43 protein-coding genes, 2 tRNA genes, 1 rRNA gene, 1 pseudogene and 1 riboswitch are annotated in these 45,797 nt (G+C 47.0%); of the genes and pseudogenes, 31 read left to right on the forward strand and 16 right to left on the reverse strand.

The features are described 5' to 3' along the window. The 10 genes from rrf to thiH all read left to right on the forward strand — a co-directional run. Nucleotides 1-108 (forward strand): 5S ribosomal RNA (gene rrf, locus D908_RS07370); the annotation flags it as partial. 30 nt (nucleotides 109-138) lie between these two features. Next, nucleotides 139-215, forward strand: a tRNA-Asp gene (locus D908_RS07365). Between the two features lie 31 nt (nucleotides 216-246). Further along, a tRNA-Trp gene (locus tag D908_RS07360) sits at nucleotides 247-323 on the forward strand. A 228-nt stretch (nucleotides 324-551) separates the two neighbouring features. Beyond that, nucleotides 552-932 (forward strand): fluoride efflux transporter CrcB, encoded by a 381-nt coding sequence (crcB, locus tag D908_RS07355; protein ID WP_001131287.1) that lies wholly within the window; start codon nucleotides 552-554, stop codon nucleotides 930-932. Between the two features lie 52 nt (nucleotides 933-984). After that, nucleotides 985-1,083: riboswitch (TPP riboswitch) on the forward strand. Between the two features lie 98 nt (nucleotides 1,084-1,181). Next, the gene (thiC, locus tag D908_RS07350; RefSeq protein ID WP_005525232.1) at nucleotides 1,182-3,122 is read left to right on the forward strand and encodes a phosphomethylpyrimidine synthase ThiC; all 1,941 of its coding nucleotides are present in this window, start codon (nucleotides 1,182-1,184) and stop codon (nucleotides 3,120-3,122) included. A gap of 2 nt (nucleotides 3,123-3,124) precedes the next feature. Continuing rightward, nucleotides 3,125-4,381, forward strand: coding sequence for a thiamine phosphate synthase (locus D908_RS07345; RefSeq protein WP_032467643.1), 1,257 nt, complete (start codon nucleotides 3,125-3,127; stop codon nucleotides 4,379-4,381). Beyond that, nucleotides 4,371-5,138 (forward strand): HesA/MoeB/ThiF family protein, encoded by a 768-nt coding sequence (locus D908_RS07340; protein WP_005525234.1) that lies wholly within the window; start codon nucleotides 4,371-4,373, stop codon nucleotides 5,136-5,138. Before D908_RS07345 ends, D908_RS07340 begins: the two co-directional genes overlap by 11 nt. Further along, nucleotides 5,129-5,335, forward strand: coding sequence for a sulfur carrier protein ThiS (thiS, locus tag D908_RS07335; protein ID WP_000117301.1), 207 nt, complete (start codon nucleotides 5,129-5,131; stop codon nucleotides 5,333-5,335). The genes D908_RS07340 and thiS overlap by 10 nt, the downstream gene beginning before the upstream one ends. 4 nt (nucleotides 5,336-5,339) lie before the next feature. After that, nucleotides 5,340-6,110 (forward strand): thiazole synthase, encoded by a 771-nt coding sequence (locus D908_RS07330; protein WP_005525235.1) that lies wholly within the window; start codon nucleotides 5,340-5,342, stop codon nucleotides 6,108-6,110. Next, nucleotides 6,107-7,219 (forward strand): 2-iminoacetate synthase ThiH, encoded by a 1,113-nt coding sequence (gene thiH, locus D908_RS07325; protein ID WP_000009280.1) that lies wholly within the window; start codon nucleotides 6,107-6,109, stop codon nucleotides 7,217-7,219. The genes D908_RS07330 and thiH overlap by 4 nt, the downstream gene beginning before the upstream one ends. Before the next feature lie 149 nt (nucleotides 7,220-7,368). Here the strand turns inward: thiH and D908_RS07320 are convergent, their stop codons facing one another. Together D908_RS07320 and D908_RS07315 are read right to left on the reverse strand one after the other, a co-directional pair. Beyond that, nucleotides 7,369-9,162 (reverse strand): aminopeptidase P family protein, encoded by a 1,794-nt coding sequence (locus D908_RS07320; RefSeq protein ID WP_005525236.1) that lies wholly within the window; start codon nucleotides 9,160-9,162, stop codon nucleotides 7,369-7,371. A gap of 134 nt (nucleotides 9,163-9,296) precedes the next feature. Continuing rightward, a complete protein-coding gene (locus tag D908_RS07315; RefSeq protein WP_005525237.1) occupies nucleotides 9,297-10,238 on the reverse strand; it encodes a LysR substrate-binding domain-containing protein in 942 nt (313 codons plus the stop codon). Between the two features lie 116 nt (nucleotides 10,239-10,354). Here D908_RS07315 and D908_RS07310 point away from each other — a divergent pair, with 116 nt between their 5' ends. Both D908_RS07310 and tsrA read left to right on the forward strand, forming a co-directional pair. Then, nucleotides 10,355-11,548 carry a multidrug effflux MFS transporter gene (locus tag D908_RS07310; RefSeq protein ID WP_032467644.1) on the forward strand — a complete coding sequence of 398 codons (1,194 nt, stop codon included), beginning with the start codon at nucleotides 10,355-10,357 and terminating at the stop codon, nucleotides 11,546-11,548. 103 nt (nucleotides 11,549-11,651) lie between these two features. Then, entirely contained in the window at nucleotides 11,652-11,936 is a 285-nt protein-coding gene (gene tsrA, locus D908_RS07305; RefSeq protein WP_000060368.1) for an H-NS-like global regulator TsrA, read from the forward strand. Nucleotides 11,937-12,025: 89 nt separating this feature from the next. Here tsrA and asnC read toward each other — a convergent pair whose 3' ends face one another. Next, complete coding sequence (asnC, locus tag D908_RS07300; protein WP_001195096.1) at nucleotides 12,026-12,490, reverse strand: transcriptional regulator AsnC; 465 nt, start codon at nucleotides 12,488-12,490, stop codon at nucleotides 12,026-12,028. Between the two features lie 205 nt (nucleotides 12,491-12,695). Here asnC and D908_RS07295 point away from each other — a divergent pair, with 205 nt between their 5' ends. The 3 genes from D908_RS07295 to D908_RS07285 all read left to right on the forward strand — a co-directional run bounded on the left by D908_RS07295 (nucleotide 12,696) and on the right by D908_RS07285 (nucleotide 16,223). After that, nucleotides 12,696-14,873 carry a sensor domain-containing protein gene (locus D908_RS07295; RefSeq protein ID WP_235047366.1) on the forward strand — a complete coding sequence of 726 codons (2,178 nt, stop codon included), beginning with the start codon at nucleotides 12,696-12,698 and terminating at the stop codon, nucleotides 14,871-14,873. 58 nt (nucleotides 14,874-14,931) lie between these two features. Further along, nucleotides 14,932-15,717: a class I SAM-dependent methyltransferase gene (locus D908_RS07290; protein ID WP_005525248.1), complete on the forward strand. Its 786-nt coding sequence runs from the start codon at nucleotides 14,932-14,934 to the stop codon at nucleotides 15,715-15,717. Between the two features lie 116 nt (nucleotides 15,718-15,833). After that, complete coding sequence (locus D908_RS07285) at nucleotides 15,834-16,223, forward strand: hypothetical protein (RefSeq protein WP_001129208.1); 390 nt, start codon at nucleotides 15,834-15,836, stop codon at nucleotides 16,221-16,223. A gap of 76 nt (nucleotides 16,224-16,299) precedes the next feature. Here D908_RS07285 and D908_RS07280 read toward each other — a convergent pair whose 3' ends face one another. Together D908_RS07280 and uspA are read right to left on the reverse strand one after the other, a co-directional pair. Further along, a complete protein-coding gene (locus D908_RS07280; RefSeq protein WP_005525250.1) occupies nucleotides 16,300-17,187 on the reverse strand; it encodes a carboxylate/amino acid/amine transporter in 888 nt (295 codons plus the stop codon). 55 nt (nucleotides 17,188-17,242) lie between these two features. Beyond that, nucleotides 17,243-17,668: a universal stress protein UspA gene (uspA, locus tag D908_RS07275; protein ID WP_000121734.1), complete on the reverse strand. Its 426-nt coding sequence runs from the start codon at nucleotides 17,666-17,668 to the stop codon at nucleotides 17,243-17,245. A gap of 166 nt (nucleotides 17,669-17,834) precedes the next feature. Between uspA and ftnA the strand changes: the two genes are divergently transcribed. The 3 genes from ftnA to D908_RS07260 all read left to right on the forward strand — a co-directional run bounded on the left by ftnA (nucleotide 17,835) and on the right by D908_RS07260 (nucleotide 20,074). Next, nucleotides 17,835-18,362, forward strand: a complete 528-nt coding sequence (gene ftnA, locus D908_RS07270) for a non-heme ferritin (protein ID WP_000951039.1) — start codon at nucleotides 17,835-17,837, stop codon at nucleotides 18,360-18,362. 75 nt (nucleotides 18,363-18,437) lie between these two features. Beyond that, nucleotides 18,438-18,761 carry a universal stress protein UspB gene (gene uspB, locus D908_RS07265; RefSeq protein ID WP_005525253.1) on the forward strand — a complete coding sequence of 108 codons (324 nt, stop codon included), beginning with the start codon at nucleotides 18,438-18,440 and terminating at the stop codon, nucleotides 18,759-18,761. Between the two features lie 125 nt (nucleotides 18,762-18,886). Continuing rightward, a complete protein-coding gene (locus tag D908_RS07260) occupies nucleotides 18,887-20,074 on the forward strand; it encodes a BaiN/RdsA family NAD(P)/FAD-dependent oxidoreductase (protein ID WP_005525255.1) in 1,188 nt (395 codons plus the stop codon). 2 nt (nucleotides 20,075-20,076) lie between these two features. On the opposite strand, the gene D908_RS07255 is transcribed toward D908_RS07260, so the two are convergent. Together D908_RS07255 and D908_RS07250 are read right to left on the reverse strand one after the other, a co-directional pair. Continuing rightward, on the reverse strand, nucleotides 20,077-21,615 hold the full coding sequence (locus D908_RS07255; RefSeq protein ID WP_005525257.1) for a methyl-accepting chemotaxis protein: 1,539 nt from the start codon (nucleotides 21,613-21,615) through the stop codon (nucleotides 20,077-20,079). A 78-nt stretch (nucleotides 21,616-21,693) separates the two neighbouring features. Then, nucleotides 21,694-22,605 carry a DMT family transporter gene (locus D908_RS07250; protein WP_005525259.1) on the reverse strand — a complete coding sequence of 304 codons (912 nt, stop codon included), beginning with the start codon at nucleotides 22,603-22,605 and terminating at the stop codon, nucleotides 21,694-21,696. Between the two features lie 123 nt (nucleotides 22,606-22,728). On the opposite strand from D908_RS07250, the gene rmuC reads away from it, so the two are divergent. The 7 genes from rmuC (at nucleotide 22,729) to tatC (ending at nucleotide 28,897) form a co-directional block, all read left to right on the forward strand. Further along, nucleotides 22,729-24,261, forward strand: coding sequence for a DNA recombination protein RmuC (gene rmuC, locus D908_RS07245; RefSeq protein ID WP_005525261.1), 1,533 nt, complete (start codon nucleotides 22,729-22,731; stop codon nucleotides 24,259-24,261). A 44-nt stretch (nucleotides 24,262-24,305) separates the two neighbouring features. Beyond that, nucleotides 24,306-25,088, forward strand: a complete 783-nt coding sequence (gene ubiE / locus D908_RS07240; protein ID WP_005525267.1) for a bifunctional demethylmenaquinone methyltransferase/2-methoxy-6-polyprenyl-1,4-benzoquinol methylase UbiE — start codon at nucleotides 24,306-24,308, stop codon at nucleotides 25,086-25,088. Between the two features lie 26 nt (nucleotides 25,089-25,114). Beyond that, nucleotides 25,115-25,720 (forward strand): ubiquinone biosynthesis accessory factor UbiJ, encoded by a 606-nt coding sequence (locus D908_RS07235; protein ID WP_005525269.1) that lies wholly within the window; start codon nucleotides 25,115-25,117, stop codon nucleotides 25,718-25,720. Then, nucleotides 25,717-27,351 carry a ubiquinone biosynthesis regulatory protein kinase UbiB gene (gene ubiB / locus D908_RS07230; RefSeq protein WP_000801137.1) on the forward strand — a complete coding sequence of 545 codons (1,635 nt, stop codon included), beginning with the start codon at nucleotides 25,717-25,719 and terminating at the stop codon, nucleotides 27,349-27,351. The genes D908_RS07235 and ubiB overlap by 4 nt, the downstream gene beginning before the upstream one ends. Nucleotides 27,352-27,408: 57 nt before the next feature. Beyond that, a complete protein-coding gene (gene tatA / locus D908_RS07225) occupies nucleotides 27,409-27,657 on the forward strand; it encodes a Sec-independent protein translocase subunit TatA (RefSeq protein WP_000508971.1) in 249 nt (82 codons plus the stop codon). Between the two features lie 3 nt (nucleotides 27,658-27,660). Then, on the forward strand, nucleotides 27,661-28,068 hold the full coding sequence (gene tatB / locus D908_RS07220) for a Sec-independent protein translocase protein TatB (protein ID WP_000459628.1): 408 nt from the start codon (nucleotides 27,661-27,663) through the stop codon (nucleotides 28,066-28,068). Nucleotides 28,069-28,147: 79 nt separating this feature from the next. Further along, nucleotides 28,148-28,897 (forward strand): twin-arginine translocase subunit TatC, encoded by a 750-nt coding sequence (gene tatC / locus D908_RS07215; protein WP_005525271.1) that lies wholly within the window; start codon nucleotides 28,148-28,150, stop codon nucleotides 28,895-28,897. A 70-nt stretch (nucleotides 28,898-28,967) separates the two neighbouring features. On the opposite strand, the gene dinF is transcribed toward tatC, so the two are convergent. From dinF to lexA, 3 genes are all read right to left on the reverse strand, one after another. Further along, the gene (gene dinF, locus D908_RS07210; RefSeq protein ID WP_005525273.1) at nucleotides 28,968-30,314 is read right to left on the reverse strand and encodes an MATE family efflux transporter DinF; all 1,347 of its coding nucleotides are present in this window, start codon (nucleotides 30,312-30,314) and stop codon (nucleotides 28,968-28,970) included. A gap of 79 nt (nucleotides 30,315-30,393) precedes the next feature. Continuing rightward, nucleotides 30,394-31,206 (reverse strand): class I SAM-dependent methyltransferase, encoded by an 813-nt coding sequence (locus D908_RS07205; protein WP_005525275.1) that lies wholly within the window; start codon nucleotides 31,204-31,206, stop codon nucleotides 30,394-30,396. A gap of 84 nt (nucleotides 31,207-31,290) precedes the next feature. Beyond that, nucleotides 31,291-31,920, reverse strand: a complete 630-nt coding sequence (gene lexA / locus D908_RS07200) for a transcriptional repressor LexA (RefSeq protein ID WP_000803689.1) — start codon at nucleotides 31,918-31,920, stop codon at nucleotides 31,291-31,293. 321 nt (nucleotides 31,921-32,241) lie between these two features. Between lexA and plsB the strand changes: the two genes are divergently transcribed. After that, nucleotides 32,242-34,668, forward strand: a complete 2,427-nt coding sequence (gene plsB / locus D908_RS07195) for a glycerol-3-phosphate 1-O-acyltransferase PlsB (protein WP_005525277.1) — start codon at nucleotides 32,242-32,244, stop codon at nucleotides 34,666-34,668. Between the two features lie 90 nt (nucleotides 34,669-34,758). Here plsB and ubiA read toward each other — a convergent pair whose 3' ends face one another. Together ubiA and D908_RS07185 are read right to left on the reverse strand one after the other, a co-directional pair. Continuing rightward, nucleotides 34,759-35,613, reverse strand: a complete 855-nt coding sequence (ubiA, locus tag D908_RS07190) for a 4-hydroxybenzoate octaprenyltransferase (protein ID WP_005525279.1) — start codon at nucleotides 35,611-35,613, stop codon at nucleotides 34,759-34,761. After that, entirely contained in the window at nucleotides 35,614-36,153 is a 540-nt protein-coding gene (locus D908_RS07185) for a chorismate lyase (RefSeq protein WP_032467641.1), read from the reverse strand. Between the two features lie 203 nt (nucleotides 36,154-36,356). On the opposite strand from D908_RS07185, the gene D908_RS07180 reads away from it, so the two are divergent. Beyond that, nucleotides 36,357-36,767 carry a flagellar basal body-associated protein FliL gene (locus D908_RS07180; RefSeq protein ID WP_005525283.1) on the forward strand — a complete coding sequence of 137 codons (411 nt, stop codon included), beginning with the start codon at nucleotides 36,357-36,359 and terminating at the stop codon, nucleotides 36,765-36,767. Between the two features lie 80 nt (nucleotides 36,768-36,847). Here D908_RS07180 and glpG read toward each other — a convergent pair whose 3' ends face one another. The 3 genes from glpG to D908_RS07165 all read right to left on the reverse strand — a co-directional run bounded on the left by glpG (nucleotide 36,848) and on the right by D908_RS07165 (nucleotide 39,545). After that, entirely contained in the window at nucleotides 36,848-37,684 is an 837-nt protein-coding gene (gene glpG / locus D908_RS07175) for a rhomboid family intramembrane serine protease GlpG (protein WP_005525285.1), read from the reverse strand. A 6-nt stretch (nucleotides 37,685-37,690) separates the two neighbouring features. Next, a complete protein-coding gene (glpE, locus tag D908_RS07170) occupies nucleotides 37,691-38,011 on the reverse strand; it encodes a thiosulfate sulfurtransferase GlpE (protein ID WP_005525289.1) in 321 nt (106 codons plus the stop codon). A 766-nt stretch (nucleotides 38,012-38,777) separates the two neighbouring features. Then, nucleotides 38,778-39,545, reverse strand: coding sequence for a TatD family hydrolase (locus tag D908_RS07165; protein WP_005525291.1), 768 nt, complete (start codon nucleotides 39,543-39,545; stop codon nucleotides 38,778-38,780). Between the two features lie 175 nt (nucleotides 39,546-39,720). On the opposite strand from D908_RS07165, the gene hemB reads away from it, so the two are divergent. The 4 genes from hemB (at nucleotide 39,721) to spfP (ending at nucleotide 45,008) form a co-directional block, all read left to right on the forward strand. Continuing rightward, entirely contained in the window at nucleotides 39,721-40,764 is a 1,044-nt protein-coding gene (gene hemB / locus D908_RS07160) for a porphobilinogen synthase (RefSeq protein ID WP_000116554.1), read from the forward strand. A 64-nt stretch (nucleotides 40,765-40,828) separates the two neighbouring features. Next, a complete protein-coding gene (locus D908_RS07155; RefSeq protein WP_005525293.1) occupies nucleotides 40,829-41,263 on the forward strand; it encodes a GNAT family N-acetyltransferase in 435 nt (144 codons plus the stop codon). A gap of 687 nt (nucleotides 41,264-41,950) precedes the next feature. Then, on the forward strand, nucleotides 41,951-44,767 hold the full coding sequence (polA, locus tag D908_RS07150; RefSeq protein WP_005525294.1) for a DNA polymerase I: 2,817 nt from the start codon (nucleotides 41,951-41,953) through the stop codon (nucleotides 44,765-44,767). A gap of 193 nt (nucleotides 44,768-44,960) precedes the next feature. Continuing rightward, nucleotides 44,961-45,008, forward strand: a complete 48-nt coding sequence (spfP, locus tag D908_RS23280; RefSeq protein WP_438356636.1) for a small protein SpfP — start codon at nucleotides 44,961-44,963, stop codon at nucleotides 45,006-45,008. A 470-nt stretch (nucleotides 45,009-45,478) separates the two neighbouring features. On the opposite strand, the pseudogene D908_RS07145 reads toward spfP, so the two are convergent. Further along, nucleotides 45,479-45,797 (reverse strand): annotated as a pseudogene (locus D908_RS07145) (IS4 family transposase); the annotation flags it as partial.

Here is a 45,797-nt window from a genome sequence, read left to right on the forward strand (position 1 = left end):
CATAGCGTTTTGGACCCACCTGACTCCATCCCGAACTCAGAAGTGAAACGAAACAGCGTCGATGGTAGTGTGGGGTCTCCCCCATGTGAGAGTAGAACATCGCCAGGCTTTAATTTAGCACCAAGCGCTAACCAATGCGGAGCGGTAGTTCAGTTGGTTAGAATACCGGCCTGTCACGCCGGGGGTCGCGGGTTCGAGTCCCGTCCGCTCCGCCACTTATTTAGAGCTTAGGCTCACAAGAACAACAGGGGTGTAGCTCCAATTGGCAGAGCAGCGGATTCCAAATCCGCGTGTTGGGAGTTCGAATCTCTCCACCCCTGCCATATATATAACCTCAGCAGAAATGCTGAGGTTTTTCTTTATCTACTACTTTCCGCAGCTCTAACTGGTTATTTTTATAGCCAAGTGACTCCTGTAACTTTTTCCATCTAACTTCCTTTCCTATCTCTTTCTTCATATATTTTTCTTTGTCTCTCACTATTTTGCTGAAATTTCGCATGTTATTCCTACAAATGTATAAAATAGCAACTTGCGAACAAAAGGGGATAACGATGCCATTGTCTATGTTGGGTTTTATTGCGTTGGGTGGTGCAATTGGTGCATGTGCTCGTTTTCTGGTGTCTGAAGTCTGTATCACTCTCTTTGGTCGAGGTTTTCCGATTGGGACGTTAACCGTCAACGTGGTTGGTTCATTTGTCATGGGCGTATTGATTGCTTGTATTGAAAATGAATGGTTAGGACCTTATCCATGGAAGCAAATCATTGGCTTCGGTTTCCTTGGCGCTTTAACCACATTTTCGACTTTCTCTATGGATAATGTGTTACTAATGCAGCAAGGGGCTTTTCTTAAGATGGGAGCGAATGTACTGCTCAATGTCATTTTGAGTATTTCTGCTGCTTGGCTTGGTTTTCATTGGTTAATAAAAAGTTGATTGATGACACAGTCATTTTACTTGGTTAACTAATAAGCTTTATCTATAATGCTTCCACTTGTCGGAGTGCCATTGGGCTGAGACCGTTTATTCGGGATCCGTTGAACCTGATCAGGTTAATACCTGCGAAGGGAACAAGAGAAGACTCTCTTAGGTGTCCTATTTATTTTTAGGGATCCTACCTGTCTACTCACCTCTCATAGCATCTTTCCGTCAAGCATTTCTCCCTCATAATTAAAAGGAAATGCTATGTCGAATCGCAAACAAGCAAGACTGGAAGCCAAACGTTTTATTGATACTCTTTCAGTTGAACCATATCCAAACTCTCAAAAGACGTATCTTGTAGGCTCTCGCGCTGATATTCGTGTGCCTGTGCGTGAAATCACTCTCAGTGATACTTTAGTCGGTGGAAGTAAAGATGCGCCGATTTTTGAGCCCAATGAGCCGATCTGTGTTTACGATACCTCGGGTGTTTATACTGATCCTGAGCATGATATCGATCTCTATAAAGGGCTCCCTAAGCTGAGAGAATCATGGATTGAAGCGCGTCAGGATACACAGATTCTGCCTAGTATGAGCTCTCATTTTACACGTGAACGCTTGGCAGATGAAACGCTTGATGAACTACGTTATGGCCATTTGCCACGCATCAGGCAGGCCCAAAATCAGCGTCGTGTTACTCAGTTACATTATGCTCGACAAGGCATCATCACTCCTGAAATGGAATTCGTGGCGATTAGAGAAAACTCTCGTCGTCTGTCTTATCAAGACCCGAATTTGACCCAGCAGCATACTGGGCAAAACTTTGGTGCACACCTTCCGGATCTCATTACCCCAGAGTTTGTACGCCGTGAAGTCGCAGAGGGTCGAGCAATCATACCGTGCAATATTAATCACCCAGAATCCGAGCCTATGATTATTGGCCGCAACTTTTTGGTGAAGGTTAATGCCAATATTGGTAATTCTTCGGTTAGTTCTTCTATTGAAGAAGAAGTAGAAAAGCTAGTGTGGGCAACTCGCTGGGGGGCTGATACGGTCATGGACCTTTCCACAGGGCGAAATATTCATGAGACACGTGAGTGGATTCTACGCAATAGCCCTGTGCCGATTGGTACCGTACCTATGTATCAAGCGCTTGAGAAAGTGAACGGAATTGCAGAGAACCTTAATTGGGAAGTGATGCGTGACACTTTGCTTGAACAAGCTGAGCAAGGTGTAGATTACTTTACGATTCATGCTGGATTGTTGCTGCGTTATGTGCCTATGACAGCCAAACGCGTTACGGGGATTGTCTCTCGTGGAGGCTCTATCATTGCTAAATGGTGCCTCTCTCATCATCAGGAGAACTTCCTTTATACCCATTTTCGTGAAATCTGTGAGATATGTGCGCAATATGATGTTGCTCTTTCTTTAGGTGATGGACTTCGTCCCGGCTCAATAGCTGATGCTAACGATGAAGCACAGTTTTCTGAATTGCGTACGTTGGGTGAATTAACCAAAATCGCATGGGAATACGATGTTCAAGTCATGATTGAAGGCCCTGGGCATGTACCTATGCATTTGATTAAGGCGAATATGGATGAGCAGTTAAAGCATTGTCATGAAGCTCCATTCTATACACTTGGCCCTCTAACCACGGATATTGCACCGGGCTATGATCACATTACTTCTGGTATCGGCGCAGCAATGATTGGTTGGTTTGGTTGTGCCATGCTCTGCTATGTAACGCCTAAAGAGCACCTTGGGTTACCAAATAAAGAAGATGTTAAAACCGGGCTGATTACTTACAAGCTAGCGGCTCATGCTGCTGATTTGGCTAAAGGACATCCGGGTGCGCAAATTCGCGATAATGCATTGTCAAAAGCACGTTTTGAGTTCCGTTGGGAAGACCAATTTAATTTAGCCTTAGACCCAGTCACTGCTCGTGCCTTTCATGATGAAACCTTACCTCAAGAATCTGGCAAAGTAGCTCACTTCTGCTCTATGTGCGGCCCCAAATTCTGCTCTATGAAAATTTCACAAGAGGTGAGGGACTATGCGAATAACCAGCAGGTATCTGACATTTCTGTAATTGAAGTGACGGCACCCGATCAACTAGCGCAAAAAGGGATGCAAGAGAAGTCACGAGAATTCTTAGCCTCAGGCGCACAGCTCTATCATCCACTAGTGAAAGATGTGGTTGAGGAGTGATGGTGACTCGGCTTGTCTTTCCCCGTAGCTCCGTTGAATTAATTGGACGCGTGCAATATGTCTTGCTGCAAGCCAAAGAACAAGGATTCGATATTCAAAATATCAGTCTAGATGTTGCTACTAGCGATTGTTTTGTTTTAGAAGCTGAATCCACTTTACGAATTGGTTGTGACTTGTGCCCTTGTGAGGGCACTTCGGAGCTGTTGGATTATTACTTGCAATACTTGTCAGAGCATCGAGATATTGAGGCTCGCTGTAAAGTAAAAATTGGCCTTCATTCTCACAGTGACCTTGGAGTAGACGAATGGCAAGTAGAGGAAAACTTTTGTCAGTGTATTACTTACCCATCACTTATATCTAATTGTCAATTAGATCAGCATGTTGCCTGGGTTTTGGCTATGTTGACATTAGGTTTTCCTATTGAAGATGCATTGTGCGTTGCGCGTGCAGCAGTGTCTCAGAAACAGGATGTTTCACGTGAAACGTGGCCGATAAATCTGGAGTCTTTTCCTTCCGTCCATTCAGGCTCAGAATTACAGTCAACCAAAGGATTTCCAGCCATAGATAAATCTCAATTTACTCTTTATCCGGTTGTCGATGATGTGAGTTGGATTGAATTGCTACTTAAATTAGGTGTTAAAACCGTTCAACTGCGCATAAAAGATCCGATGCAAGTCGATTTGGAAGAGCAAATTGTGCGAGCAATAGATCTAGGTCGGGAATACAACGCGCAAGTTTTTATCAATGATTACTGGCAGCTTGCCATCAAGCATAAGGCCTATGGTGTACACCTCGGGCAAGAAGATCTCACCACTGCTAATTTAACTGAACTAGCACAAGCAGGTTTAAGACTTGGTCTTTCGACGCATGGATATTACGAACTACTCAACGTGGCATGTTTACAGCCTAGCTATATTGCTCTTGGCCATATTTTTCCTACCACAACCAAGCAAATGCCTTCCAAACCACAAGGGCTAGTGCGCTTAGCTGCTTACCAAGGATTAGCGAATCAGCTTTCATATCATGGGCAGAAAGGAATGCCTACAGTGGCTATTGGTGGTATTGACCATTCAAATATTGAGGAAGTCCTTCGCTGTGGAGTGACATCGGCTGCGGTCGTGCGAGCTATTACCCAATCCGCCAATCCAGCTCTTGCTGTCCATCAACTGATGTTTGCTTTTGGTGGGCTGAAGGAAAGTGAGCTTAGAAAACAAGCTAAGTCTTACAATATGGAATGGGAGGCGAGCAATGTTGAGTGATCAACAGTTTATCCGCTATCAGCGTCAGATTAGTCTTGTCGAAGTGCAAGAAAACGGCCAACAAAAGTTAATCAACGCACGTGTTCTGATCGTTGGTTGTGGTGGGCTTGGTAATGTTGTTGCCTCTTACCTAGTTGGTGCTGGCGTTGGGCAAGTGATAATTGCCGATGGTGATGAATTGGAAGTACACAACCTGCATCGCCAGATCTGTTATCGCGAGGAGCAACTAGGAAGCAATAAAGCAGAAGCACTGGCACACCACTTGAGATCTTTGAATTCTGACGTTCGTGTACGGACGATCGCTCGACGCCTAGATGAGACGATTCTAGGTCTGGAGATTGGAAATGTAGATCTGGTCATTGATTGCAGCGATAACTTACCAACTCGCCATATGATCAACCGAGTGTGTTTCTCTGCTCAAGTTCCATTGGTGAGTGGAGCCGCAATTGGTTGGGAAGGGCATCTGATGGCCTTTGACTATTCGCATGATTCGCCTTGTTATCACTGTGTTGTTCCCGATATTGCTGATAGACAAAGTTGCCGTGACCAAGGTGTTATTGGGCCTGTAGTTGGGATGATTGGCAACGGGCAGGCTCTTCTTGCACTGCATTTCTTGCTCGATAAAACACGCTTCCCAGCAGGCCAATTCATGCGTTTTGGTGGCAAGCAGTTGAGTTGGCAGAAGCTTCAACTCCATCAAGATAAGGCTTGCCCTGTGTGCAGTGTGGTATCAATGGAGGAAGTGACATGTCAGTAACTATTTATCTTAATCAGCAAGCCATTGAGCTCATTGCATCTAGTTCTTTGCGACAGCTACACAGTCAGTTAAATCTGCCTACACAAGGTTGTGTGTTTAGTATTAATGGGCATGTTGTTCCCAAGAGTGAGTGGGAACAAACCATGCTGAGTACGGGTGATCAAATTTCCTTATTCCAAGCGATAGCAGGAGGCTAGTCAGATGCTTAACATTGCAGATAAGACATTCAATTCGAGATTATTTACCGGCACCGGGAAGTTCTCCAATCGACATGTAATGGCTAAAGCACTGGCTGCTTCTGGTTCAGAGCTGGTCACTATGGCGCTAAAGCGAATTGATTTGGTTCAGCGAGATGACGACATTCTTGCTCCGCTATTGGATATGAAGATGAATTTGTTGCCGAATACATCGGGTGCAAAAAATGCGGCAGATGCAGTTTATGCGGCGCAATTGGCACGAGAAGCATTAGGAACAAATTGGCTGAAGTTGGAAATCCACCCGGATCCGAAATACTTAATGCCTGACCCTATTGAAACATTGGCTGCGGCTGAACAGTTAGTGAAGTTAGGGTTTACGGTTTTACCTTACTGTCATGCAGACCCTGTGTTATGTAAAAGATTGGAAGAGGTTGGCTGTGCGGCGGTAATGCCACTAGGTTCTCCAATCGGCAGCAATCAAGGCCTAGCATCGAAAACATTCCTCGAAATCATCATAGATCAAGCGAATATCCCCGTTATCGTTGACGCAGGAATTGGCTCACCATCGGATGCGGCATTGGCGATGGAATTGGGGGCGGATGCTGTATTGGTTAACACTGCTATAGCGGCTGCGAGGGATCCTATCGCCATGGCTCAGGCATTTAAGCTTGCCGTCGAGGCGGGGAGAATCGCGTATGAGTCAGGTATGCCATCCAGAGTGAAAGCGGCAGCTGCTTCGAGTCCGTTAACTGGATTTTTGGATTTCGTATCATGAGTTTCATGCAGCATTTTCAACAATTGGACTGGGATGATTGTCGCCTCTCTATCTACGCAAAAACTTCGCGAGATGTTGAACTGGCTTTATCTTCTCGGAAGAGGTCGTTAGAGGATTTTAAAGCCCTGATTTCTCCTGCCGCTGAGCCTTATCTGGAGGCCATGGCTCAAGCTGCTTATCAAGCGACTCGACAGCGATTTGGTAATACCATGTCGATGTATATACCTCTCTATCTTTCTAATCTTTGCTCTAATTCGTGTACCTATTGTGGTTTTTCGATGGATAACCGTATCAAGAGAAAGACGTTGAATTTGGAAGATGTGGAGCGTGAAATCGCTGCGATTAAAATGATGGGTTTTGATAACGTCTTACTGGTTACTGGAGAGCACGAAACTAAAGTTGGAATCGAATATTTTCGCCAAGTACTGCCTATCATCAAGAAGGCTTTCAACTACGTTGCAATGGAAGTTCAACCATTGCAGCAAGAAGAGTATGAACAGCTAATCGGGCTTGGGTTGGATGCCGTGATGGTTTATCAGGAAACCTATCATCCATCAACCTATGCTCAGCATCATCTACGTGGCAATAAAACCGATTTCCAGTATCGGCTCGAAACTCCCGATCGATTAGCAAAAGCGGGGATCGACAAAATTGGTATTGGTGCGCTAATCGGTTTAGAAGATTGGCGGACGGATTGCTTTTTTGTTGCCGCTCATCTGGACTATTTAGAGCGTCATTACTGGAAAACGCGCTACTCGATTTCATTTCCTCGGTTACGACCTTGTGAGGGAGCGTTGCAACCCAAATCGGTGATGACAGATCGACAGTTGGTTCAGTTAATCTGTGCTTACCGCCTGTTGAACGGTGAAGTAGAGCTTTCTCTTTCCACTCGAGAATCTCCCGTATTCCGTGATCAAGTCGCAAAACTTGGGGTGACGTCGATGTCGGCGGCTTCTAAAACTCAGCCGGGTGGATACTCAGACCCTAAGGTGGAGTTGGAGCAGTTTGCTGTCAGTGATGAGCGTTCTGCCGCAGAAGTGAGTGCGGCGTTAATGCAGCAAGGCTTACAAGTGGTTTGGCAAGATTGGCATCGAGCTTATTCGGGCTAATGTTTCACGTGAAACCAACTTGGTTTTAATTAGTTTGTTAAAAGCAAATGCTACTTACTTAAAAGTTATAGATAAAAGAAAACCGCCAATCGGCGGTTTTCTTTTATCTGTAGGTTCTTGCTAAACACATCAAACCCGTTGGCATTGAGTTATGGATGGCTCAGTGGTGAAGTTGCTTGAGCAAGCCATTGACGAGTCGCTTCGTCTTTGATGAGCGGACTTACTTCATCCCATACTTTTTGGTGGTATTGGTTGAGCCAGTTTAGTTCTGGTTTGGTGAGTAAATTCACCTCGATAGCACGCTTATCGATAGGGCAACGAGTCAATGATTCAAAACCCAGCACAGAGAAATCACCCTGTGTGTCGAACTCAGTCACTAACTCTAAGTTCTCGATACGAATACCGAAAGCATCTGCTCGGTAATAGCCAGGTTCATTGGAAAGCACCATGCCAGGGCGCAAAGCCACACTGTTGGGAACTTTTGAAATGCGTTGTGGGCCTTCATGGACACTCAAGAAATGTCCCACACCATGGCCTGTACCGTGGTCATAGTCAAAACCATGTGCCCACAAGTGCTGTCTGGCGAGAACATCCAGTTGCGAGCCTGTTGTCCCTTTCGGGAAACGCGCGCGAGCAAGAGCGATGTGTCCTTTGAGTACCAAAGTAAACTGCTGCTTCATCTCATTGCTCACTTCACCAACCGCAATAGTACGAGTGATATCGGTAGTGCCATCTGTGTACTGGCCACCTGAATCGACCAAGTACAGGCTATTCATTGAAAGTTGCCCTGGCTGAACTTGATTCTGATGATTGTAATGACACATGGCGGCATTTGTACCCGCGGCTGAGATCGTATCGAAGCTTAAGTCCGCGAGAGTGGGATCTTGGCGTCGGAAAGCTTCAAGCTGATCGGCTAAGTATGCTTCATTGTGCAGGCGATCGTTAGCCACTTCATCATCTAACCAAGCTAGAAATTGCACCATTGCCGCACCATCACGAACATGACAAGCACGTATGCCAGCTACTTCAACACTGTTTTTGGCTGCTTTAGGCAATAAGCACGGATCAGCTTCATTCACTAACTCAGCTCCAGCATTTTGCAAAGTGAGCGTGAACCATGCATTGCTGGTTGCTGAATCAAGCATCACACGACGGCCAGCCAGTTGGCGTAGTTGTGCTTCAAGTTGCTCTGGATGGTGAACACGAACCGTACCCTCGACATGAGCATTAAACCCATCAGCCAAGCGAGTTGGGTCGAGGAAGAAATCAACACTACTGTCGCTGTGAACGATAGCGTGAGAAAGCAAAACGGGTAGGCGTGAGACATCTAAACCACGGATATTGAGTAGCCACGCGATCGAGTCAAGTTCAGTGAGAACAACGCAATCTGCAATTTTTTCACGCAGGGTATTGGCGATCAACTGACGTTTTTCCAGACTCGTTTGGCCTACGCTAGAAAATGGCATTAAGCGCATTTCAGAAACCACTGGTGCTGGGCGATCAGTCCATAGTAAATCGATGGGATTACCAGTTACCGGAGTCAGTAACACTCGGCCAGCCAAGTGTTTTTGCGCTTGAGTGAGCCAGCTACCACGATGCATGCGTGGATCGTAGCCAACTTTAGAACCTTGAGGCAGCGTTTGCACTAGCCAAGACAAGTAAGGCTCTTCAATTAAATGGCGATATTCAAACAGTTCAGCAGACACTTGTTTGCGAACCTGAACGGTATAACGGCCATCAACAAAAATCGCCGCGTGATTGGTAGCGACGATGGCGGCACCCGCTGAACCAGTAAAACCCGTTAACCAATGCAGGCGTTCGTTGTGTTCCGGAACGTATTCACCGAGGTACTCATCTTCGTGAGGAATGATGAAAGCGTCGAGTTGTTGAGTCTGTAACCAACGGCGAAATTTCGCTAGGCGCTGAGAATGAGAGTTTGACATCTGAGGTTATCCTTTTTCTAAACAGTCCTTTGTTATGGCTTGCGGTATTGTCCATGTTGAGAGAATTCCGCAAGTGGACGAGAGCGAATAAGCTACTCCTTTTACTTACACTGCGCAAATATCCAACTATGCTTTCAGCGTAAATGAAGTGTATTGGTTTGTATCAATTCACGTAACCAACGTAATGCTGGGTCACTTTCTCGGTCTCTATGCCAAAAAAGGGTATAAGCCATTGGCGGAAGTTCGAAAGGTAAAGGAAGCTCAACCAATCCCAGCTGTTTGGCTACCAATTGAGTAAAATGGCTCGGCGCGGTAAACACAAAATCAGTGTATGTGCATAGGCTCGCTGCACTATTGAAATCCGGAACTGTGATCGCGATGTCTCGCTGACAGCCAATATCCGCTAAACGATAGTCCAATAACCAGCGATCATTACCGTCACAACGCACTTGTACATGGCGCTGATTCAAATATGTGGTGAGATTCCATTCTTGCTTTAACAGGGGATGATCACGACGTATCACGCAATGCTGTTGATCTCGAAACAACTCTTGTTCACAAATGTCCGAAGGCGGCAGCATAGTCAGCTTGGCGTCATTAATATCTATATCTTTACCTGTTAGTCCAAAATCGAGTTCACCGACTTGTAATTTACGAAAGGTTTGATCATTCCACGAGTGGGTACTGATACTCAGATTTGGGCCGTGATGAAAAATTGTTGGCAAAAAGAATGGCATGATGAGTGGGTAAGCACTTTCAACTGCAGCGATTTGGAAACGATACTCGCTGGTCTGCGGAGAGAAATGCGCTGGCTGCGTGAGTAGCTCAAGCTGATTGATTAGCACATCGAGCTTAGGTTTCAAGAACAATGCTTTGGGAGTGGCGTTTAACCCGTGGGAAGTACGTACAAATAATGGGTCATCAAACTGTTCACGTAGTTTTGCCAGTGACTTACTGACTGCTGATTGACTTAGACATAAACGTGCAGCTGCACGTGTCACACTTAACTCTTCGATGAGCACTTTCAAACACACCAGCAAGTTGAGATCGATGCGTGCCAATTTTTCAATTTGCATGAGTTTTTCCAAATAAGAATAACAGCAATGACGATATGCCACTGTTTAGCATATCTTGCAGCACGTATCATGTATCGAACTTTAAAATTGAGTCGGAGTGTGAAGTGAAACAAGCAATGCCTAATCAGGTCAGTAAACAGCAAATGGTATTACTGACGTTTTTGGTTTTATTTAGCCCATTGGCGATTGATATCTACTTACCGGCATTGCCACAAATATCGCAAGCGTTTCACGTGGAACACGCGTTAGCGCAAGACACAATTACCTGGTTTTTGTTTGCTATGGGCGTAGGCCAACTGTTTGCTGGCCCATTGGCTGACAAGTACGGTCGTCGAACTGTTGCATTAGGAGGCATCACCATCTATGCATTGAGTGCTTTATTGGCGTGGAGTGCTCAAAGTATCGAATGGATGTTGATGGCTCGGCTACTACAAGGCTTAGGAGCGTGTGCAACCTCCGTAGCAGCTTTTGCAACAGTTCGCGATTTATTCGGTCCGCAGAAAAGCGGCAAGATGATTAGCTATCTCAACGGAGCAATCTGCTTTATTCCGGCACTGGCACCGATTCTTGGTAGCTGGTTGACGCAGCAATTTGGTTGGCGTGCTAATTTCAGCTTTATGGCAATTTTTGCTTTGTCGGTTGGTTCGATAATCGCGTTGCGTTTGCAAGAGAGCAATCCGAATGCTGGAGGCGCACGTCCGGCTGTTTTTAAGCTTTCTCGTTACGCAGCCGTTCTGAAAGAGCCTACTTTTCTGTTCCACGCGACGTTGTGCCTATTAGCTATGGCCGTCATCTTAGCCTATGTAACCTCAGCGCCTGTGATCTTAATGGAACGCCTAAACTTGAGCATGAATGAGTTCACGTTATGGTTTGGGTTAAATGCACTGGTGAATATTATCGCGTGTATGGCTGCTCCTAAGATGATGGACAAGCTCGGCACTCGAATTACGCTGATCATCGGTATCATGACGTTATTGATTGCTGGCGTGATGATGGTTGCGATGCAGATGGTGCAAGCACCGCTCGCATTCATGTTTCCCATCTTTCTATCATCAATCGGTTTTGCTTGGATCCTAGGGGCAGCAGCAGGAAAAGCCTTGGCTCCCTTTGGTGATAAAGCAGGTACGGCAGCAGCATTGCTTGGTTTATTCCAAATGAGTGGTGCAGGTTTGCTGGTTGGAACATTGCAACGTTTTATGCCTGAACCGCAATTGATGATCGGTTTGACCATGTGGTTAGCTGCACCCGCTATTCTTATCCTGATCTCACCCATAGGCTCCCGTTGGCATACTAGAGCCTATGAGTGTTGATTGAACAAGAGAAATTCACGCTGAGGCTATTTTACTCAGCGTGTATCCTGTGTATATTGTCTGCCACTTCGATACCGTTTAACCGTTTGGAATTCAATACACCATGTCTCTAACCACCTATGAAATGGCTCGCATTCTGGAACAACTTGATGAATCTCCAGAAAAGGTGATGTTCGGCAAGTTGCTTAATGAATTAGGTAATCAAAGCAGCGAACGCATTCGCAGTGCGGCAAAGCAAGTGCCACTCACTGTGCTGCGTGATCTGGTTTATCAATTTCAGCAAGTGATTGAATCGCGCAAAGGTGAGCAAGTAGAAACCATGGCCAAAGAAATGGCTAAACAAGGTATTTCTGCGGAAGAACTGCTGAACTATCTACAGAAGCGCTAATTCTTAGCTATCACGCCTATGGCATCTTTTCAGCCTTGTTATTGATGAATAACGAGGCCGATGTGTCAGAGAGCGAAGAATAAAAGTCGCTAAGGGTTTACGTTACGGTTGATTGGATTCTGTAAAGAAATCAGTGTTTCTGTGGATTGCACTTCATCAATGGCTTGCAGTTTATCGATCAGTACGTGCTGTAATTCTTCAATTGAACGACACATCAATTTCACGAAAATGTTATAAGCCCCAGTGGTGTAGTAAGCCTCAACTACCTCATCAAGCGCATTCAGTTTCGCCAGCGCAGAATGATAGTCGCGCGCGGCATTCAAGTTAATCCCGATAAAGCAGCAAACGTCGTAGCCGAGTTTCTTGGTATTCACCACAACTTCAGTGCCTTGAATAATATCGGCCGCTTTCATCTTCTCAATTCGCACGTGAATCGTAGCTGGACTAACATTAAACTGCTTGGCCATTTCTGCGTAAGGCGTACGAGCATCATCCATCAGAATTTTCAGGATGGCACGATCCAGGTCATCAAGTTTGGTGTGGGTGGTTTGCATGATCCTTCCTGATAGGCTGCCGACTTGAAATAAAGTGCGCTGATTTTATCACCATTAATGCCATTCTTTAACCTTGGAGTCAGTCTTGAGCTCGCTGCGAACGTTTTGTATCAAATACGGAAAACCCTTGATATTAGGGCTGGGTTTTTGCACGTTTGAAGTCATCGCTCAAGAGCAAACATTGCCTATTAGCGCAGCAGAATTGATGCATAAGACGGCAGGGCAATTTCAATGGAACAGTGAGCAAGTGGGGAGCACTGTGTTGTGGATCGTCTTAATCACGACGATCCTTGGCTTGTGCATGACAGTGGTGCGCCAACATCACTACACACAACGTTTACGCAATAACCAAAAATTACTCGAATCCATTTTTGATCAGAGCACGCATTACATCGGCATTTTTGATTTGGAAGGAAGGCTCATTTCTTGTAACGGCAAATTACAACATTTGCTGTACCGACATGGGGAGAGCTTGCTCAGGCCGATTTGGCAGCATAAGGGATGGGAAGATTCAGCGGTGGAGCACATTCAGAATTACTTTGCTGAATCTTTACCGCAAACACGGCTCTTTAATGCTGAAATCTGGCACCCAGATTATGGTGCGATTGTGCTGGAGTGTCAGTTCAAGCCGATGCCAACACGTGAAGAGTCGCAAATCTTACTGGAAGCTCAGGACATTACTTGGCGCAAAATCACAGAGGATAAATTGTTCCAACGTGAAGCTGGGCTTCGTCATTACTACGATCAACAGCCGGTTATGATGTTAACGCTTGATGAGCGTAACCACATTCAACAAATCAACCAGTTTGCAGAGCAGCTTTTGGGCTATCCAGCAGACGCTATGCTTGGTCACCACATCCGCGATTTTTATCAAGATGATGAAGCTTTAACACCAAGGCAGATGCTGTTGTTGCCAAGTCGCAACGCTTCTTCGGTTTGGCGGAGAGAGGTGTGTTATCGCCATCATTCAGGTGAAGTGGTTTGGGTGCGTGAAAATATTCGCCCTTTGGTTGAAACGGGGACGTTGCTGATTGTTGGTGAAGATATTTCAGAAACCCGTCAACTGGCTGATCAACTCGCTTACCAAGCACGTTATGACTTGTTGACTCATACCCTAAACCGTAACCAGTTTGAGTTGGAGTTGGCGAAAGCGCTGAAAGAAACCGAAAGCCAACTAAGAACCCACGCCATGCTCTATCTGGATCTTGACCAGCTCAAAGTGCTTAACGATACCGCAGGCCATGATGCTGGTGATGGCGCTATCCAATTCTGTGCCAGTATGTTGGAAGAAGTGTTGCCCTTTAAAGCGACATTGGCACGCATGGGCGGTGATGAATTTTCAGTTTTATTGCGCGATTGTACTGAGCGTGATGCTGAGTTGGTGGCACAAAACATCATTCATGCACTCAGTGAAGTTCCGTTTGTGTGGGAGCACATCCGTTTTAATCTGACTTGTTCGATTGGCATTCGCATGATTGACCATACCGCAACGTCACCACAAATGGTGCATGCACAAGCAGATACCGCCTGCCATGCGGCGAAAGAAGAAGGACGAAACCGCTTTAACCTGTATCGACAGGATGATGCGGATTTGCGCCGCCGCCAATTGGAGATGGAGTGTGTAAACCTAGTGCATGATGCCTTGGCCAATGAGCGAATTGAACTGTTTGCACAACGTATCGTGCCACTCAACCAACCCGATCTACAGTTGCATTTTGAAGTGTTGATGCGGATTAAGAACGCGGCGGGAGAGTATGTTTCGCCGGGTATTTTCGTGCCAGCTTCTGAGCGTTATAACCTAGCACATCGGCTTGATCGGCAAATTGTGGAACAAACCCTAAGCTGGTTAGAAGTGCGCCCAGAAGTGGTTGATAAACTGGGGCGAGTTTCCATTAACCTTTCCGGTAACTCGATAGGCAACCCTGATTTTGTCGCCTTCCTGCTTGATCGCTTGGGCAATAGCCAGATCTCATGCAGCAAAGTCTGTTTTGAAATCACGGAAACTGCCGCAATGCGTAATCTCAATCAAGCCATTGCAGTCTTGTCGCAATTGAAGGGATTGGGATGTGTGTTAGCACTGGACGATTTTGGCTCAGGTCTCTCTTCGTTTGGATATTTACAAAAACTGCCAGTAGATATCGTGAAAATTGATGGCATTTTTGTGTGTGACATGGACCAAAACGAGATGGATCGTTTAATGGTGCGTTCGATTCATGAGCTGACCAAACAGATGGGCAAAACCACTGTTGCGGAGTTTGTCGAAAACGAGCAGATTTTGCAGGCATTGCAGTTGATCGGCGTGGACTATGCGCAGGGATACTTGTTCAGTCGACCGCAACCCATTGCTGATTTGGTTGCTGAGCAGCTTAAAGAGAAAGCGTAGGGTTTGCCGACAAAATCCGCTACACTGAGCGCCGTTTTGTCTAGGTTTCGGAGTTCCCTTGTTCATACAACTGATTTGCGAAGCGCCACACCGTGCGCAAGAGTTGGAGCAGATTGCTGCGCGCTGGCAACTGCAAGCCAGTGATGGCAGTGTGTTCGCTTTGGTATTAACCGAGGAACGCCTTGAACTGCGCAAATTAGATGAACCCAAGCTCGGGGCAATTTACGTTGATTGGGTGGAAGGTGCTGTAGCCCATCGCCGCAAATTTGGTGGTGGCAAAGGGCAGGCAATTGCGAAAGCGGCGGGCCTTAATAAAGGTGTTACTCCTGTGGTGCTGGATGCGACAGCCGGTTTAGGACGTGATGCGTTTGTGTTGGCTTCCTTAGGTTGTCGAGTGCAAATGGTTGAGCGGCATCCAGTGGTGGCAGCCTTACTGGAAGATGGCTTACAACGCGCCAAACAAGACAACGAAATTGGAGCTTGGGTGAGTGAGCGCATCAGTTTACTGCACGCTTCAAGCCATGATGCTTTACTGCAACTTGCCGCCGATCCGAATTTTATTTCCCCAGATGTGATCTATCTTGACCCTATGTATCCTCATCCTGAGAACAAAAAGAAAAGCGCTCTCGTCAAAAAAGAGATGCGGGTTTTTCAATCTCTGGTAGGGGCTGACAATGACGCAGATGCTCTACTTGAACCTGCGCTGCAACTGGCGCAAAAGCGAGTCGTCGTGAAACGGCCAGACTACGCACCGTGGCTACAAAATCACAAACCCAGCATGGCGATTGAAACCAAGAAAAATCGCTTTGATGTTTACGTGCTTGCCGCAATGGATGTTGAGTAACCAGCCTCAACGCGACCATTATTCGTCAAGAAAGGCTAAGCTAATCGAACTTGTTTTTTGCGATTAACCACGTAATATGCGCCTGAGAATAATTCGTATTTTAGCTGGAGTAGTCAGTGGCTAAACGTCTATGCAAACTCAGTCGCAATGAGATTGCGACCTCCCTTGGCGAAATTGAACGCTTAGTGGCTGAGCCGCAGTTTCTGTGCCGAGCCTGTGCTCGTGTGGCCGCCGATAAAAAAAGCCTGTGCAAGCCGCAAGCTTTGAGTGCGAAGTCTCCTGCTGCCAATATCTCCGCGTTATCGGAAATAGAAACCAATACCGGCGTGGCGAGTTTATTGCCGAAAGGCAGTTTGAAGAAACAGCAGAAGTTTCATAAGAAACTGGAAAAAGTGCTGAAGAAGCAGCGTAAACTGATGAAAAAACAGCAACAGCTGGAAGGTAAAGTCGCTCAGACCAATCCCGCACTGGTTCATGAAATCGCTGCTCAAGTTAGTATGCATTAAGCTTGAAAAGCCGATAAGGATTAAGCAAAAGCCCATCATTCGATGGGCTTTTGTGTTTTAGGCGATGAGAGTTTGCTTAGGCTAAGTTTTGGCGTTGATAATCACGCTCAACACGGCGTTTTACCCAAGTCTCATTGATCCACAGTGAGGCCAAGATAATCGCGCCACCAAAGGATAGGCGAACCAAGTCCACATCGCGGTTCCAAATCAGAATGTTCACCACCAAGCCAGCAGGTACTAAAGCATTATTCATCACAGCTAAAGCGCCTGCATTTACCAAGCAAGCTCCTTTGTTCCACGCAAAGTAGCCAAGGCCAGAAGCAATCAGTCCTAAATAGAGCAAAATACCCCACTGGAGTTGAGTGGTCGGCAATTTAGCGGGGTTACCAAGCAGTAAGAAAGCGACACTCGCCACCACGAAAGCACCAAGATAGAAATAACCAAACACCGTATGTTGCGGCAGGGAAGTCTGTTCGCGCTCCATCAGGTATTTGTATCCGACTTGGCCAATCGCAAAGCAGAGGTTGGCACCTTGAACGACGAAAAATCCAGTGAGGAAATTCTCATTAACACCTGCAAACTTAATCACTACCGCACCCAATACTGCAATAATTGCAGTGACCAAATACCAAGGTGAAAAACGACCTTTGAGAAAATCGTAAATCAAAGTGACATAAATCGGGGTGAAAACGGTGAACAGCAGCACTTCCGGTACTGAGAGCAGCAAGAAAGATTGATAGTAAAAACAGTACATCAAGCCGAGCTGAATACCGCCAATCGCCATCAATTTGGCAATCAGTGCGCGTGGTACACCTTTAAAGCGTAGAAATGGAATGAAGACTAGGCTCGCGAGAGCCACTCGCATCCAAACCGCAAACCAAGAATCGACCTGACCGGCTAAATAGACGCCGATCAGGCTAAATGAAAATGCCCATAACAGGGTGACTGCAGAGAGATAAACCATAACGCTATTGAATGAGTGAATGGAATCCGCAGTCTACCCGAGTATTTTCTGTTCGTCAGTCGTTGAGTGGTACGACTAACATATCCACCGGAGAACTGTTAATCAGCTGACGCGTTGAAGAGAGCAGTTTGCTCCAGAAATCTTGGTGATGACCACACACCAATAAATCAACGTTAAATTCGCTGATGGTTTCGCATAGTTCATTCGTCAAATCGCCACTGCCGACCAGAGTATGCTTGATAGGGTAATTCGCATGTTGCGCCAAATCTTGCAGCTGCTTTTGCGATGCTTCCATGGCGTGATGCTGAGTTTCGGCCAAATTAATATCGATAAGGCCGGTGTATAGCTCGGCGTAGTTAACGTCGATATGGATGAACGACACTTCCGCATTGAGTGGTTTGGCCAAAGCGACCGCTTTTTCAACCAGCAGTTTGCTGTCGTCAGATAGATCTACCGCAACCAAAAGATGTTGATAACTCATTGTACGGACTCCTTTTCGGGTGATTAAACACAGCGTAGCACTGGATTGGCGATTTTTTTGTCGCAGCGATCTCAGTTTGATGGCGATGACTTGGGGTATGGCTACAATAACCAGCGAACATGCTATAGTTCGTTCAAATAGTTACAGTGAATTAGGAGCTTTTTTTATGTTGTCGCAAGCGATGGTTGAGCATCTCAATGAGCAAATTAACCTCGAATTTTTTTCATCCAATCTATACTTACAAATGAGTGCTTGGTGTGAAGACAAAGGATTTGATGGTGCTGCAGAGTTTTTACGCGTTCATGCGGTAGAAGAGATGCAGCACATGCAACGTCTGTTCACCTATGTGAGCGAGACGGGAGCACTACCAATCCTTGGTGCGATCGCTGCGCCACGCCACGAATTTGCTTCACTGGGTGAAGTGTTTCGTGAGACGTACCAACATGAACAGAAGATCACGCAACAGATTAACAAACTGGCTCATGTGGCGTTCACCTCTCAAGATTACTCAACATTTAACTTCCTTCAGTGGTACGTGGCTGAACAGCACGAAGAAGAGAAGTTGTTTAAAGGGATTTTAGATAAGCTGGAACTGGTTGGTGAAGATGGTAAGGCGTTGTTCTTCATTGATAAAGATTTGGCTGCATTGGCAAAAAAAGGCTCATCTTCTGTGATGGATGCTCCTGCTGAGTAAGATCGGCAAAAAGACAAACTGAAGCGATCGTCTTTTTCTCTGGGCATTCTCAACACAAGATGTAGGGAGGAAAAGATGATCAGTGGAGATACCATTCTCTTTGCGCTCATGGTGGTGACTGCGATTAACTTAGCTCGTTATGTGACTGCACTGCGCTCGCTTATTTACATCATGCGTGAAGCCCATCCACTCCTTTATCAACAAGTTGATGGTCGGGGCTTTTTTACCACACATGGCAACATGACCAAGCAGGTACGTTTGTACCATTACCTGAAAAGTCGTGAGTATCACCATCATCATGATCCTGTGTTTACTGGCAAATGTGATCGGGTACGTGAGCTGTTTATTTTGTCCGGTTCGCTACTGGTTCTGACCACTGTCGTCGCATTTATGCTCTAATCGCGTGCATTTGCCATACATTGGCATTGCGTTGGCATAGTGGCGATTTGCCGTTAGAATAGCCGCCCAAGTGAGTAAGGATGTGCACTCAGCACATCCTTTTTTTATGGTATTAGGTGGCAGTGATGAGCAAGAAAGTCGATGTAGTGATAATTGGCGCGGGTGCAGCAGGTTTAATGTGCGCGGCGCAGGCGGCACAACGTGGCCGTCAGGTATTGCTGCTCGATCATGCCAAAAAACCGGGGCGTAAAATTCTGATCTCTGGTGGTGGCCGTTGTAATTTCACTAATTACGATGTCTCTGCCGCCAACTACTTGTGCCAAAACCCGCATTTTGTGAAATCTGCGCTTTCGCAATACACCAACTGGGATTTCATCTCGCTAGTAAGCAAATACGGTATTGCTTATGAAGAGCGTGATCATGGCCAGCTGTTTTGCCTTGATTCGGCCAAAGAGATTGTCGATATGCTGCTGAGCGAGTGTAACCAACCGAATATCGAGCAGCGTTATCAAGTTGAAATCAGTGCGATAGCCCAAACGGAGCAAGGCTTTACTCTACAAACCACCATTGGCGACATTGAGTGCGCTTCGTTGGTGGTCGCGACGGGTGGTTTATCGATGCCGAAATTGGGCGCAACACCATTTGGTTACAAGATTGCTGAGCAGTTTGGCTTGCCAGTGATCAGCACCACGGCAGGCTTGGTGCCATTTACTTTGCATGTGCAAGATAAGGAAGATTTCGCGCCGTTATCTGGGATTGCGATTCCGGTGGAGATGAGCGCGGAATGCGGCAAAACCTTCAAAGAGGCCTTGTTGTTTACTCATCGCGGCTTATCTGGGCCTGCTGTGCTACAAATCTCGTCCTATTGGACGCCGGGACAAACCATCACCACCAATTTAGTGCCGGACGTGGATTTGGCTGAGCTGCTGAATAGCGAAAAAGAAGCGCACCCGAATCAGACCTTGAAAAATACCTTATCGAAAGTGCTACCAAAGCGTTTGGTTGAAGTGCTGATTGAGCGCCAACTGTTTGCCGATAAACCGTTGAAACAGTATTCCCCGAAAGAGCTTGAAGCATTGCAAACCAGTTTAGAACAGTGGTCGATTGTGCCAAACGGCACCGAAGGCTATCGCACCGCAGAGGTGACACTCGGTGGCGTGGATACCGATTGTCTGTCATCAAAAACCATGGAATGCAAAACCGTGAAAGGTCTGTTCTTTGTCGGTGAGGTGATGGATGTAACGGGCTGGCTCGGCGGCTATAACTTCCAATGGGCTTGGTCTAGTGGCTACGTCGCCGGCCAGTGGGTTTAACTCTAAGATTTAAATGATAAGCCGAGCGCTGCCATGGCATCGGCTTTACTTTTCACATCCAATGCCAATCCTGCTACGGATTGAGCATCTTGCAGTGTGCGAGTCGAAGCATCTTTAATATTGAGCAGGTTCTGATTGATCTCTTTGGCGACGATACTTTGCTGCTCCGCAGCGGTGGAGATTTGTGTTGCCGCATCATCAATGCTGCTAATGGCTTGATTCAAGGATTGAATCTCTGAGCGGGTTTCCTGCGTAGTATGAATACAGGCATTGGCGAGCTGTGTGCCGCTGTTCATGGTATTTTTGAGCTGTTGTAGTGCATCCAGAATCTCCTGCATTGACACTTGGATCCCTTCTGTCGCTTTGTGGGTGCGTTGGCTTAATGCGCGCACTTCATCAGCAACCACGGCAAAGCCTCGACCTTGTTCTCCGGCACGAGCTGCCTCAATCGCCGCATTCAGTGCTAACAGGTTGGTTTGGTCGGCAACGCCCAAAATTTCCGTCATTACTTGGCCAATCGCAGCGATTTTTTCCGCCATAACCTCCGTATTGGCCGACGAAGCTTCAACCTCTTTAACCAAGCGAGCGACTTGCTGTTCGGTAGTGTCGATCTGCTTCGCTGCATGGTGACAAAGTTGGGTGGCTTGATGGACTTGTTCTGAAGAATGGCTGCTATTACGTGCCACTTCGGCAATGGTTGCTACCATCTCTTCCACGGCTGTGGAGATCGTTTCTAGCTCTCCATTTTGTACTTCAGCACTTTGGCTGGAGCTGCGTGAAATCAGTTCTAACTCTTTCACTTTATCGCGCAATGAACGGCTAGCATCTAATACTCGGCCTAAAATGGTGCGGTTGCGCCCCTCATCCATTAACAGATGAAACTCCGCTTGGTTGCTTGGGGTGTCGCAATACACCCAGCGTGACACGCTATCGTATTGCTGGCGTAACTGTTCATTGAAGTGGGGTTGATAAATGATCTCGCCATAGAAAAGCAAAAGGTAAACCGCTGGGATCAATAAACACCAATAGGGAGAGTAGGAAATCGTAGCGAAGGCGAGAACAACCGTGATTAGTAGCGTCAGCAGCAGTTTCTGCACAACAGAAAGGGTGATTATTGGTGTAATGCGTTGGCCGTTTTGAATGGATCGATAGGCTTTTTCTGCACGTTCACGAACTTTAGGGGCAAGTTGGCGACGTACAGATTGGTAGCCCACTAGCTGGCCTTTTTCATAGATGGGAGTGACAAAAGCATCGACCCAATAGTAGCGGCCATCTTTACAGCGATTTTTTACCGCTCCGCGCCAAGCGTGTTTGAGTTTCAGGTGATCCCACAAATCCTGAAAAGCCGCTTTAGGCATATCAGGATGACGAATGATGTTGTGGTTTTTGTGAAGCAACTCTTCAGCGGTATAACCCGCAACTCGGCAAAATGCCTCATTCGCGTAAGTGATAATGCCACGAGTGTCAGTGGTGGAAACCAATTCGACATCGTTGGCAAAGGTCACTTCTTCGTTGATCACGGATTGATTACGGCGATTCATCATCACCTCCTAAACACTAGCCTTGTGTTTAAAGTGTAATCAATTCCCACCGTTCTGCTGGTGTGGTTAACTTTTTTACTAAGAGGGAGAACTGGCCGCTGTCGAGCGCGCGGCTTTGCCTTTCCACTGTTGTATCACTAAGCCCGCAATAATCAGCACCAAGCCGATCAAGGTGGTTGGGTGGATCGCTTCGCCAATGATGGTGGCAAGCAGGAACAATGAGATAAAAGGCGAAGCAAAAATCAGGTTGCTGATGCGCGCGGTATTCTGGGTATTTTTCAGCGCGCTGAGCCAAAGCACGAAAGTGATCCCCATTTCAAACAGCCCTACGTAAGTGACTGCTAACCAACCTTGAGTGGTGATACCTTGCCAATTGAGGTTTTCATACCAACACAGAGCCAGTGCAAACGGGATTGCCAGCAGAAAGCCGAGTAACACACCGACAATAGGGTCGGCTTTGTTTTTGGTATTGAGAATCCAATATCCTGCCCACAGCAGAGTAGACAGCAGCGCTAGGCCAACACCGAGTGGACTTTCAAACTGCAAACCGAGCAGATCGCCTTTTGTGGCGATCACCACCACACCGAGATAACTCATGGCACAGGCGATCCAATCTTGTTTACGAATGCGTTGGCCGAGAAACAGTGCAGCCATCAAGGTGAGAGTAATCGCCCAACTGTAGTTGATTGCTTGAGCTTGTGAAGCGGGTAGCAGCGAATAGGCTTTAAATAAAATCAGGTAATACGCGAGTGGGTTAATCAGTCCGAGCAGCAGGTAGTAAAACGGGTTAGCCAGCAAAGTGGGGACGATCAGTTTAAGTTTGCCCATTGCAGCACAAATCACCAGTAAAGCCAGTGCGGAGACTATGCTCGCCACGGTCACCATTTGCAGCGGGTTCAACTCAGCCAGGGTCAACTTAAAAGCAGTCGCCACGGTTGACCACAGCAACACAGAAGCCAGCCCTAAGCCCAACGCGCGTTTCTCATTCATCCTGAATTTCTCTTATTCTTGTTTGTCGCTAGTCTACGGGGAGAATAAACGCGCAACAAACTGGACATTTATCCAGTGTCGAAATACCATTTTGATCGAGATAAATCACAGTAAGTGTTCAACATGCAATGGATTTTTGAAAATCAAACCGCATTGTGGTCGGCTTTAGTGAGCGCGGGTGCAACAGGGGCTGCGATGGGCTGGTGGGTCAAGCAGCGCTACCAACTGAAAACCCAATTGCTCGAGCAACAACTTGAGCAGCAAAGCCACTGGCATGCGCAGCAAATTCAGCAACTTAACGAGCAACTCACCACCGCGCAGCAGGAGTTGGATGAGCTGGATGCGTTACGTGACAAAAATGAGTTTGAGCTGAAACAGTTGCACGGCAAGTTAATGGCAGTGCTGGAAAAGCTGCGTTACTTTGAGGCGGTGAAACAAGAACGTCAGCAATACGCCGATGAGCTTAACCAAGTTCGCGCCGCGAAAGCCGAATTGGAAGGCCAATTACGTGAACAAGAGGCGCGCCATCAGCAGCAATTGGTGGCGAGCCAAGAAAAATTGCAGTTGCTTGAACGGGCTGAAGAGCGTCTGAAACAACAATTCGAGCATCTGGCCAATCAAGTGTTTGAACACAAAACTGCGACGGTGGATGTGCAAAACCGCCAAAGCTTGGAAGGCTTGCTCAGCCCACTCAAAGAGCAGCTCGAAGGCTTTAAAAAGCAGGTCAATGATAGCTTTAACCACGAAGCCAAAGAGCGCCACACCTTAGTGCATGAACTGCGTAACTTGCAGCGCCTCAACGAGCAGATGGCCAAAGAAGCGGTCAACCTGACGCAAGCACTGAAAGGCGATAACAAACAGCAAGGCAACTGGGGCGAAGTGGTGTTGGCGCGCGTGTTGGCGGAATCTGGGTTGCGTGAAGGGCATGAATACCAAACCCAGGTCAGCTTACAAAACGAAGCGGGCAAGCGTTATCAGCCAGATGTAATTGTGCATTTACCGCAAAACAAGCAGGTGGTGATCGACTCGAAAATGGCCTTAGTAGCGTACGAACGTTACTTCCATGCCGAAACCGATAGCGAGCGAGATAGTGCATTACGTGAGCACTTACTTGCGCTACGCAACCACATTCGTGGGCTTGGCCAGAAAGATTACCATCAACTCAAGGGCATTCAGAGCCTCGATTATGTGCTGATGTTTATTCCGGTTGAACCGGCCTTCCAAGTGGCGATTCAAGCCGATCCGAGTTTGGTCAAAGAGGCGATGGAGCAGAACATTATTTTGGTCAGTCCAACCACCTTGCTGGTGGCATTGCGCACCATTGATAATTTATGGCGCAACGAGCGGCAGAACCAAAATGCTCAGGTGATCGCAGAACGTGCCAGCAAGCTGTACGATAAGCTGCGCTTGTTCGTAGAAGATATGGAAGGACTGGGCGGCGCATTGGATAAAGCCAACCAGAGTTATCAAGGGGCGATGAATAAGCTGGTGACTGGGCGTGGTAACGCCATTCGTCAGGCGGAAAGCTTCAAACAGCTGGGGGTTGAGATCAAACGCTCTATCGCTCAGCCATTGATTGAACGCGCACAACAAGCGCCGGATCAGGAAAATGCCCCTTTAGTAGAAAGACATCCGATTGAGGATAAAGTAAACTAACCGCCCGCAGTCGCCGCAGTGATGACGGCCAAAGAGGAAAAATAATGACGGACACCAACGTGCTAGTAAATTCTGGACTAAACAATCAGGAAACGACCCACTTCGGGTTTGAAACCGTACGTAAAGATGAAAAAGTACATAAAGTCGCGCAAGTGTTTCACTCTGTGGCGGCCAAATACGACATCATGAATGACTTGATGTCAGGCGGCATTCACCGTTTATGGAAGCGCTTTACCATTGATTGTTCAGGCGCACGTCCGGGACAACGTATCCTCGATTTGGGTGGTGGCACGGGTGATTTAACCGCCAAGTTTTCACGCATCGTTGGCGACAAAGGCCATGTCATTTTGGCGGATATCAATAACTCTATGCTCAATGTTGGCCGCGATAAACTGCGCGACATTGGTGTGGTCGGCAATGTGCATTACGTACAAGCCAACGCCGAAGAGTTACCTTTTCCAGACAACTATTTTGACTGCATCACCATCAGTTTCTGTCTGCGTAACGTGACTGACAAAGATAAAGCGCTGCGTTCGATGTTCCGCGTACTGAAACCCGGCGGCCGTTTGTTGGTGCTGGAGTTTTCTAAGCCGATCCTCGATCCGCTGTCTAAACTCTACGACACGTACTCATTCCATATCCTGCCTAAGATGGGACAGTTGATCGCCAATGATGCGGACAGCTATCGCTATCTCGCTGAGTCTATCCGCATGCATCCGGATCAAGACACACTGAAAGGCATGATGGAAGACGCAGGCTTTGAACAAACCACGTATTACAACCTGACCGGCGGCATTGTGGCGCTGCATCGTGGTTACAAATTTTAAGGGCTGCTATGTCATTGCTTGCGACCATGCCATTGTCTCCTCTACTGACCGCGGTGATTGAAACCACGCTCAACACTCTGATTAGTGATGATCCCGCTTTAGGCCGCAAACTGCTGCGCCTGAAAGGCAAAGTGATTTCGCTGCATCTGCGTGAGTTAAATCAATCCCTGACGTTTGTGTTCAGTCAGCGCATTGATGTGATGACGGGCTTTGAAGGCCAACCTGATTGTTATCTGGCGTTGAACCTCTCGATTCTTCCCCAGCTGCGTGAACAGGCCAACATCACTCGTCTTATCAAGCAAGATAAGCTGGAACTGGAAGGTGATATCCAGTTGGCACAAAAGTTTGCCGAGCTGATGACCGATTGCAAACCAGATGTGGAAGAGTGGCTATCGCGTATCACCGGTGATGTCGTGGCACACAGCTTAGTGCATGGTGTAAAAAGCGTTGCCAATGCAGTGAAAAAGCAAGCACGTAAACATCAAGACCACTTAGCACAGGTGCTCACTGAAGAGTGGCGTATCGCGCCGCCGCCATTGGAAATTGCCTATTTCTGCGATCAAGTGGATGAAGTGAAAAGTCAGGCCGCGCGCTTAGAAGCGCGTCTTAGCCAGCTATTGGAAAAAGCATGAAACCTGCAGAGCTGAAACGTTTATACCGCATAGTTAAAGTTCAACTCGAATATGGCTTGGATGAGTTGCTGCCTGATCATCATCTCACCCGAGCGCCTTTGCTTGCGCGTAAATCTCTGTTCTGGCTGCGCAATCAACACACCGATAAGCAGTTAGGTGAGCGCTTACGTTTGGCACTGCAAGAGCTGGGTCCTGTGTGGATTAAGTTTGGGCAGATGATGTCGACCCGTCGCGACTTGTTCCCACCGCATATCGCCGATCCATTGGCGATGTTGCAAGATAAAGTTGCCCCGTTTGACGGTCAGCAAGCAAAGCAACTGATTGAAGAAGAACTCGGCGCGCCGTTGGAAACGTGGTTCGATGATTTTGATATCAAACCATTAGCCTCTGCTTCGATTGCCCAAGTGCACACTGCCAAGCTGAAAAGCAACGGTCGAGAAGTGGTGCTGAAAGTGATTCGCCCTGATATTCGTCCACAAATCGATGCGGATATCAAACTGATGTATCGCGTGGCACGCATTGTGGCCAAAGCGCTGCCGGAAGCACGCCGCTTAAAGCCAGTGGAAGTGGTACGCGAATACGAGAAAACCTTACTCGATGAGTTGGATTTGCGCCGTGAAGCGGCGAATGCCATTCAACTGCGCCGCAACTTTGAAGGCAGTGAAGAGCTATATGTGCCAGAAGTGCTGACGGACTTCTGTAATGAAACTGTCATGGTTTCTGAGCGAATATATGGCATCCAAGTTTCTGACTTGGAGGGGCTGCGCGCCAACGGCACCAATATGAAGTTATTGGCGGAACGTGGCGTGAGTGTGTTTTTTACTCAAGTGTTTCGCGACAGTTTCTTCCATGCTGACATGCATCCGGGCAACGTGTTCGTGAATCCTGACCATCCTGAGAATCCGCAGTGGATCGGTTTGGATTGTGGCATAGTCGGTACGCTGAATAGCGAAGATAAGCGCTATCTGGCCGAAAACTTCCTCGCCTTTTTCAATCGTGACTATCGCCGTGTTGCTGAGTTGCATGTGGATTCTGGTTGGGTACCGGCTGATACCAATGTGGATGAGTTTGAAGTCGCCATTCGTATTGTGTGCGAACCGATTTTTGCCAAACCGTTGTGCGAAATTTCATTCGGACACGTGCTACTCAACCTCTTTAACACGGCACGCCGCTTCAATATGGAAGTGCAGCCGCAGTTGGTTTTGCTGCAAAAAACGCTGCTTTATGTCGAAGGTTTAGGGCGTCAGCTCTATCCGCAACTAGACTTATGGCAGACCGCCAAGCCATTTTTAGAAAAATGGATGGCAAACCAAGTTGGACCACAAGCCTTATTGCATGCACTGAAAGAGCGTGCTCCCTTGTGGTTTGAAAAAATGCCTGAGCTGCCAGAATTACTGTATGACAGCTTAAAGCAAGGCCGTACTTTGAATCAGCGTTTGGACAGCCTTTATCAAGGTTATCGACAATCAAAACGCCAGCAGGGCACGGGAAAGTTTTTGTTTGGTGTTGGAGCCACATTAGTCGTATGCTCGGCGATATGGGTCACCAACCAGTTAGAACCTTTAGCGATCGGTAGCGCGACCATTGGTGCGTTATGTTGGCTATTGAGTTGGCGGGCTTATCGTCAGTAGCGAGTGTCGCTCAGAGAAGCTCGAAGATTTGTTCACACATAACCCGAGGTAAAAAAGATGGGTGGTATCAGTATTTGGCAACTTCTTATTATTGCAGTTATCGTGGTATTGCTGTTTGGCACTAAGAAACTGCGTGGTATTGGCAGTGACTTGGGCAGCGCGGTAAAAGGCTTTAAGAAAGCCATGTCGGAAGAAGAGTCAAACACCACAGCAAATCAAAAAGATGCTGATTTCGAAACGAAAAACCTTGAGCAGCCAAAAACCAATGCGTCTGCTGAAGTGAAAAAAGACAAAGAGCAGGCATAAATCGTGTTTGATATCGGTTTTTGGGAACTGGTATTGATCGCTATTGTGGCGCTGGTGGTGCTAGGTCCTGAGCGATTACCTCATGCTATTCGCAGTGTGGCAAAGTTTGTGTCTGCTGCGAAAAGCATGGCGAATAGCGTGAAGGATGAGTTAGCGCATGAGCTGAAAGTGCAGGAGTTGCAAGAAAACCTGCGCAAAGCCGAGCAGATGGGGATGCAGAACTTATCACCTGAACTGCAAAAATCGGTTGAATCACTCAAGCAAGCCGCGCAGGAAGTACAGCGTCCTTACGCTGTGACACCAAGCAGCGAAACCACATCCGGTTCTGCCAGTGGCGACACCAGTTCTGCCCCTGAGCCTGATGTGCGCCTCGATAGTGCACCGCAACCGGCTGAAAAAAAGGCCGACTAAGCTGTCTTTACAAAGAGTTATCCTGAGTTTTCGAACTAAGATGTGATAACTCTTTTTTGATCTGTTACATGAGGTTTGCATGTCTTCCGTTGAACAGACCCAACCGTTGATCAGCCATTTACTGGAATTGCGTAATCGCCTACTCAAAGCGGTGGCCGCGGTTATCGTGGTATTTATTGGCCTGATCTATTTCTCGAATGAGATTTACGAGTTTGTCTCGAAACCTTTAGTGGATCGACTCCCTGAAGGGGCAACCATGATCGCCACTGATGTGGCATCACCGTTTTTCACACCTTTAAAGCTGACGCTGATTGCAGCTGTGTTTGTCTCCGTTCCGTTTATTCTTTATCAGGTATGGGCATTTGTCGCACCTGGGCTGTATAAACACGAACGGCGCTTAATCTTCCCATTGTTGGTTTCCAGTTCACTGCTGTTTTACTGCGGTGTGGCTTTTGCCTACTTTGTGGTGTTTCCGCTGGTGTTTGGATTTTTCACCGCGATTTCACTCGGTGGTGTTGAGTTTGCGACCGATATCGCGAGTTATCTCGATTTTGTACTGGCGCTGTTTTTAGCCTTTGGTATCGCGTTTGAAGTGCCAGTGGCGATTATTCTGCTGTGCTGGACGGGGGCAACTACGCCTAAGAGTCTGTCGGAAAAGCGGCCATACATTATCGTTGGTGCGTTTATAGTTGGTATGTTACTGACGCCGCCGGATATGATTTCGCAAACGCTGCTCGCGATCCCGATGTGCTTGTTGTTTGAAGTTGGTTTGTTCTTTGCTCGTTTTTATACTCGTGACGAACCCGATGAAGCGCAAGAAGACGAATAAAGTCATGGTACCAATGATGGCGTAAGAGATTGATGAGAATAGGGGGGCACATTTTGTGCCCCCTATTTTTTTACCTATGCTGCAAGAAGGTGCTAGCGCGCCATTGGGTAGCTAAAGCAATGCCAAGTGTCACGCCACGCAGCGCCATAAAGCTGAGCATGGCAAGCCAAAGTGCATGATTGCCGTAGCTTGCACTGAGCCAATAAGCCACAAAGAAAGCCACCGCGGAGATTGCCATACTGTTTCGCATCTCCTTGCCTTTGGTCGCGCCGATAAACACACCATCCAATAAAAAACACCACACCGCCACCAAAGGCATCGCTACCAGCCAAGGTAGATAGATTTCTGCCGTTGTTTGGACGCTCGGAATGTTAGTGATCATTTGGATTAGATCCGATCCAAAGCCTAAGAAGATCAGGCTGAGGAGCAAACAGATCATGGTAGCCCAAAAGGTACTGCCAATCATGGAACTACGCAGTTGGCGATCATCCTTTGCGCCAATCGCTTTGCCAACCATGGCTTCCATCGCATAAGCGAATCCATCCATGCCGTAGGAAATCATCATCAAAAAGCTCATCAATACTGCATTCGCTGCTACGGTTTCGTCACCTAGTGCTGCACCTTGAAAGGTCATAAAGCTAAACACGGCTTGCAGACAGAGTGAGCGCAGGAAGATGTCGCGGTTGAGCGCCACTAAACGGGAGAGTTCTTTCGTTAGAGACGAGATGAAAGAGAAGGGGGCTGGAAGCTGCTGCTGTCGCCAGTAACGAACCACACAAACCAGTCCAAATAGCAGACCTGCATAATCCGCGATAACAGAAGCGATGGCGGCACCCTCGACTTTTAGTCCTAGTCCGAGTACGAACAGTAGATCGAGCACAATATTGGTGAGGTTGGTGATGATCACCATCCACATCGGTGCTCGGGCATTTTGGGTACCGAGTAACCAGCCAAGCAGTACAAAGTTAAGCAAGGCGGCTGGGGCACTCCAAGCACGAATGTAGAAATAGGCTTCAGCGTAGGTTTTGACTTCGCTGCTGGCATCGCTGAAGTGAAAAATCAGTCCGGCAACAGGGCGGTGAAACAGCAAAAACAGCGCGGCTAAACCAAGAGCAATGACGCTGCCTTGCAGTAAAACTCGACCAAGCTGCTGTGGATTTTGCGCGCCATGCGCTTGGGCGGTTAAGCCTGTTGTCGACATACGTAAAAAGCCGAGTAGCCAGAAAGTCACACTGATCATAGTGCTACCCAGTGCCACGCCGCCTAAATACCAAGCGTGTTCGAGATGACCGATAACCGCAGCATCGACCAAGCCAAGCAGCGGAACGGTAACGTTAGACAGCACCATAGGCAACGCGAGCGCCAGCACTTGGCGATGCACGCTCTGCTGTTTCAGAGTCTGGATAATCAGTGACACACAAAAAACCTCAACGATGACTTGTGGTTAGTGTAACTGAGTGGGGATGGTTGGGCTATGGCATGACCGAAATGGCGAGTTACCAATCTACGTTGACGAGAACTGGTGTTAAGCGAGTCTTGTAGATGCCGGAACGTGCAATGGCGCGTTGCCAGAATTTCCAGCGGTCACAGTGGCGATCGAGTGGGGAAAAGGTACGTACCGATTTCGCCCACGGCAGACAATTCATAATGGCATCACCAACACAGGTAAAACCATGCGCATAGGCTTCGCAGCCGAGTTTTTGGCCTAAATAACTGGAGGTTTTATCTCCCGCGACCACGAGACAAGCACGGGCTTTGGCAAAATGTAGCCCGATAGAGCGCACAAAGCGCGCCACTTGTTGTGCATCACAATCGAGTAAAGCGTGTTCGCACACTAATAGAACGGGAGCAAATTCAGGAATTGGCAGTTCCGCGAGTCCTTGTGGTTGCATCACATCACCACATACGAGTTGATAGCGCTCACTACGGTGAAACAGCTTTTCACGCCATAACAGGTTTTCAGTGATATCCCATTCAATCCAGTGGCAGCGGCCGTTATCCACCCGATAAAAGCGAGTGTCGAGACCTGCGCCGACATTAATAATCCAGCCATCAGGATGATTATCGAGAAAGTGGCGAACTTGTTGGTCACAAAGCTGAGTTAGCGTGACATGCAGTAACTGCTTTTGTGCGATATCCCCAGTTAAGCACTCTTGCGCTAACGCGCAACGCCTACAGGCATTGGCTGCAATCGGATCATAGACCAAGCCATTATCAACCAAGCTTTCTCGGCTGCGTAACCAAAGTGGCTGCACTAAATTGGTGGGGACGTGGTATTGGTCTGAAGTAGGTGAATCTGAGTGACGCATGCTCATCTTCCTATACTGGGATAGGAAGATGATAATGAATCTCAAATAAGAAGGCAAGTTGTTGAGAATTTATCTCAACAATGTTTACATCCAGTTGCTGTTGCGAATTACGCCAACCGCAATGCCTTCAATCGTGAGGGATTGAGCGGCTAAATCGACTTCGATTGGTGCAAACTCTTCATTTTCCGCATGCAGAAAAACTTTGGAGCCTTTGCGCTCAAGACGTTTCACTGTGACGTCATCTTCAACGCGCGCCACAACCACTTGGCCATTACGTACATCTTGTGTTTTGTGAACGGCTAGGAGATCGCCATCGAGGATACCGATGTTCTTCATACTCTCGCCATGCACACGCAGCAGAAAATCGGCTTGCGGGCGGAACATGCTTGGATCGACTTGGTAATGCGCTTCCACATGTTCTTGAGCGAGAATGGGTTCACCAGCGGCAACGCGGCCAATCAAAGGTAAGCCAGTTTCGGCCTCTTCTTCGTTCGCTGCATTGTCGATGAGGATTCGGATCCCGCGTGAGGCACCTGGAACCATCTCAATGACTTGTTTACGAGCAAGCGCTTTGAGGTGTTCTTCAGCCGCATTGGCCGAACGAAAACCCAGCTCTTTGGCAATTTCGGCGCGGGTTGGGGGCATTCCGGTTTCATCGATCTTACTTTTGATCAGATCAAACACTTCTTGTTGGCGTGGAGTTAACGGCTTCATGAGTCACCTGTCTTTTTATACAGTTGACTGTGAGTATATCCAGTGCAAAGAGAATTGCAAAGCCAATTGCTTGTTTTTTGTGTGATTGTGAGATTAGCCACTTACCTGAGTGCTTACTGGAAGCTTGTCGCGTAAAGCTCTGCTGTTCTATTCAGCTCAGAAATGCTGCGGATGTAAGCAATAAAATTAAAAGGTTTGACCAGTTTCTGGTATTCTTGGCGCGCAAAAAAAACAATACCGCACGATGGTGCACTCTCACGCTGGCCGTTAGAGAGGAAGTACAGTCGGGCTTATTTAAAGAATCTTGAGGCTTTGAACTCTATGTCTTCAGGACACCTATTATCCCGTTCACTATTGAAATTGCCGATGTCGGTGCTGGTGAAAGGGACGGCGATTCCGTCTAATCCGATCAAAGATCTGGATATCGATACTCAAAAACCGGTTATTTACGCCTTACCATTTCGCTCAAACGTCGATCTGCTGACGTTGCAAACTCACGCTAAAGAAGCTGGGCTACCAGATCCGCTGGAGCCTCTGGTCGTCAATGGCAAATCTTTTCAGCGTTATGTGTTTATTGCATCACGCCCGACGCTGCTCAATAGTGATCAGCATGTGCCGAATGAATCTATCGCGCTGTTTTCTGAGCTGCTGACCGAGCATAAGCTCGACAGTGAGCTGGATGTACAAGTGATCCCTGCGACGGTGCTGTGGGGACGCAAGCCGGGCAAAGAAGGGCAAGAGAGACCCTATTTGCAAGCCTTGAATGGTCCGGAAAAGGCGATTGCTGTACTGGCTTCTGGCCGTGACTGTTTGGTGCGTTTTAGCCCTGTCGTTTCGATGCGTTACATGGCGGATACTCACGGCACCGATGCGTCGATTGCACATAAGTTGGCTCGTGTAGCACGCATTCACTTCTCACGGCAAAAACTGGCGGCGTCAGGCCCTAATTTGCCGCAGCGTGCGCAACTGTTTGCTCGTTTGATGAATTCACCAGCGATTGAAAAAGCCATCGCGGACGAAGCGAAATCTAAGCAGATCCCGCTCGAAAAAGCGCGCAAAGAAGCACACGACATTTTGGATGAGATCGCGGCGGATTTTTCCTATTCGCTAGTGAAAAAAGGTGATCGCATCTTAGGTTGGCTGTGGAACCGCATCTACCAAGGTTTGAACATCAATAACGCGGCGACTGTGCGCCGTTTAGCTCAAGATGGTCATGAGATTGTCTACGTGCCTTGTCACCGTAGTCATATGGATTACTTGCTGCTTTCTTATGTGCTGTACCATGAAGGTATGGTGCCTCCGCACATTGCCGCGGGGATTAACTTGAACTTTTTCCCGGCGGGGCCGATTTTCCGTCGCGGTGGTGCGTTTTTCATTCGTCGTAGCTTTAAAGGTGCGCCACTCTATTCAACGATTTTCCGTGAATACCTCGCTGAGTTGTTTGCGAAAGGTTATTCAGTGGAATACTTCAGTGAAGGTGGCCGTTCGCGTACTGGTCGCTTGTTGCCAGCGAAAACAGGCATGTTGGCGATGACCATTCAAGCTATGTTGCGTGGCCTGAATCGTCCAGTGACTTTAGTACCTGTCTACATCGGTTATGAACATGTGATGGAAGTGGGTACTTACGCCAAAGAGCTACGAGGTAAACGTAAAGAGAAAGAGAACGCCGGTTTAGTACTGCGTACTTTGCGTAAGCTGCGCAATTTTGGCCAAGGTTACGTGAACTTCGGTGAGCCGATCCCACTCAACCAGTTCTTGAATGAAACCGTTCCACAATGGACGCAAGATATTGACCCGATGGGCGCAAGCAAACCGCAATGGATGACGCCGACGGTGAATAAGCTCGCCACGCGCATGATGACTCACATCAACGATGCCGCGGCAGTGAATGCGATGACCTTGTGTGCAACAGCGTTGCTGGCTTCTCGTCAGCGTGCCTTGGCGCGTGACAACCTGATTAAGCAGGTGGACTGCTACTTATCGCTGCTGCGCAATGTACCGTATTCTGCGACTTCAACGCTGCCAAGTGATAGCGCAGAAAAGCTGGTTGAACATGCGGAGTCGCTGGATAAGTTTGTGGTGGAAACCGATACCATGGGCGACATTATTTCGCTGGATCGCAACCAATCGATCCTGATGACTTACTATCGCAACAACATTATCCACTTGTTGGCGCTGCCATCACTGATCGCTCAGTTACTGATCCGTCAGCAGAGCGTATCGTTGGAAAAAATCCAAGCGACCGTCGCACAAATTTATCCTTTCCTGAAACAAGAGCTGTTTTTGCGTTTTGAGGAAGACGAGCTAAACGATCTGGTACTGCGCTATGTGGCGGAACTGGCTCGCCAAGGTTTGGTGAGTGTGGAAGGTAAAACCGTCACGCTGAATCAAGCGCAAACTCAAGTGCTCATGCTGCTTGGACGAATTATTTCTGAAACCCTGCAACGTTATGCGATTGCTTTGAACCTTCTGGTGAGCTGCCCACATTTGGGTAAAGCTGAACTGGAAGAGAAGAGTCAGGAAGTCGCACAGCGTCTTGGCCGTTTGCACGGCATTAATGCGCCTGAGTTTTTTGATAAAGGGGTGTTTGCTTCGTTATTCGTGACGCTGCAAGAGCAGGGATATTTGGATGAGCAAGGCCGCTGCGTGTTAGAAACTGCGAAGCCACTCTCTCGTCAGCTTTATGCGCTGATCTACCCAGAAGTGCGAATGACGATTCAAGAGAGTTTGTGTCAGGTTGACGCTTAAACTAAGCGTAGCGAGAGCTCTCCAGTAAATAGAACTAAATGAAAAAGGCATCCGATGGATGCCTTTTCTTTTTGCCTTTATTTTGAATGGTTACCAGACACTGAAGAGTATGCCGGCAGTGATCGCCATGCCGACATAGTTGTTATTCAGAAACGCCTGAAAACAAGGCATGCGCTCACGATAACGGATCAGATGTTGCTGATAGGCAAACAGTCCGGCTGCGACTAACAGACTCCAGTAGTAGCTTGCGCTAAGTTCTAAACCTTGACCTAAAGCGACCAGTAACCCTAAGGTGGCCAACTGTAGCAGGCCGATGATGCGCTTATCCCAACGACCAAATAAGATCGCGGTGGATTTAATGCCAATCTTTACATCATCATCTCGGTCAACCATCGCGTATTGCGTATCGTAAGCAACCGTCCACAGGGCATTAATCAGAAAGAGTACCCAAACTTGTGGTGGTAGTGTATCCGCTTGAGCTGACCAAGCCATGGGAATTGACCAACTGAACGCCAAGCCCAGCACCAATTGAGGCAGGTGGGTAAAGCGCTTCATAAACGGGTAGATAAAGGCTAATAAAATACCGACAAAAGAAAGCTGGATAGTGAGGGTATTCATAGTTAACACGAGCAAGAAAGCCGTGACTGCAAGGACGACAAACAGCAATAACGCTTCTTTTGCCGAAACTAACCCAGCAGGCAGTGGGCGTTGGCTGGTGCGTTTCACATGGCCATCGACATGGCGATCAGCGAAATCGTTGATGACACAACCGGCGGAGCGCATCAAAAATACGCCTAGCACAAACACAACTAATACGCGGACATCCGGTAAGCCTTGAGCGGCTAAAAGCAGTGCCCACAGAGTAGGCCAAAGCAATAGTAGGGAGCCAATAGGGCGATCCATACGCATCAGTTGCCAGTAAGCACGCGCTTTTACAGCGGTCATTTACACTCTCTCCTTAGAGTAAATCGGGGATGTAGCGAGAAACAGTTCAGTGACCAGCATAGGTTTATGATTCATCCATAAACGAGAACGACGAGCTAATAGTCGTCCCAATTCTGTCTCTACCCAACCCACTTGCAGTGCATCTCGCTTAACATTATCCGCACTAAATACGGTTAGTCCTAGTGGAATTTGCCCTTGTTGCGTCAAATCGTACTGTTGCTGGAGCATGGATGAGCGAGGAATTAAGGTGTGGCCGAATACCCAAGGTTGTTGGTCGCCGTGGATAATGACCTGGCGCAGAAGATATTCTTCTGGATGAAGTAGCTGCAATTCATCATAGCTCAGTGAGTCGGCAGGCATCATTTGGTTGCTCAGGAGGTCAACAGTAAGTTGGTCACAGTGGGTTGCCATTAAACGCGACAGCGAGCCTTGCTCAAGCAGCCAGCGCTGGGCTAAAGGGTCAGGAAACTCAATATCATCAGGGTGTTGCCAGACAACCTGATTGAGAGCAGCTAAATAGAGCGAAGTTAATTGATTCATACTAATATTCAATTTGACGCTTTACCCGATTATCCTTCTTACCTGCAACTCCAAGTAGTTTGGGTATACAATAAAGCTCAGATTTTGATTCCAAACCAAAAAGTTCGAACGCGGAAAGCATTTTATTTACCAAATGGATGCTCTATTGTAACAAGACTCCAGCGATTCGAGTATTGAGAACAGAATAAAGTGCAGATAGAAATATGCTAAAACGTTATGTCGTCCAAATAATGCTCGCTTTGAGCTTGATGCTGTCTTTTGCCAGCCACGCTGAAGATCCACCAGCAGTGCCTCAACTGGCTTATTTCACTTTAGAGCCTGACCTGACTACCAATTTTTTTACCAAAGGTAACAAACTGGGTTATATCCAAGTTCGCATCGATATTATGGTGGCCAATGCGGCGGATCTACCAGTCATTGAGAAGCATCAGCCACTGATTCGAGATGCCGTAGTTGAATTACTGGGTAAGCAAACGGAAGACACCATCAAGTCGTTAGCTGGACGTGAAGATCTGCGTAAGTCGCTAGTGAGCCGTCTTAACAATATTTTATTGCCAGAGATTGGCCGTACCGTGATTGCTGATTTGTTGTTCACCAAATATATTTATCAGTAATTTGGGATTCATTAATCAATGGATTTATAACGAAAAAAGCGGCGAAGGCCGCTTTTTTACTCTCTAGACAACCGCAAGAATCATTGCGCATCTTGATTGCGTTTGGTATCCATCCACGCCAAAACCACACCACTGATTAAACCGGCTAAATGCGCGGTGTTGGCAATGGCCATAAAAGGTTGCACGAAGCCGAGTACCAGCCAAATCAGCATAAAACCCATTAATGATCTTGGAATTGATAAGCCAAGCTGTGGTGCACGTTGGCCAAGAACCCACAAATATCCCGCCAAAGCATAAACCACACCAGAAAGGCCACCAAAATTAGCGCCTTCAACCCAGTACTGACCTGCACCAGAAATAATGGCTGAAACAATAAATAGCTTAATGAGCTTTAAGCTTCCAAGGCGCTGCTCAAGATCGCCACCAAATTGCCACCACCAGAGTAAGTTAAAGGCAATGTGCATAACCGAAAAATGGAGCAAAGCGTGGCTTACCCAGCGCCAAATTTGCCATTGTTGACTTGCTTGGGCCGGAAAGTGCAGAGCATTAAATATCGCATCACCTGCGCCAAATGTTTGTAGAGCAAAGATGGCGATACAAAGTGCCATAATAAACAGAGTAAACGCACCTGCTTTGGCTTTTATTAGGCTGAGTAAGTTGGGGGAGGAGTAATGAAATTGGGGGCGTTTCTGATCGGCGACGTCCCACGAAGCGGCTTGATACTTCCGATCATAAGGGTTTTGTAAAAACGCCTGTAGCTCAGCTTGTGCGACATCGACATGTTGATCATGAAGCACCCATAGAGAGAACTGACCACTGGCATCCGGCATCATCTGAATATCGATCTGATGGGCAGCCATGTAATCAATAAAGGCTTGTGCCGTTCGCGGATTGTTCAAGGTGGTCAGTAATTGCATCAATAATTAACTCGCTTCGATGGGAAGATTGGCGCGTTGCCAGGCGTCAAAGCCGCCATCCACACTATACACCTCTTCAAATCCTCGGTTAACCAGATATTGGGCTGCACCTTGGCTGCTGATCCCGTGGTAACAAATCACTAAAACTGGATGATCAAACTCGATTTGCTCCATGAGTTGAGTAATGGACTGATTGGTGAGGTGGAAGGCCGATTTAGCATGAGCGACTTGGAAAGATTGTGGGTCACGTATATCGACTAAACGAGCTTGCTTTTGCTCAATCATGGCTTGTGCGGTGGTGACATCGATATGTAAAAATTGGTCCATAGGTTTGCTCTCATTTGGCATGCTGGTTAGCGCTAAGTGTAACCTATTCAAGCTTGCACAAGTACTGGGCAACAGTAAGGTTATCCACTTATGATTAAAATGACAGCACCTGTGGGTAATCCTGTGAATTGCGTTGATAAAGTGGTTTGAAGAATTTCGATCCACAACATGTAGCGATGATCCTGATTTTGTTGTGGGTAATTTTAAAAGTATCCCCAATCATCATGTACCGAGAAAGCCTTGAAATAGACGCTTTGATGACAGTCCATGAAGAAATTTATCACAGAGTTATCCACAAGTGAGTTGCGCAAAGAGATCCATTTTTCGATCCTGATAGAGATCGAACTCCTAAGAGATTGCTAATAGGCGAGGGAGTTATTGCGAAGGAAAGATAAATCGCGAGTTACCGAGATAACAAAATAGCCTGCATTCACAAGCCATTTTGTTGTCTATTGGTGTGGGTATGGGATTTATTGTGGCTGAGGGGTAACGCTGATTGAAGCTGAGCGAGAGTCACTTTACCTTACGGCGTATGACTATTTGATCTTAATGACGTGTCCGCATTCCTTGCAGATATAAACTTCTTTAATACCAAGTAATCTTTGCCAAAGGGTGCGTCGTTTACGTTGCAAATTATTCGTATGAGTACAATTGAGCATAATATAAAGTTGATTATGAAAATTTGTTGCGCATATTACATTTGTCACATAAAAATTAAAGTGATCTCGGTTCAATAAAAAAATATGCAACCATATTAATAAATCTGTTATTTATTAAGTTTAAACAGTGAGTTAGCGTTGGTCGTGGTAATGTTGCCAACCTCATCGAAAGTGAGTGAATGGAGTTGTGCGATTTTCTCACAAATGAGATGGGTGAACTGTGGCTCATTGCGTTTGCCTCGATGAGGAGCGGGCGCTAAATAAGGGCAATCAGTTTCTAAAATAACGTAATTAAGATCGAGTTGTGGAATTACTTGATCCATTCCGCTGTTTTTAAAGGTACTCACCCCACCAAGTCCAAGGTGAAAACCAAGGTTATTGATCGCTTTCGCTTCTTCAAGCGTTCCACCAAAACAATGAAATACACCACGTAAGCTGCCATCCTGCGCTTGTTTAAGCAGGGCCAAAGTTTCGTTGAGCGAATCTCGCGTATGGATGACCACTGGTAAATCCAGCTCTTTTGCCCAGTTGAGCTGGGTTAAAAAAGCCATCTCTTGTTCCGCTTTGAAGGTTTTATCCCAATACAGATCGATGCCGATTTCTCCCACAGCAACGAAAGAGTGACGAGAGAACCAAGAATAAACCGTTGCTAAGGTTTTCTTCACATTGGCATCCACATAACAAGGGTGTAAGCCCATCATTGAATGACAAAGATCTGGGTAAGCCTTTTCTGTGGCTAGCATTGGCTCAATCGAATTAAGGTCGATATTCGGCATGAGAATTTTTTCAATACCCGCTTGTCTGGCTCGAGCAATCACTTCATCGCGATCATGGTCAAATTCATTGGCGTAGATATGGGCATGGGTATCGATCATGGAAGAATCTCTGTCATCGGTTTGTGGCGAGTATACGTGAGTGTGAGCACGAGGTCATTTTTGGTTTTTTCCTGTTTTGGCGCTAGCATGCCCAGCCGAGAGTGATATGATTTTGCCCAACACTTCCCTCAGCGCCCGATCTTTCAGGCACTGACAACATAAGAAGGAGAGTAGAGTGTCGGTATCCATTCAAGGTCAATTCCCCGGACGTCGTTTACGTCGCCTACGCAAGCATGATTTCAGCCGTCGCCTTGTGGCAGAAAACCAGTTGTCGGTGAACGATTTGATTTACCCGATGTTTATCCTGATGGGTAAAGATCGCCGTGAGAAAGTCGATTCCATGCCGGGCGTAGAACGCTTGTCAATTGATTTAATGCTGGAAGAAGCACAATACCTCGCCAATCTTGGTGTGCCTGCGATTGCTCTATTTCCGGTCGTGAATCAAGATGCAAAAAGCCTTTGTGCAACAGAAGCGTACAATCCGGAAGGATTGGTTCAGCGTGCCGTTCGTGCTTTAAAAGAACATGTTCCCCAAATGGGCGTGATCACTGATGTGGCGCTTGATCCATTTACCACGCATGGTCAAGACGGCATTATTGATGAGCAAGGTTATGTTCTGAATGACGAAACCACCGAAGTGCTGATCAAGCAAGCTCTGTCTCATGCAGAGGCTGGGGCGGATGTCGTTGCACCTTCCGATATGATGGATGGCCGTATTGGCCGCATTCGTCAGGCTTTGGAAGAGGCCGGATACATACATACCCAAATCATGGCTTACTCAGCCAAGTATGCTTCAAATTACTATGGACCATTCCGTGATGCGGTAGGGTCATCTGCTAACTTGAAAGGCGGCAACAAGAAAAACTATCAGATGGATCCAGCCAATTCGGATGAAGCTTTGCACGAAGTGGCAATGGATATCAACGAAGGTGCGGATATGGTGATGGTTAAGCCTGGTATGCCTTATCTGGACGTAGTGCGCCGAGTAAAAACCGAGCTGCAAGTCCCAACCTTTGCTTACCAAGTTTCAGGTGAGTACGCGATGCATAAAGCGGCGATCATGAATGGCTGGCTGAAAGAGCGTGAAACCGTGTTGGAATCTCTACTCTGTTTCAAACGTGCTGGTGCGGATGGCATTTTGACTTACTTTGCCAAAGACGTTGCTCAGTGGTTGGCGGAAGACAACGCGAAAGCGGCGCAATTCCTTGCTAAAAAATAATCCACTTTGAGTGAGATAAAAGATGAAGGCTGACGTAAGTCGGCCTTTTTGTTGGGAGAAAATCATGTTAGTTCGTGAAGGGTCTTTAAACGAAGTCACGCAAATTGTGGCGAAAATAAGCGAATTTGCTAAATCGGAAAATGAGCAGAGTTTGCAGGCTAGGCTAGCAGATAAGCCAAGTTTAGTGCTGGTAGCGGAAAAGGGTGGCGAATTGCTTGGGTTTAAGATGGGGTATGCTCTCGATTCCGGCACATTTTACAGCTGGTTTGGTGGTGTTGCTCCAGCTGCTCGAGGTCATGGAGTGGCGCAACGATTACTCGAAGTGCAAGAGGCATGGGCATTAAAGCAAGGGTATGAGCGCATTAAAGTGAAATCTCGAAATCAGTTTCCAGCCATGTTGCGCTTATTAATAAGAAATAACTATCTCATTGAAGATTATGAAAAAAAAGAGTCTCTCATAGAAAGCCGAATTCATTTCATTAAAGTGCTTAAAAAATAAATGAGACTTTTTCTCATTTAGTTATTGACTATCAAATGAGAACCATTATTATTAACCGTGTCTTAGGGAACAAACGAAAGTTCACAGGACGTTAAGTAACCCTATCGAGGAATCGATGTGTGGTGACTCAACGACCGAACTTAAACAGGTTCTTTTTGACACGACATTGCTCACATTGCTTCCAGTGTAATTTTTTAGCTTTTTGGTAAAGCGAATCAATCAATTGGCTTTGACCTTGTTTGCTAGGCGACATCTTCGGGTGTCGCTTTTTCTTTTTTATTTCGTGGTTTTTTAGTTATCCACTGAAATCATTTTTTATTCTGTCATCAAGTGGACAAGTGATCGCTTTACTGACAATCATCCACTGATGCTGACATGAAGTGAATTGACTGAGTAAAAGGGCAGCGAGTGTCTTTTCCACAATTGACGATCTAAAAAAGATCATTTCACCGCGTGCTGATCTATTTTTTAATCCTTTAAAAACATTAAGTTAAAATTTATCTGCACTCTATTTTTATGATTTTTAAGTGGTCGATAAAAAATCTATAAACAGACTTATCCACAGAATGCCTATCCACATCAGTGAATAGGATATCCCCTGAATCACTCAAAAACGGTAACAACGTAGAATCCCAGCAGTAGTCGTGGCATCCTAAGCTCATTTACTCACGTTTGGATAAACCTTCTATGGCTCGTATACCTGACAATCCGCTGATTTTGATCGACGGCTCTTCTTATCTCTACCGCGCGTTTCACGCTTACCCGGGCACCATGAGTAATGGTGAGATCCCGACGAACGCCATTTATGGCGTAGTGAATATGATCCGCAGCATGATGCGTCAGTTTGCTTCCGATCGTATTGCGGTGATTTTTGATGCGAAAGGAAAAACGTTCCGCGATGAGATGTATGATCAGTACAAAGCGAATCGTCCACCAATGCCCGATGATCTGCGTTGCCAGGTTGAGCCTTTGCATCAAGTGATCCGCGCGATGGGTTTACCATTACTCGCCATTGAAGGGGTAGAAGCGGACGACGTGATTGGAACATTGGCGCGTCAAGCCTCACAAGCTGGCATGCCCGTTTTGATCAGTACGGGCGATAAAGACATGGCTCAGCTGGTGGATGAGAACATTACACTGATTAATACCATGACCAATGTGGTGCTGGATCGTGAAGGCGTGATTGAAAAGTTCGGTATTCCACCTGAGTTGATCATCGACTACCTTGCATTGATGGGCGACAAAGTGGACAACATTCCCGGTGTGCCGGGCGTCGGTGAGAAAACCGCGACAGCACTCCTGCAAGGTATTGGTGGCTTGGAAGACTTATACGCCAACTTGGATAAAATTGCCGCTTTAGGTTTCCGTGGCTCAAAAACCATGGCGCAAAAGCTGGAAGAGAACCGTGACAATGCCAATCTCTCTTACCAATTAGCTACGATTAAATGCGATGTGGAGTTGGAAGAGTCACCACAAACACTGCTTAAGCAGACTCCCGATCGTGATGCACTGATGACATGGTACGGGAAGTTAGCGTTCAAATCTTGGCTGACGGAATTACTCGATGGCGGTACTGGAATTGTGACTGCGGACGAGCAAGCGAAAGCGTCTTCAGTGACAGCGTCAAACGCAGCAAACAATGCGGCAAGTAATGCAGCAGCGATTCCTGAAAGCCCTGCGGCACAGATCGATCGCAGCCAGTATCAAACGATCCTTAACGAGCAAGATTTCAATCTGTGGCTAGAAAAATTGCAGCAAGCCGAGCTGTTCGCCTTTGATACCGAAACTGACAGCTTGGATTACATGGTGGCCAACTTAGTGGGGATGTCGTTTGCGGTCGCAGAAGGTGAAGCGGCTTATCTGCCTGTTGCGCACGATTATCTGGATGCGCCGCAGCAGTTGGATCGCGACTGGGTGATCGCCCAGCTTAAACCTCTGCTCGAAGATGAAAGTAAGGCCAAAGTCGGCCAGAACCTCAAATACGATGCGAGCGTGATGGCGCGCTACGGCGTTGAGTTGCGCGGTATTCGCCACGACACCATGTTGCAATCCTACGTGTATAACAGCGTAGGCGGTAAACATGATATGGATAGCTTAGCGCTGCGTTTCCTGCAGCACAGCTGTATCTCCTTTGAGCAAATCGCCGGTAAAGGCAAAAATCAGATCACTTTTAACCAAATTGATCTGCAAGAAGCCGCTCAGTACGCCGCGGAAGATGCAGATGTGACTTTGCGTTTACATCAGCGTATCAGCCCGCTGATTGAACAAGACAGCAAACTGGCACAAGTGTATCGCGAAATTGAAATGCCGCTTGTTCCTGTGTTGTCACGCATTGAACGCACAGGTGTCATGATCGACGACATGCTGCTCAGTGCTCAATCGCAAGAAATTGCGTTGCGTCTAGATGAGTTGGAAAAAAAGGCGTATGAACTGGCTGGCCAGCCATTCAACCTCAGCTCACCTAAGCAACTGCAAACCATTTTGTTTGAGCAAATGAAGCTGCCTGTATTGCAAAAAACGCCATCAGGTACTCCTTCAACTAATGAAGAAGTGTTACAAGAGCTGGCCTTGGATTATCCACTACCGAAAGTACTGATTGAGTATCGTGGTCTGGCTAAACTCAAGTCGACCTATACCGATAAGCTGCCCAAAATGATTAACCCAAGTACAGGGCGTGTGCATACTTCTTACCATCAAGCTGTCACGGCTACGGGGCGTCTATCATCGACGGATCCAAACCTACAAAACATCCCTGTTCGTAATGAAGAAGGACGTCGCATTCGCCAAGCGTTCGTTGCACCGCATGGTTGGAAAATCATGGCTGTCGACTACTCACAAATTGAGCTGCGCATCATGGCGCATCTGTCGGGTGATCAGGCATTACTCGATGCCTTCCGTGAAGGGAAAGATATTCATGCTGCCACGGCGGCTGAAATCATTGGTGTGCCGATTAAGCAAGTCAGCAGTGAGCAGCGTCGTCGCGCCAAAGCGGTTAACTTTGGTTTGATCTACGGCATGAGCGCGTTTGGTTTGGCAAAACAGCTCGGAATTCCGCGTGGTGAAGCGCAAGAGTATATGGATAAATACTTCGAGCGTTATCCAGGCGTCATGCAGTATATGGAAGACACACGTAGTCGCGCGGCTGAAATGGGTTATGTAGAAACCATTTTTGGTCGTCGCTTACATCTGCCTGAAATTACTTCGCGTAATGGGATGCGTCGAAAAGCGGCAGAGCGAGCCGCGATCAACGCGCCAATGCAAGGTACAGCAGCAGACATCATCAAAAAAGCCATGCTGTTGGTGGATGAATGGATTCAGCGAGAGGGTGATGGTCGTGTCAAATTGCTGATGCAAGTACACGATGAACTGGTATTTGAGGTTGAAGAGTCATCTTTATCCGAAATTGAAAGTAAAGTACAACAGCTGATGGAATCAGCAGCGGAGCTTGCTGTGCCACTAGTTGCTGAAGCTGGGCACGGAGATAACTGGGAACAAGCTCATTAGTTGATTTTTTCAGCGTAATTCATCAGTAATATGAGCCAGCGCACGTTCGCTGGCTTTTTTTTATCACTAAAAAAGTTTACGTGGCTCAGACTGTTATGTTGCTAAATAAAAAATCAGTGAAAAAAAACTACAAAAAAGATTTTCAATTCTGACCAATTGTTGTACATTAACTCTCGTAGGGTACAGAGGTAAGATGTTCTATCTTTCAGACCTTTTGTTTCACGTTATTGGATTAGGCTGATTCAGCCGCCCCAGTCACTATTTGACTGGGGCGTTTTTTATTGGGCGCAATTCAAGTTCTTCAATCTGTTTCGAGTCATATCTTCATATACATTTTTAGCTTACTTAGCGATGTAAGTTGATTCTCATTGAGTTACAAAAAGCACTGCATTCTGTAATTAAACTCCATTCACACTTTTATTATTTCTGGATAAAAACTAAGTATCTAAAAGACCTTGTTTTATCCGAATAAACTTACGTAATCCATTGGTATGTAAGGTTAGACGACTGCCAGTCGCATAATTTTCGTCAGTTTTGTGCTTGCTTGATATTTGTGTGCCTTTGCGGAATGCTTGACGACATAACAATAACAACCGATTTCTCTCCCGTTGCCCCACCAGGATGGTGGGGATTTTGTTTGTCTCAATAGCCTTTCTCATCGCTCAAATGTTTACCTCAAATAAAAAACCCCGCTAAAGCGCTGTCTCTTGATCACATTTCATGCTCAAGAGACATTGCAAGCTCGTAACCTTCAAGGATGGTTTGTAGTTTGAACCATCCTTCCCAAAGTCGCTCCCAGCCCACTATTCCTGTTCGTTTACTATCGTGCCACCCAGCTAATTTCCCTAAGCTAAGATAAGCCCAGCGCACTGTTGGCGCGTGTTTCGGCGGTTTGCTTTTTTCTACCTTTAGCCATAACAATTTCCACGCTTTGTTGCCCAGTAAAGTTTCGCAGCTTTGTTCCTCGGCCACTTCTTGTTGCTGACCAAGATGACGAAGCTGCTGGATCCGCACTGCAATAAACGCCAGA

Origin of the sequence: Vibrio mimicus CAIM 602 (genome assembly GCF_000338875.1) — a bacterium.
GTDB classification, from domain to species: Bacteria; Pseudomonadota; Gammaproteobacteria; order Enterobacterales; family Vibrionaceae; genus Vibrio; species Vibrio mimicus.

Coding starts and splice junctions, on each gene's coding strand:
- glpE (WP_005525289.1), bottom strand. CDS start 38,011: ATGGACCAATTTTTACATATCGATGTCACCACCGCACAAGCCATGATT.
- D908_RS07310 (WP_032467644.1), top strand. CDS start 10,355: ATGCCTAATCAGGTCAGTAAACAGCAAATGGTATTACTGACGTTTTTG.
- thiC (WP_005525232.1), top strand. CDS start 1,182: ATGTCGAATCGCAAACAAGCAAGACTGGAAGCCAAACGTTTTATTGAT.
- D908_RS07165 (WP_005525291.1), bottom strand. CDS start 39,545: ATGATCGATACCCATGCCCATATCTACGCCAATGAATTTGACCATGAT.
- asnC (WP_001195096.1), bottom strand. CDS start 12,490: ATGCAAACCACCCACACCAAACTTGATGACCTGGATCGTGCCATCCTG.
- polA (WP_005525294.1), top strand. CDS start 41,951: ATGGCTCGTATACCTGACAATCCGCTGATTTTGATCGACGGCTCTTCT.
- tatA (WP_000508971.1), top strand. CDS start 27,409: ATGGGTGGTATCAGTATTTGGCAACTTCTTATTATTGCAGTTATCGTG.
- D908_RS07250 (WP_005525259.1), bottom strand. CDS start 22,605: ATGAATGAGAAACGCGCGTTGGGCTTAGGGCTGGCTTCTGTGTTGCTG.
- D908_RS07315 (WP_005525237.1), bottom strand. CDS start 10,238: ATGCAAATTGAAAAATTGGCACGCATCGATCTCAACTTGCTGGTGTGT.
- D908_RS07280 (WP_005525250.1), bottom strand. CDS start 17,187: ATGGTTTATCTCTCTGCAGTCACCCTGTTATGGGCATTTTCATTTAGC.
- plsB (WP_005525277.1), top strand. CDS start 32,242: ATGTCTTCAGGACACCTATTATCCCGTTCACTATTGAAATTGCCGATG.
- ubiB (WP_000801137.1), top strand. CDS start 25,717: ATGAAACCTGCAGAGCTGAAACGTTTATACCGCATAGTTAAAGTTCAA.
- D908_RS07330 (WP_005525235.1), top strand. CDS start 5,340: ATGCTTAACATTGCAGATAAGACATTCAATTCGAGATTATTTACCGGC.
- thiH (WP_000009280.1), top strand. CDS start 6,107: ATGAGTTTCATGCAGCATTTTCAACAATTGGACTGGGATGATTGTCGC.
- uspA (WP_000121734.1), bottom strand. CDS start 17,668: ATGAGTTATCAACATCTTTTGGTTGCGGTAGATCTATCTGACGACAGC.
- D908_RS07295 (WP_235047366.1), top strand. CDS start 12,696: ATGCATAAGACGGCAGGGCAATTTCAATGGAACAGTGAGCAAGTGGGG.
- ubiA (WP_005525279.1), bottom strand. CDS start 35,613: ATGACCGCTGTAAAAGCGCGTGCTTACTGGCAACTGATGCGTATGGAT.
- uspB (WP_005525253.1), top strand. CDS start 18,438: ATGATCAGTGGAGATACCATTCTCTTTGCGCTCATGGTGGTGACTGCG.
- D908_RS07340 (WP_005525234.1), top strand. CDS start 4,371: ATGTTGAGTGATCAACAGTTTATCCGCTATCAGCGTCAGATTAGTCTT.
- thiS (WP_000117301.1), top strand. CDS start 5,129: ATGTCAGTAACTATTTATCTTAATCAGCAAGCCATTGAGCTCATTGCA.
- glpG (WP_005525285.1), bottom strand. CDS start 37,684: ATGCAATTACTGACCACCTTGAACAATCCGCGAACGGCACAAGCCTTT.
- ftnA (WP_000951039.1), top strand. CDS start 17,835: ATGTTGTCGCAAGCGATGGTTGAGCATCTCAATGAGCAAATTAACCTC.
- ubiE (WP_005525267.1), top strand. CDS start 24,306: ATGACGGACACCAACGTGCTAGTAAATTCTGGACTAAACAATCAGGAA.
- D908_RS07235 (WP_005525269.1), top strand. CDS start 25,115: ATGCCATTGTCTCCTCTACTGACCGCGGTGATTGAAACCACGCTCAAC.
- D908_RS07205 (WP_005525275.1), bottom strand. CDS start 31,206: ATGCGTCACTCAGATTCACCTACTTCAGACCAATACCACGTCCCCACC.
- lexA (WP_000803689.1), bottom strand. CDS start 31,920: ATGAAGCCGTTAACTCCACGCCAACAAGAAGTGTTTGATCTGATCAAA.
- tsrA (WP_000060368.1), top strand. CDS start 11,652: ATGTCTCTAACCACCTATGAAATGGCTCGCATTCTGGAACAACTTGAT.
- tatC (WP_005525271.1), top strand. CDS start 28,148: ATGTCTTCCGTTGAACAGACCCAACCGTTGATCAGCCATTTACTGGAA.
- D908_RS07180 (WP_005525283.1), top strand. CDS start 36,357: ATGCTAAAACGTTATGTCGTCCAAATAATGCTCGCTTTGAGCTTGATG.
- D908_RS07255 (WP_005525257.1), bottom strand. CDS start 21,615: ATGAATCGCCGTAATCAATCCGTGATCAACGAAGAAGTGACCTTTGCC.
- D908_RS07155 (WP_005525293.1), top strand. CDS start 40,829: ATGTTAGTTCGTGAAGGGTCTTTAAACGAAGTCACGCAAATTGTGGCG.
- crcB (WP_001131287.1), top strand. CDS start 552: ATGCCATTGTCTATGTTGGGTTTTATTGCGTTGGGTGGTGCAATTGGT.
- D908_RS07320 (WP_005525236.1), bottom strand. CDS start 9,162: ATGTCAAACTCTCATTCTCAGCGCCTAGCGAAATTTCGCCGTTGGTTA.
- rmuC (WP_005525261.1), top strand. CDS start 22,729: ATGCAATGGATTTTTGAAAATCAAACCGCATTGTGGTCGGCTTTAGTG.
- D908_RS07185 (WP_032467641.1), bottom strand. CDS start 36,153: ATGAATCAATTAACTTCGCTCTATTTAGCTGCTCTCAATCAGGTTGTC.
- D908_RS07260 (WP_005525255.1), top strand. CDS start 18,887: ATGAGCAAGAAAGTCGATGTAGTGATAATTGGCGCGGGTGCAGCAGGT.